The organism is Flavobacterium sp., from assembly GCF_044357305.1.
Taxonomy (GTDB): domain Bacteria; phylum Bacteroidota; class Bacteroidia; order Flavobacteriales; family Flavobacteriaceae; genus Flavobacterium.
In genome coordinates this window covers 115,343-173,013 of the sequence record NZ_JBIKPS010000004.1, presented here as the reverse complement: position 1 = coordinate 173,013, position 57,671 = coordinate 115,343, and the positions used below count along the sequence as shown (strand labels likewise).

General features: G+C 33.8%; 44 protein-coding genes and 1 riboswitch (2 of these 45 running past the window's edge). Of the genes, 20 read left to right on the top strand and 24 right to left on the bottom strand.

Features of this window, described 5'->3' with window-relative positions; genetic code table 11:
* The 3 genes in view from ACIQ2J_RS05100 to ACIQ2J_RS05090 are tightly spaced (at most 19 nt apart) and all read right to left on the bottom strand, a layout consistent with a single transcriptional unit that may run on beyond the window.
* On the bottom strand, positions 1–785 hold the 5' portion of the coding sequence (locus ACIQ2J_RS05100) for a mevalonate kinase (RefSeq protein WP_396167301.1). It extends 154 nt beyond the left edge of the window; 785 of the gene's 939 nt are visible here — the first part of the coding sequence; the start codon lies at positions 783–785; its stop codon lies beyond the left edge, outside the window.
* Positions 786–804: 19 nt separating this feature from the next.
* Positions 805–1,032, bottom strand: coding sequence for a hypothetical protein (locus ACIQ2J_RS05095; protein ID WP_396167300.1), 228 nt, complete (start codon positions 1,030–1,032; stop codon positions 805–807).
* A gap of 5 nt (positions 1,033–1,037) precedes the next feature.
* Positions 1,038–2,123, bottom strand: coding sequence for a diphosphomevalonate/mevalonate 3,5-bisphosphate decarboxylase family protein (locus ACIQ2J_RS05090; protein WP_396167299.1), 1,086 nt, complete (start codon positions 2,121–2,123; stop codon positions 1,038–1,040).
* Between the two features lie 81 nt (positions 2,124–2,204).
* On the opposite strand from ACIQ2J_RS05090, the gene ACIQ2J_RS05085 reads away from it, so the two are divergent.
* Positions 2,205–2,681 (top strand): TspO/MBR family protein, encoded by a 477-nt coding sequence (locus ACIQ2J_RS05085; protein ID WP_396167298.1) that lies wholly within the window; start codon positions 2,205–2,207, stop codon positions 2,679–2,681.
* Positions 2,682–2,795: 114 nt separating this feature from the next.
* Here ACIQ2J_RS05085 and queA read toward each other — a convergent pair whose 3' ends face one another.
* The 8 genes from queA to ACIQ2J_RS05045 all read right to left on the bottom strand — a co-directional run bounded on the left by queA (position 2,796) and on the right by ACIQ2J_RS05045 (position 12,420).
* Complete coding sequence (queA, locus tag ACIQ2J_RS05080) at positions 2,796–3,845, bottom strand: tRNA preQ1(34) S-adenosylmethionine ribosyltransferase-isomerase QueA (protein WP_396167297.1); 1,050 nt, start codon at positions 3,843–3,845, stop codon at positions 2,796–2,798.
* Positions 3,846–4,053: 208 nt separating this feature from the next.
* The gene (gene aroA / locus ACIQ2J_RS05075; protein ID WP_396167296.1) at positions 4,054–5,313 is read right to left on the bottom strand and encodes a 3-phosphoshikimate 1-carboxyvinyltransferase; all 1,260 of its coding nucleotides are present in this window, start codon (positions 5,311–5,313) and stop codon (positions 4,054–4,056) included.
* 32 nt (positions 5,314–5,345) lie between these two features.
* A complete protein-coding gene (locus tag ACIQ2J_RS05070; protein WP_396167295.1) occupies positions 5,346–5,672 on the bottom strand; it encodes a nucleotide pyrophosphohydrolase in 327 nt (108 codons plus the stop codon).
* The gene (locus tag ACIQ2J_RS05065; RefSeq protein ID WP_396167294.1) at positions 5,673–7,691 is read right to left on the bottom strand and encodes a DUF3857 domain-containing protein; all 2,019 of its coding nucleotides are present in this window, start codon (positions 7,689–7,691) and stop codon (positions 5,673–5,675) included.
* A gap of 5 nt (positions 7,692–7,696) precedes the next feature.
* Positions 7,697–9,598: a DUF3857 domain-containing protein gene (locus ACIQ2J_RS05060; RefSeq protein ID WP_396167293.1), complete on the bottom strand. Its 1,902-nt coding sequence runs from the start codon at positions 9,596–9,598 to the stop codon at positions 7,697–7,699.
* A gap of 51 nt (positions 9,599–9,649) precedes the next feature.
* Positions 9,650–10,102, bottom strand: a complete 453-nt coding sequence (gene dtd / locus ACIQ2J_RS05055; protein WP_396167292.1) for a D-aminoacyl-tRNA deacylase — start codon at positions 10,100–10,102, stop codon at positions 9,650–9,652.
* A gap of 114 nt (positions 10,103–10,216) precedes the next feature.
* Positions 10,217–11,197 carry a ribosome small subunit-dependent GTPase A gene (rsgA, locus tag ACIQ2J_RS05050; RefSeq protein WP_396167291.1) on the bottom strand — a complete coding sequence of 327 codons (981 nt, stop codon included), beginning with the start codon at positions 11,195–11,197 and terminating at the stop codon, positions 10,217–10,219.
* A gap of 140 nt (positions 11,198–11,337) precedes the next feature.
* Positions 11,338–12,420: a chorismate mutase gene (locus tag ACIQ2J_RS05045; protein ID WP_396167288.1), complete on the bottom strand. Its 1,083-nt coding sequence runs from the start codon at positions 12,418–12,420 to the stop codon at positions 11,338–11,340.
* Between the two features lie 285 nt (positions 12,421–12,705).
* Here ACIQ2J_RS05045 and gldA point away from each other — a divergent pair, with 285 nt between their 5' ends.
* From gldA to ACIQ2J_RS05030, 3 genes are all read left to right on the top strand, one after another.
* Positions 12,706–13,617, top strand: a complete 912-nt coding sequence (gene gldA, locus ACIQ2J_RS05040; RefSeq protein ID WP_396167287.1) for a gliding motility-associated ABC transporter ATP-binding subunit GldA — start codon at positions 12,706–12,708, stop codon at positions 13,615–13,617.
* Between the two features lie 352 nt (positions 13,618–13,969).
* Positions 13,970–15,058 (top strand): acyloxyacyl hydrolase, encoded by a 1,089-nt coding sequence (locus ACIQ2J_RS05035; RefSeq protein WP_396167286.1) that lies wholly within the window; start codon positions 13,970–13,972, stop codon positions 15,056–15,058.
* 4 nt (positions 15,059–15,062) lie between these two features.
* Positions 15,063–15,812: a head GIN domain-containing protein gene (locus ACIQ2J_RS05030; RefSeq protein WP_396167285.1), complete on the top strand. Its 750-nt coding sequence runs from the start codon at positions 15,063–15,065 to the stop codon at positions 15,810–15,812.
* 2 nt (positions 15,813–15,814) lie between these two features.
* Here ACIQ2J_RS05030 and metF read toward each other — a convergent pair whose 3' ends face one another.
* The 3 genes from metF to ACIQ2J_RS05015 form a co-directional block, all read right to left on the bottom strand.
* Positions 15,815–16,771, bottom strand: a complete 957-nt coding sequence (gene metF / locus ACIQ2J_RS05025; protein WP_396167284.1) for a methylenetetrahydrofolate reductase [NAD(P)H] — start codon at positions 16,769–16,771, stop codon at positions 15,815–15,817.
* Between the two features lie 71 nt (positions 16,772–16,842).
* Positions 16,843–19,518: a methionine synthase gene (gene metH / locus ACIQ2J_RS05020; protein ID WP_396167283.1), complete on the bottom strand. Its 2,676-nt coding sequence runs from the start codon at positions 19,516–19,518 to the stop codon at positions 16,843–16,845.
* Between the two features lie 31 nt (positions 19,519–19,549).
* Positions 19,550–20,548: a homocysteine S-methyltransferase family protein gene (locus tag ACIQ2J_RS05015; RefSeq protein WP_396167281.1), complete on the bottom strand. Its 999-nt coding sequence runs from the start codon at positions 20,546–20,548 to the stop codon at positions 19,550–19,552.
* A 403-nt stretch (positions 20,549–20,951) separates the two neighbouring features.
* Positions 20,952–21,054, bottom strand: a riboswitch (SAM riboswitch).
* A gap of 300 nt (positions 21,055–21,354) precedes the next feature.
* Here ACIQ2J_RS05015 and metK point away from each other — a divergent pair.
* On the top strand, positions 21,355–22,605 hold the full coding sequence (metK, locus tag ACIQ2J_RS05010; RefSeq protein WP_396167280.1) for a methionine adenosyltransferase: 1,251 nt from the start codon (positions 21,355–21,357) through the stop codon (positions 22,603–22,605).
* Positions 22,606–22,852: 247 nt separating this feature from the next.
* On the opposite strand, the gene ACIQ2J_RS05005 is transcribed toward metK, so the two are convergent.
* Positions 22,853–23,494: a flavin reductase family protein gene (locus ACIQ2J_RS05005; RefSeq protein ID WP_396167279.1), complete on the bottom strand. Its 642-nt coding sequence runs from the start codon at positions 23,492–23,494 to the stop codon at positions 22,853–22,855.
* A gap of 146 nt (positions 23,495–23,640) precedes the next feature.
* Here ACIQ2J_RS05005 and ACIQ2J_RS05000 point away from each other — a divergent pair, with 146 nt between their 5' ends.
* A complete protein-coding gene (locus ACIQ2J_RS05000; protein WP_396167278.1) occupies positions 23,641–24,987 on the top strand; it encodes an FAD-dependent oxidoreductase in 1,347 nt (448 codons plus the stop codon).
* A 58-nt stretch (positions 24,988–25,045) separates the two neighbouring features.
* Here ACIQ2J_RS05000 and ACIQ2J_RS04995 read toward each other — a convergent pair whose 3' ends face one another.
* Positions 25,046–25,405 (bottom strand): cupin domain-containing protein, encoded by a 360-nt coding sequence (locus ACIQ2J_RS04995; RefSeq protein ID WP_396167277.1) that lies wholly within the window; start codon positions 25,403–25,405, stop codon positions 25,046–25,048.
* Positions 25,406–25,933: 528 nt separating this feature from the next.
* Between ACIQ2J_RS04995 and ACIQ2J_RS04990 the strand changes: the two genes are divergently transcribed.
* The 6 genes from ACIQ2J_RS04990 (at position 25,934) to ACIQ2J_RS04965 (ending at position 31,702) form a co-directional block, all read left to right on the top strand.
* Positions 25,934–26,773, top strand: coding sequence for a MotA/TolQ/ExbB proton channel family protein (locus ACIQ2J_RS04990; protein WP_396167276.1), 840 nt, complete (start codon positions 25,934–25,936; stop codon positions 26,771–26,773).
* Positions 26,774–26,825: 52 nt separating this feature from the next.
* The gene (locus ACIQ2J_RS04985; RefSeq protein WP_396167274.1) at positions 26,826–27,464 is read left to right on the top strand and encodes an ExbD/TolR family protein; all 639 of its coding nucleotides are present in this window, start codon (positions 26,826–26,828) and stop codon (positions 27,462–27,464) included.
* 27 nt (positions 27,465–27,491) lie between these two features.
* The gene (locus tag ACIQ2J_RS04980) at positions 27,492–28,052 is read left to right on the top strand and encodes an ExbD/TolR family protein (RefSeq protein WP_396167273.1); all 561 of its coding nucleotides are present in this window, start codon (positions 27,492–27,494) and stop codon (positions 28,050–28,052) included.
* A 31-nt stretch (positions 28,053–28,083) separates the two neighbouring features.
* Positions 28,084–28,878: an energy transducer TonB gene (locus tag ACIQ2J_RS04975; RefSeq protein ID WP_396167272.1), complete on the top strand. Its 795-nt coding sequence runs from the start codon at positions 28,084–28,086 to the stop codon at positions 28,876–28,878.
* 227 nt (positions 28,879–29,105) lie between these two features.
* Positions 29,106–30,023: a PstS family phosphate ABC transporter substrate-binding protein gene (locus ACIQ2J_RS04970; RefSeq protein WP_396167271.1), complete on the top strand. Its 918-nt coding sequence runs from the start codon at positions 29,106–29,108 to the stop codon at positions 30,021–30,023.
* Between the two features lie 14 nt (positions 30,024–30,037).
* Complete coding sequence (locus ACIQ2J_RS04965) at positions 30,038–31,702, top strand: tetratricopeptide repeat protein (protein ID WP_396167269.1); 1,665 nt, start codon at positions 30,038–30,040, stop codon at positions 31,700–31,702.
* Positions 31,703–31,775: 73 nt separating this feature from the next.
* Here ACIQ2J_RS04965 and ACIQ2J_RS04960 read toward each other — a convergent pair whose 3' ends face one another.
* On the bottom strand, positions 31,776–33,365 hold the full coding sequence (locus ACIQ2J_RS04960; RefSeq protein WP_396167268.1) for a peptide chain release factor 3: 1,590 nt from the start codon (positions 33,363–33,365) through the stop codon (positions 31,776–31,778).
* Positions 33,366–33,590: 225 nt separating this feature from the next.
* On the opposite strand from ACIQ2J_RS04960, the gene ACIQ2J_RS04955 reads away from it, so the two are divergent.
* The 5 genes from ACIQ2J_RS04955 to ACIQ2J_RS04935 all read left to right on the top strand — a co-directional run bounded on the left by ACIQ2J_RS04955 (position 33,591) and on the right by ACIQ2J_RS04935 (position 47,912).
* Positions 33,591–35,555, top strand: a complete 1,965-nt coding sequence (locus ACIQ2J_RS04955; protein WP_396167267.1) for a peptidylprolyl isomerase — start codon at positions 33,591–33,593, stop codon at positions 35,553–35,555.
* Between the two features lie 12 nt (positions 35,556–35,567).
* A complete protein-coding gene (locus tag ACIQ2J_RS04950; RefSeq protein WP_396167307.1) occupies positions 35,568–36,971 on the top strand; it encodes a peptidylprolyl isomerase in 1,404 nt (467 codons plus the stop codon).
* A 76-nt stretch (positions 36,972–37,047) separates the two neighbouring features.
* Positions 37,048–38,001: an AAA family ATPase gene (locus ACIQ2J_RS04945; RefSeq protein WP_396167266.1), complete on the top strand. Its 954-nt coding sequence runs from the start codon at positions 37,048–37,050 to the stop codon at positions 37,999–38,001.
* 301 nt (positions 38,002–38,302) lie between these two features.
* Positions 38,303–44,971 (top strand): GEVED domain-containing protein, encoded by a 6,669-nt coding sequence (locus tag ACIQ2J_RS04940; RefSeq protein ID WP_396167265.1) that lies wholly within the window; start codon positions 38,303–38,305, stop codon positions 44,969–44,971.
* Between the two features lie 160 nt (positions 44,972–45,131).
* Positions 45,132–47,912: an outer membrane beta-barrel protein gene (locus ACIQ2J_RS04935; protein WP_396167264.1), complete on the top strand. Its 2,781-nt coding sequence runs from the start codon at positions 45,132–45,134 to the stop codon at positions 47,910–47,912.
* A gap of 67 nt (positions 47,913–47,979) precedes the next feature.
* On the opposite strand, the gene ACIQ2J_RS04930 is transcribed toward ACIQ2J_RS04935, so the two are convergent.
* The 5 genes from ACIQ2J_RS04930 to ACIQ2J_RS04910 all read right to left on the bottom strand — a co-directional run bounded on the left by ACIQ2J_RS04930 (position 47,980) and on the right by ACIQ2J_RS04910 (position 51,285).
* A complete protein-coding gene (locus tag ACIQ2J_RS04930) occupies positions 47,980–48,783 on the bottom strand; it encodes a TPM domain-containing protein (RefSeq protein ID WP_396167263.1) in 804 nt (267 codons plus the stop codon).
* Complete coding sequence (locus tag ACIQ2J_RS04925) at positions 48,780–49,223, bottom strand: TPM domain-containing protein (RefSeq protein WP_396167262.1); 444 nt, start codon at positions 49,221–49,223, stop codon at positions 48,780–48,782. The genes ACIQ2J_RS04930 and ACIQ2J_RS04925 overlap by 4 nt, the downstream gene beginning before the upstream one ends.
* 1 nt (position 49,224) lies before the next feature.
* Positions 49,225–49,812: a LemA family protein gene (locus ACIQ2J_RS04920; RefSeq protein ID WP_396167260.1), complete on the bottom strand. Its 588-nt coding sequence runs from the start codon at positions 49,810–49,812 to the stop codon at positions 49,225–49,227.
* A 56-nt stretch (positions 49,813–49,868) separates the two neighbouring features.
* The gene (locus tag ACIQ2J_RS04915) at positions 49,869–50,201 is read right to left on the bottom strand and encodes a MerR family transcriptional regulator (protein WP_396167259.1); all 333 of its coding nucleotides are present in this window, start codon (positions 50,199–50,201) and stop codon (positions 49,869–49,871) included.
* Between the two features lie 106 nt (positions 50,202–50,307).
* Positions 50,308–51,285 (bottom strand): M23 family metallopeptidase, encoded by a 978-nt coding sequence (locus ACIQ2J_RS04910; RefSeq protein ID WP_396167258.1) that lies wholly within the window; start codon positions 51,283–51,285, stop codon positions 50,308–50,310.
* A 297-nt stretch (positions 51,286–51,582) separates the two neighbouring features.
* Between ACIQ2J_RS04910 and alaS the strand changes: the two genes are divergently transcribed.
* The 3 genes from alaS to ACIQ2J_RS04895 all read left to right on the top strand — a co-directional run bounded on the left by alaS (position 51,583) and on the right by ACIQ2J_RS04895 (position 55,210).
* Entirely contained in the window at positions 51,583–54,264 is a 2,682-nt protein-coding gene (gene alaS / locus ACIQ2J_RS04905; protein ID WP_396167257.1) for an alanine--tRNA ligase, read from the top strand.
* A 69-nt stretch (positions 54,265–54,333) separates the two neighbouring features.
* Positions 54,334–54,597: a hypothetical protein gene (locus ACIQ2J_RS04900; protein ID WP_396167256.1), complete on the top strand. Its 264-nt coding sequence runs from the start codon at positions 54,334–54,336 to the stop codon at positions 54,595–54,597.
* Positions 54,587–55,210, top strand: coding sequence for a nucleotidyl transferase AbiEii/AbiGii toxin family protein (locus ACIQ2J_RS04895; protein WP_396167255.1), 624 nt, complete (start codon positions 54,587–54,589; stop codon positions 55,208–55,210). Before ACIQ2J_RS04900 ends, ACIQ2J_RS04895 begins: the two co-directional genes overlap by 11 nt.
* Positions 55,211–55,217: 7 nt before the next feature.
* Here ACIQ2J_RS04895 and ACIQ2J_RS04890 read toward each other — a convergent pair whose 3' ends face one another.
* Positions 55,218–56,963 (bottom strand): ABC transporter ATP-binding protein, encoded by a 1,746-nt coding sequence (locus ACIQ2J_RS04890; protein WP_396167254.1) that lies wholly within the window; start codon positions 56,961–56,963, stop codon positions 55,218–55,220.
* Positions 56,964–57,235: 272 nt separating this feature from the next.
* Positions 57,236–57,671 carry the 3' portion of an ATP-dependent Clp protease proteolytic subunit gene (locus ACIQ2J_RS04885; protein ID WP_396167253.1) on the bottom strand. The gene runs 125 nt beyond the window's last position, so only the last 436 of its 561 coding nucleotides appear in the window; the start codon falls outside the window, past its right edge; its stop codon occupies positions 57,236–57,238.

Genomic DNA, 57,671 nt, shown 5'->3' with positions numbered 1-57,671 from the left:
TGAAACTGTTCTGGAATCATGGGTTTGAAGTTGTTTAAGACTATTGCAGAAAGTTTTTTGGTATTGGAAAACAAGGATTTTTTATCGCCTCCAAGGAAGTTTTCTACACACAAATCGGTGTATTTAACGAATTGGTTTTTAAGCATGGTACGGAAACCTTGGTCTTTTAGGTTTTCCATAAAAATGTTTACCATGGGAGCTGTTTCGCCAACAATTCCAGAGTCTAACAAGAATACAGCACCTTTGCCTTCTGCACTTTGAGAAGGGATTCCGGTTGCTTCGATATTGTCTTTGGAATTTATAAGAATTGGAATGCTTAAATAACTATTTAAAGGATCTAGACCAGAACTTTTTCCGTGGAAAAAGGATTCCATTTGAGCGAAAATATTCTTCAATTGAAGTAGTTTTTCGCGTGTAAGATTTTCTAGAACTGTGATTTTATCGTTGGCATATTTATCGTAAATAGCAGCAACTAATGCACCACTACTTCCAACACCATACCCTTGTGGGATGCTAGAATCAAAGTACATGCCTCTTGTTACATCGGCATTTAAAAGGGATAAATTAAAAGTTATTAGTTCCGGTTGTTCATTTTGAAGATTTTCTAAATAAACAACAAAACGTTTTAAACTTTCGTTTGATTTTATGGCTTCTGCCGAAGGGTTTTCGGTTACTTTTAAAGCGCCATTATAGAAATTATAAGGAATAGATAAGCCTTTAGAATCTTTGATGATTCCATATTCTCCGAAGAGTAATATTTTAGAGTAAAATAAGGGTCCTTTCATATCTTTTTAATTAATTCTTTCACAATATTCCTAACTGTTTTTTTACCTCTTCATAAAGGAAAAATTCTCCTCTATCTATTTCTCTTTCTGACTCTTCTATTGCTACTTTTTGAGCAATGCTCAATTCATCCCACCAATCTTCTTTTTTAGAATTAAAAATTGCTTTCACCTTTTTAATTATGGTAACGTCTTCTGTTTGAAGCAACAATTGGGCTAACGATATTTTTTCGGCTTGAATATCCATCATTAAAATTAGTTTAAAATTTCACTTCCATTTCCAATTTCATCACAAATATACTGCCCATTTTGACAATAGCCAACTAATTCGTCTTTAATAAATTGCAAAGTTTCTACTCTAACGTTTTCGGGATACAAAACATGTACGTTTGCGCCAGCATCTAGGGTAAAACAAACGGGAATTTTAGTTTCGTTACGGAACTTCCATATTTTGTTTAATATTTCTAGCGTGTTGGGTTTCATTAAGATAAAATAGGGCATAGAAGTCATCATCATGGCATGCAATGTCAATGCTTCGCTTTCTACAATTTTAATGAATTCTTCTATATTTCCAGCTTCTAGTATGTTTTTTATACTCGAAAGATTTTGTGGCGCTTGTAAAAAGCGTTGTTCTGCATAAGGATGTTTGTGCATTAAATCGTGACCAACAGAGCTAGAAACTAGTTTTTCGCCTTTGTCAACCAATAAAATAGTGTCTTGGTAATTGTTGAAATTAGGATGAATTTGGGTTGGAAATTCAACTCCAAATAAATCGGAACTTCCTGTTATTTCTTCGTGTTTTCCCCAGACAACTACGCTTCCTTTTATGCTTCGGCAAGCGCTTCCGGAGCCTAAACGAGCAAGGAAAGATGCTTTTTGGTAAAAGAATTCTTCTGTTATTGTTGGGTTCAATTCTTTTTCCAAACTCATGATGTTCATAGCAAGAGCTGCCATTCCGGATGCGGAAGAGGCAATTCCCGAACTGTGCGGAAAGGTATTTTGGGTATCAATGGTAAAATGATAGTTTTTCAAATAAGGGCAATAGGTTTCAATACGTTCCAAAAACTTTTGGATTTTTGGTTTGAAATCTTCTTTGGGTTTTCCTTCAAAAAGCAAATCGAAGGAGAAATTAGTGGTTTCTTCTTTTTTGTTAAATGCTAATTTGGTTATTGTTTTACAGTTTTTTAAAGTAAAACTTATGGAAGGGTTGGCAGGAATTTGATCTTGTTTTTTACCCCAATATTTCACTAATGCAATGTTACTTGGCGCACTCCAAGCGTAGTTTCCCTGATTCACGGATGTAGAATACTGGGTGGTAATAAAATCCTTTTCGGAATTCATATTTAATAATTTTGACAAATATACTTATTTTAGAAAAACGAAATACTTTTGTTCACTATATTTGTATAAAATATAAACAAAATGCAAAAGATTCTAAGAATAGCAGTAGTTTTAATGACTTGTTTGGTGGTTGGTTATTTGTCGGGGATGGTTACTCGAGATAGTATTACTACTTGGTATCCTACACTTGTAAAACCTTCTTTTAATCCACCGAATTGGATTTTTGCTCCCGTGTGGACTATTCTTTATATAATGATGGGTGTTGCTGGTGGTATGGTTTGGAACAGAATAGAACAAGATGCCGAAAATGTAAAGAAAGCTTTTATGTTTTTTATTATTCAATTGGCTTTAAATGCAATTTGGACGTTGTTATTTTTTTATTTTCACAATCCTTTTTTATCTTTAATTGAGATTGTGCTTTTATGGTTAATGATTTTTGAAACCTATACCCAATTTAAGAAGATAGATAAAGTTGCCGGGATGTTGCTAGTTCCTTATTTGGTGTGGGTGAGTTTTGCTATGGTTTTGAATGGTAGTATTTGGTGGTTGAACAGATAATCAAGCTTTGGATTCTTAAAATTGCTTTTTAATTTGTTTTTTGACCATTAAACCATAAAAAAAATCCCATCATTGCTGATGGGATTTCATTCTTGATTGTATTTCTTTAAAAAATTATATGATTAACATTGCATCACCATAAGAATAGAATTTGTATTCTTCTTTGATGGCTTCTTCGTAGGCTTTTTTCATTAAATCGTGACCACAAAATGCCGAAATCATCATTAATAAGGTTGATTTTGGGGTGTGGAAATTGGTAATCATAGCATCGGCTAGACTGAAATCGTAGGGAGGAAAGATGAATTTATTGGTCCATCCTTCAAACGGATTTAGGGTGCGTTGGGAAGAAACCGAACTTTCTATGGCGCGCATTGAGGTAGTTCCTACCACACAGATTTTCTTTTTGTTTGCTTTGGCACTATTAACAATGTCACATGCTTTTTGGTTGATTTTCAACTCTTCCGAATCCATTTTATGTTTGGATAAATCTTCTACTTCAACTGGATTGAAAGTCCCTAAACCTACGTGAAGGGTTACTTCGGCAAATTCAACTCCTTTAATTTCTAAACGTTTTAAAAGGTGTTTAGAGAAGTGTAAACCTGCAGTTGGTGCAGCTACAGCTCCTTCTTCTTTAGCGTAAATTGTTTGGTAACGCTCTGCGTCTTCGGGAGTTACCTCACGATTGATGTATTTTGGGATTGGTGTTTCACCAAGTTCGGTTAATTTATTACGAAATTCTTCGTAAGAACCATCGTAAAGAAAACGTAGGGTTCTTCCGCGAGAAGTTGTATTGTCAATTACCTCTGCAACTAAAGAATCGTCATCACCAAAATATAATTTATTTCCGATTCTGATTTTCCGAGCTGGATCAACCAATACATCCCAAAGGCGTTGTTCTGCATTTAATTCTCTTAATAAGAAAACTTCAATACGAGCACCAGTTTTTTCTTTGTTTCCAAACATACGTGCTGGGAAAACTTTGGTATTATTTAAAACCATTACATCGCCATCTCCAAAATAATCGATAACGTCTTTGAACATTTTGTGTTCTATAGTTCCTTTTTTTCTATCGATTACCATTAAACGAGATTCGTCACGGTTTTCTGCTGGAAATTCAGCTAATAATTCTGTTGGAAGATTGAATTGAAAATGAGATAATTTCATTTAAGAGTGTTTAAAAGTTTAAAGTTTATGGTTTATGGTTTATGGTTTAAAGTTTATGGTTTATGGTTTATGGTTTATGGTTGTTTACCATAGACGTTTAAAATTCAGGTTGCAAATATACGATTGTGAGATAGGCGTTGTCAAGTGTTTTGCAGTTTTTTTTTATTTAAGTTGCTTAGGCACTGAGTTACTTAGGATTTAAGTTTTTTTATAATTCTGAAATTTGGAAGCCAATGGATTTTAAATCGTTCCAAAAAGTTGGATAGGATTTAGAAACTACTTCTGCATCTTGAATAATTATATCTGTTTTTAATGCCAATGGTGCAAATGCCAAGGCCATGCGGTGGTCTTGGTAGGTAGCGATTGCTTTGCTCTTGACTATAACAAAATTAGAATCAGACATTAGTAACGTAAGGCTATCATTGGTGACAGAAATTGAGGCTCCAAGTTTAGTGAGTTCGGTTTTTAAAGCTTCTAGACGGTCGGTTTCTTTAATTTTTAAGGTGTGCAATCCAGTTAAATAGCAGCCTATTCCTAATCCGAAACAAGTAACAGCAATGGTTTGAGCGATGTCGGGGGAGTTGTTTAGGTTGTAGGTTGTGGGTTGTAGGTTGTAGGTTGCTAGTTTTGTTATTGTAATAGAATTATTGCTATTGAAAACTGTTTCTACTCCGAAGTCTTTATAGATTTTTACCAAAGCAGCATCACCTTGCAAACTGTTTTGTTTGTAACTGGATAGGGTTATTTGGGTGCCAATTTCAGACAGTGCTATAATTGAATAATAATAGGATGCCGAAGACCAATCGGATTCGATGGTTATAGGTGTTGGGTGTTGGGTGTTGGGTGTTGGGTTGACTGTGATTGTATTATTTTCAAAAGATGTTGTTACTCCAATTTCGTTTAGCAATGCTAATGTCATTTGAATATAAGGCATAGATGTTATTGCACCTTCAAGAGTTAATTCTAATCCGTTTTCGAGTTTTGGAGCTATTAAAAGTAGTGCCGAAATGTATTGGCTGCTCACATTTGCCGCAAGTGAAACTTTGTTTTGGGTGAGTTTCTTTCCTGTAATTTTAATAGGAGGGAAGCCTTCGTTTTCGGTAAAGATTATTTCCGCACCAAGTTGTTTTAAGGCATCTACTAAAATTTTAATAGGACGTTCTTTCATTCGGGAGGAACCTGTTAATAGTACTTCGCTTCCTTCTTGAATAGCAAAATAGGCGGTTAGAAAACGCATGGCGGTGCCGGCGTGGTGGATGTTTATAGGTTGTAGGTTATGGGTTGTAGGTTTTAGGTTTAGTGCCTCCATCATTACTTCGGAGTCGTCTGAATTGGAGACGTTTTCTAAAGTGAGGTTTGGATATAAGGCTTGTAACAACAACAATCTATTGGTTTCCGATTTGGATCCAGTGATTGAGATTGTTGATAGTTGCTTGTTAATTTTTGCTTGTTGAAGTCTTAAATCCAATTTTCTAAAGTCTTAATACTCTTATCTTAATACTACTTTAATTTTTCATTGTTTTGATGCCGATCATGGTCGCGATTGGTTTTCAAATCTAGTTTTTTATCGAAGGCGGATTGAAGGTCTATTCCGGTTTGGTTTGCTAGACATAATACTACAAAAACCACATCGGCAAGTTCTTCACCAAGGTCTTTATTTTTATCGGATTCTTTCTCGGATTGTTCGCCATAACGACGGGCAATGATTCGGGCTACTTCACCTACCTCTTCAGTAAGTTGCGCCATATTGGTAAGTTCGTTAAAATAACGAACGCCATGGTTTTTTATCCAGTTGTCTACTTCTAGTTGGGAGTTTTTTAGGTTCATTTATTTCTTTATTAATACAATTTTTTCATTTTCTTTATCTACTATAATTTTAAAAAATTCTTTTAAGGTGCTGTAATCATCTGGAGGTATAATGGACGCATTAATACTTAATACAACAATTATTTGCACCTGATTATCTGAATTGGATGTTGTAAAACTGAAATTTCCATATTCTTTATCCATAGAAATAGAAATAGGTTTTGGTATACTTTCAAGTTGATAACCATCCGGTATAGTAATGCTTATCATGTATTTATCTTTAAATGGAAATGAGAAATCAATTGGATATTCTCTTGTTTCTTGTTTGAATGGATTTTCTGTTGATACTAAATGTAACAATGGAGAAATATATATTTTATTGCCAATAATCTCAGAGGAATTGGAGTTTTTAAAAGTATATTTTTCAATTACAGATTCGTTTAAGTTAGGGTCGGTAGTTAATTCATAATCTTCAACCTCAAGACCACTATGAGATTTTTCTATTTTTTCAACAATACTTTCCTTTGCTAATCCAGTATAACTTTCTCTAAATCGTAATGCGTAGTAATCTAAATATTGTTCCCTAAATTTCCCTGTTATCTGCCCATTCGTATCTATAGTGGCAATTACATTTACAACATCTTGAGAAATACTTTCGGGCATTAAATCAATCATATCCGAAGTGCCGTCTTTTCGAATTATTCTACCAAACCAATTTAAATCTCGTAAAGGTAAAATGTTTGGTTGTGAATATTTACTAGTGGCATCCAATAAAACTATTTTATTATTTAATACAACTGAAGCAATAACCATATTAAATGCTGTTCTACTTGGATAAAGTGCAATACCATTATTTCGAGTACTTAATAATACTGGATTGGCATCTAAATTTGCATATCGCAACATTGATACTAACATTAAGTTTATATCTGCAGTATTACCAGTTTTTTCTTGATAAGCTTTTTTTACCCCAGAATCACAAATATAACTGAAGGATTTATTCCAAACCATTCGCGATTGCACAAAATTAAATATAGCAGCTGACTTTTCTTCGAAGGTTGTTAATCCTTGTAATAAAGTTTTCAGATCGTCTTCGAAATAATTATTCTTGTTGAGTTGAGGGCCAAAATCATCATTTTCGTAGATGTTTTTAGACACATCTTCCCAATTTGTTGCGAAATTGGTATATGTTTGATTGGGCATTTGTTTCGAAATTAATTCATTACTTACAGTAGAAAGATAATTGTCTAAATTATTTACAAATCCTTCATTCTTTATTGCAGCTATATTTTCAAGCACATATAAAGTATGATTTTCAATATAATTAATAGTCTCCGTACTAAACTGAGTACTTGTAACATACCCATCACTTCTTTCTTTATTATTTAACGTTATTGTTTTATTAACTCCATTTTTTTCTATCTTTGGTGTTAAACTACCCTTAAAAAATGGATTGTAAATAAAATATTCTGGTATTTCAGTTTTAAATTCAGAATAATTTACAGGAATTGTTTTCTGAAAGCCCCAATCTGGTAAATTTGATATAAACGGAGATTTTATAGTGTATGAATATTCAATTATTGAGCCTTCTTTAACATCGGGCAGCGTTATTTTTTTTACATTCCAAAATTTATTAATGCTTTCTGAAAATTCTCCTTCACTTTTTAATTTTGTTTTTTCAATTTTACCATTAATTAAATTATAAGTTGCTGCCTTATTAATAACTACTGTTTCTTTGGAACTATTGTTATTATTACCAACATAATAATTTACAGATTTATTTGCCCAATCATAACCTTCTTTTTTATAAATCTTAATTTTAACCTCTACATCTGTGACTAAAGAAAAACCTGTGTTTTCAGAAAATTGAAAATAGGTTTTCCCTTTATTAAAAATATAGGCTGCTGCAGCTGAAGAATCTTTAGGATGTATTTTTTCTTTAAGTTCCTCTATGGTTACATTGCCGAGTTCCCGTTTTTGAGCTTGAACGGTGGTAAGAAATGTAATAAATACAGCTAATAATGTGGTAAATTTTTTCATAAGTATTATATTTTAGTCAGTACAATTTTTGAGTTATCTGCTTTTGCTATTTGTTCTCTAAATTTTCGATAATTTTCGTATTCTTCTTTTTCATAATATCCTTTATTGGCTAGAAAAGAACGTTTGTATAAAAGCTTGTTCGGACTTAGCACTGCCAATTCCATTTTATAAGTTCCAAATTTATCTTTAAGTTCCAAATTTTCTGGTTTAACCTCTAATTTAAATCCTTCGGGAATGGTTACTTCTATTTCATCTTCATCATAATAGCCTCTTGAAATTTCAAATGGATTTTTTCTATTGCGATACCTTTGCGGAATTGACGCATTTTGATTAAAAACATTAATTGGCACCATCATCATACCTGCATTGCTTTTTCCATAAGCTAGTGCAGAAATTTGTAAATCTTCTATAAATTCAACATTTTCATTATTGTTGTTGAATTTTATTTTATTCATTTTTAAATTATTAATCCAATAGAAATGATTTTTATAATATTCATCAATGCCTTCTTTGGATTTTTTTTCTAGCATGTAAATATTGTCGTATTGAATCCCATCCGATTTAATAATTACTTTACCAGAAATATTCCCATCTAAATCAATAGAGTAATTGCCTTTAGAGATTTGGGAACTTTTTTTTTCGTTAAATTCATCTGTTTTAATTATTTCACCTCCATCAGGTGTAACCTTTAAAGCATAACGATCGTCGGTAAAATCTCCTTGAAAACCAAAAGGCAAAGTTTGATTAGTGCATTCCAAAAAGAGATTTTTATCTTTGTATGGAAGTGTTAATATCGCATGGTTTCCTTGCATCGCAACAAAATCTTGTTTGAAATCTCTTTTAGTTTTATCTCCAAAAATCACGGTATAAAAAGCTTCTACTCCTACGGTTTTAAGCAAAACCCGCATATAATTAGAGAGAGCTTTACAATCACCATAACCCAATCTATCTATATCTTTGGCTAGCATGGGCTTCCAGCCTCCAATTCCTAATTGAATACTAACATACCGGGTTTTATCCTGCATATATTGGTAAACAATTTTTGCTTTTTTTATTGGATCGGTCTCAGCACCTACTAATGCTTTTATTTTAATTTTGGTTTCATCGGATAATTCTTCGGTTCCTGTTAATAAAGCGTTATAAACCCATGCCCCATATTCTTTCCAAGTTTTAGCAGTACCTTCAACTCCTTCCAAATAAAATTTTTCCAGTCCAAATTTAACTTCGGGCCAAAATTTACTAGGAGACGGAGAGTACTCCTCTTGTTTTTCGGCTTCTAAATTTTCTGCAGAAAAAGTAATAATTCCTTCTTTTTCAGATTTATTTATGGTGCGACCTGTAAAATTATATTCTTTGTATTTAAACCCTAAATCGGGAGTATAATGTATAGTAAATTCTGATTTTTGAACGCTTTCCAAATAGTCGTCAATTGGACTCCAACCTGGAATAAAAGCGGTATTGCTGTTCTTAGTTTCGCTAGTGAAAACTACAGTAAAAGGATAATCGGTTGGGGTATAATCTAAGTAAAGGACACGTTCATTGGAAATAGTAAACCCATCGGAAACGCTTTGATCTTTAAAGTCTTTTCGTTTGATTTTTTTCACTTCCATTCCAAAAGCATTATAAATAGTAGCTTCAATAAAATTTACTTTTTCGGAATCACCATAATATTCTTTCGCGTCAATATTGTTAATCCCTTTAGGATTTAGAACCGTAATTGCTTTGCTAGTAGTTTTTACATATGATTTTTGAGAAGTGATACTAATATCAATAGATTGGTAACGAATAACACTATTTGCATTTTCTTTTAAATTTTCAGGAATAGTTACTACTGAATAATTAGTGTTTTGTGCAACAATTAAATTACAAAAAAGAAAAAATAACGGAACGGAAAATTTACAATGCATCTTAGAAGTATTTATCCAAAAATAACATTTTTATTTAAAATTTATTGTGTTTTATTCTTTATTTTTAGTGTCCATTACTATAGTTACAGGGCCATCGTTTAATAACAGTACTTTCATGTCGGCACCGAATTTTCCTGTTTGTAGTTTTTTTCCTATTTCTTGTTCGAGTTGGGCGATAAATTTCTCATAAAGTGGGATTGCAATTTCTGGTTTTGCGGCTTTAATATAGGAAGGACGGTTGCCCTTTTTAGTGGAAGCATGAAGCGTAAATTGACTTACCACAATAATATCGCCATTGCAATCTTTTACCGAAAGATTCATTACTTCCTTTTCATCTTCAAAGATGCGGAGGTTTGCAATTTTAGATGTCAGCCAAAGGATGTCTTCTTGCGTGTCGGCATCTTCAACTCCAACCAGAACCAGCAACCCTTTTTGGATTTCGGCTACTATTTTAGAATCTATAGTTACAGATGCTTGAGAAACTCTTTGGATTACGGCTTTCATGAAAATTAATCTTTTTAAAGTCGATAAATTAATATAATATTCAGACGCGATAAATCAATATAATATTTAGATGCGATAAATCAATATAATATTCAGACGCGATAAATCGCGTCTCTACTTATTTCTGGTTTCGTCGCTTGCAATTCTATCGTCATTATAAATATCGGTGCGGTAATTTTCATCATCACCTTCAAGGATTTTTATATAACTATTGTAACGAGTCCAAGAAATTTTATCTTCTTCTAATGCTTTTTTGATGGCGCAATGGGGCTCTTCTTTGTGCAGACAATTATTGAATTTACATTGGTCTTTTAATTTGAAAAACTCCGGAAAATAGCCACTTATTTCTTCTTTTTCCATGTCCACAATTCCGAAACCTTTGATTCCTGGGGTATCGATGATTTTGGCGTCAAACGACAAATCGTACATTTCAGCAAAAGTGGTGGTATGTTGTCCTTGTTTACTTTGTTCGGATATGGTTTTGGTTTTTAGATGCAAACTAGGTTCTAAAGCATTTACTAAAGTAGATTTTCCTACTCCCGAATGACCAGAAAACATCGTGATTTTATCTTTCATTATTCCTTTTAATTCATCTACACCTTTATTTTCGGTAGAAGAAACTCTAAGGCATTGGTAACCAATTTCCTGATAAACATGCTGCATGTACAACTGTTCGTCTAAGGTTGCTCCTTCAAGAGTGTCTATTTTATTGAAAACCAAAATCGTAGTAATACCATAAGCCTCTGCCGTAACCAAAAATCGATCTATAAAATTGAAGGTTGTTGGTGGATTGTCTATCGTAATTAATAGAAAAACGTAATCTAAATTGGATGCAATAATGTGCATTTGATGCGACAAATTAACCGATTTCCGTACAATATAATTTTTCCTGTCGTGAATATGGTGGATGGTTCCTGTGGTAACATCGGAAGTTTCGTCTAATTCATAATCTACCAAATCGCCAACCGCAATTGGGTTAGTGCTTTTGATGCCTTTAATTCGGAATTTCCCTTTGATACGACATTCCATAAAAACGCCTTCCTCCGATTTCACGGTGTACCAACTTCCAGTAGATTTATAAACAAGTCCGGTCATATTTTGGTTGTGGGTTGTAAGTTCTAGGTTCTAGGTTTTATGCTCTAGATCTTGAGTTCTAGGTCTTGCAAATATAGATAAAACTAATTTTAGTTTATTATACTTAGACCTAAAACCCAGAACCTAAAACCTAGAACTCTTTATGAATTAAATATTTTCTCTTGATGGGTAATACTTTCTTGATGAATTGCTTTAAAAAATTGCACAATAAATTCTTCGCTCAATCCTTTTTGGCTTCCATCGGCAATCATTTTATCTAAAACTTCGTTCCAACGTTTGTTTTGTAATACAGCAACATTTTTTTCTTTTTTCAAGGCACCAATACTAGCGGCAACTTTCATTCTTTTACCAATTACCTCTAATAATTTAGCATCAAATTCATCGATTTTTCCTCTAAGTTGGTTCAATCGTTGTTGGTAATCGTCAGCATCATCCGTTTCTTTTCGGATGGTTAAATCGGAAATAATTTTCTTTAATTGAGTTGGTGTTACTTGTTGGGCTTTGTCACTCCAAGCATTGTCTGGATCGATGTGGGTTTCGATAATCATTCCATCGTAATTCAAATCGAGTGCCTCTTGCGCCACTTGAAAAATCATATCGCGATTTCCGGTTATATGCGAAGGATCGATAATTAAAGGTATATCGGGGAATTTATGTTGGAAATCAATCGCAATTTGCCATTCGGGATTGTTTCGGTATTTTGTTTTTTCATAAGTAGAAAACCCCCTGTGGATGACTCCTAATTTTTTGATTCCGGCATTATACAAACGTTCTACACCACCAATCCACAAAGCCAAATCGGGGTTTACAGGGTTTTTTACCAAAACAATTTTATCGGTATTTTGCAATGCATCGGCAATTTCTTGCACGGCAAATGGATTCACCGTGGTTCTTGCACCAATCCAAAGCACATCGATATCGTGTTCTAACGCCAATTTTACGTGAGCCGCATTGGCAACTTCCACCGCCATAAGCAAGCCAGTTTCGGCTTTGGCTTTTTGCAACCACTTCAATCCGATTTCACCAACACCTTCAAATCCACCTGGGCGTGTTCTTGGTTTCCAAATCCCAGCACGAAAAATCGATACTTTAGAATCTTTCAATTCGTGGGCAATTTTCAATACTTGTTCTTCCGTCTCAGCACTACAAGGCCCAGCAATTACTATTGGATGTGGTAAATGGAAATCATTTAACCAAGTTCGCATTTCTTTATTGTTTTCCATGGTATTTTAGTTGGAAGAAGGGAGTTGGAAGTTGGAAGAAATCTTCTGGCTTACTCTCAAATTTTAAATTTTAGACAAAATTAGTAAACCTATAGGAACTAACGTAAAAACATTTACCAAATGTGCGTTAAATAATTAATATACGAGTGATTTTGGACAGTTCAGTACAACGATTTCTTAGAAATTCCTTTTTTTAAATCATAAAATCATTTATTATCCGTTATAAGTTTTAATCGTTTTTAGATTTCCTTTATTAATTATTACATTTGCTTCAAATATCAAGTTATGTCTATAGAAGTTCAAAATATTTCCAAAAGTTATGGCGCTCAAAAAGCGCTAGACAACGTTTCGTTTTCGGTAAAAAAAGGAGAAATTGTTGGTTTTCTGGGTCCGAATGGTGCCGGAAAATCTACTTTGATGAAAATTTTGACTACTTATATTAATGCCGATGAAGGTACTGCCTTGGTAAATGGCAATGATGTAAACGAAAATCAAAAAGCAGTACAACTTTCGGTTGGATATTTGGCAGAGCACAATCCGTTGTATTTGGATTTGTATGTTCGGGAATATTTGGCTTTTAATGCCGATGTGTATAAAGTGGCCAAATCTCGAATTGAAGAAGTGATTCAATTGACTGGATTAACTTCAGAAAGTCATAAAAAAATAGGCGAATTGTCTAAAGGATACCGCCAAAGAGTGGGATTGGCAACGGCATTGTTACACAATCCCGATGTTTTGATTTTGGACGAACCTACCACAGGATTGGATCCGAATCAATTGGTGGAGATTAGAAATGTGATTAAAAATGTAGGCAAAAACAAAACTGTTTTTCTTTCTACGCACATCATGCAGGAAGTAGAAGCCATTTGCGATAGAGTAATTATCATCAACAACGGGAAAATAGTTACCGACAAAAAACTAGACAAATTGGTTTCTGAAATTAAGGAACAAGTGATTGAAGTGGAATTTGACAAAGTGGTTGACGAAGCTTTATTTTCTAAATTATCGGAATTAAAATCCTATAAAAATACCCACGATAAAGTTTGGGAATTGACTTTTGAAACCGAAAACGACTGCCGTTCCTCGGTATTTGACTTTGCTCAAGAAAATGGATTGAAGACCTTACAACTAAACTTGAAAAGCAAAAACTTGGAGGAGATTTTTAGAGAAAAAACGTCTGAAAAAGGTACGAGGTAAAAGGTACGAGGTACGAAGTTTAGCGTATTGCGTCAGTTTTTCTTTAATTACTGTTGAAGTATTACGATTAGTGATTCATAAACGGAGATTTCACAAAACAATGTTTCTTTTTTAGCCCGGATAGAAGTGGAAAGCTTTTTGAAATGGAAAGCTAATTTTTTGTTGCTAGAAAATAGCGACCATAGGAAGCTATTTTTATAGCTTACAAAAATAGCTTGACATGAAAAAACTTGCAACGGATAGCCGGAAAATGGCTTACTAAAATGCCTAAAGTTTCGCTACTAATTTCTTGACAACTTAAATGGCAATAGATAAACTTATTCTATTATATTTGTGCCACTAAAATTTTAGGATGGGAAGGTTTTCTTTTATACTTTTTTTATTTTCATTGACTGTTTTTGGGCAGAAAAATAACGATACCAATGCGCTAGAAGTTTCGTTTTTGCAGGGAAATGTTATTCCGCACACCAAAGATTTATACCATTTACAGGGACATGCCGACGGGTTGATGCTTAGTTTCATTAAGCAAACGCACGGTAAAGACGAATGGCATTCGGCCTATAATTTCCCGGATTATGGGGTGTATTTGGAATATCAAAATTACAATAATGATTTTCTTGGAAAGGTTTATGCGGCTGGAGTTTTATATAATTTTTATTTCTTTAATAGAAGTTTGGAACTAAAAGTTGCGCAGGGGGTTGGTTATGCCACGAATCCGTATAACAAGGTTGAAAACAGTAAAAACAAAGCATTTGGATCGACTTTGATGGGTAACACTATTTTTGGATTGTTTTATAAAAAGGAGCGACTTATAGATAAATTAGGCCTTCAGGCTGGTTTGCTTTTTACGCATTTTTCTAACGGTAGAACTAAATCACCCAACAGTGGCATCAATACTTTTTTTCTGAATGTTGGCGTGAATTATGATTTTTCAAAGAACACAACTAGAAACATTGACACTGTTGCGGTTAAAAAAGACTATAGCGAACCGCTAAAATATAATTTCGTTTTGCGCAGTGGTTCTAATGAAAGTCAGGTTATTGGAAGTGGGCAACATCCGTTTTACCATGCTTCTTTTTTTGTTGACAAACGGTTTAATAGAAAAAGTGCTTTGCAATTGGGTACCGAACTTTTCTTGACCAATTCGTTTAAGGATTATATAAAATACAAAGCCAATGCCTATACGGAATTGAATATTGACCCGAATACCGATTTCAAAAGAATTGGTTTATTTGTGGGATATGAGTTGTTTGTGAATAAAATTTCCTTGGAAGCACAGGTGGGCTATTATGTTTATCGCCCGTTTGTAAATGACATCGCTCTTTATGACCGAGTTGGATTCAAATACCATTTCACTCCGAAAATATATACTAGTTTTTCTGTAAAAACACATATGTTTTTGGCAGAGGCTTTGGAATTTGGAGTTGGTGTAAGATTATAGAATTATGAGAAAAATAATTATTTTATTGAGTTTTTTATTGGTTTTTATTTCCTGTGAAAAGCCAAGCGAATGCTACGAAAGCACTGGAGATATGGTGACTAGAACAATTCCTGTAAATCCGTTTACACGGATAAAAGTGTATCGCGGTATTGCTGTTGTGATTACAGAAGGACCAGAATACAAAGTGGAGATTAAATCGGGAAGTAACTTAATCGATAATGTTTCGGTTACACAAAACGATAATCAATTGGTGTTTACCGACAATACTACTTGTAATTGGTTGCGCGAATATGGACAAACTACGGTATATGTTACCACGCCAAATTTAGAAGAAATTTATTCTAAAACCGAGCGGAATATTAGTTCTAATGGGACATTAACCTATCCAACCTTGCGGATTTTTGCCTTAGATAAAGATGCCGATGGTGAGGAAGGTGCTGGTACGGGAGATTTTTATTTAACCCTTAACAATTCGCAATTGGTGGTAGAAAATAATAATGTGTCTCGGTATTTTATTTCGGGCACTACCAATGAAGCAAACTTGAATTTATATGCAGGCGATGGACGAATTGATGCTTCCAATTTAACGTCACAAACTATAAAAGTGTACCATCGAGGATCTAACGATATGATAGTACGACCTATGCAAAGCATCACCGGAAAAATGGTGAGCACTGGAGATATTCTTCTGAAGAACAACCCGCCAATTGTTGAGGTGCAGCAATTGTATCAAGGGCATGTAATTTATAATTAGGTTTAAAAAACTTCATTTGCAATAGCCTTAATATTCTCGGCTTTCCCCATAGAATAATAATGCAATACTGGAATTCCAGCAGCAACTAATTCTTTACTTTGTTCGATACACCATTCAATTCCTATTTGTTTAACGTGGTCGTTATCTTTAGCTTTTACTACAGCCATAATTAAATCATCGGGCATTTCTATGCTAAATCGATGCGGAATTAAATTCAGTTGTTTTTTGGTTGCAATTGGTTTTAAACCTGGAATAATTGGAACTGTTATTCCAGCAGCACGGCATTTAGCAACAAAATCAAAGAATTTTTTATTATCGAAAAACATTTGAGTGATGATGTATTGCGCGCCATTTCGGATTTTTTCTTTCAAAAAATGAATGTCACTATCCAAACTTGGAGCTTCCATGTGTTTTTCTGGATAGCCTGCAACGCCAATGCAAAAATTGGTTTTAGCCGAATTTTTTAAATCTTCATCCAGGTAAATTCCGTTATTCAAATTATTGACTTGCAATACCAAATCGGATGCAAATTCATTTCCTTCTTTTTCGGGTTTGAAATAGGTTTCGTTTTTTAAAGCATCGCCACGAAGCGCTACCACATTATCAATTCCTAGAAAATCTAAATCGATTAATAAATTTTCGGTATCTTCTTTAGTAAAGCCACCACATAAAATATGTGGAATAGCATCCACCGAATATTTATTTTGAATTCCAGCACAAATTCCAACCGTTCCCGGACGTTTTTTTACAATTTTCTTTTGCAATAAACCGCTTGGCAATTCTTTAAATTCGTATTCTTCCCGATGATAGGTAACGTCAATAAACGGAGGGTTGAATTCCATTAATGGATCGATACTATCAAAAATAGATTGGATGTTTTGCCCTTTTAAAGGTGGTAAAATTTCAAAAGAAAATAATGGTTTTCCTTGTGCGTTTTCTATGTGTTGTGTTACTTTCATGATTTTTTAGGTTGTGGGTTGTGGGTTGTAGGTTGTAGGTTCTTCCTACTCGCTACTACCTTCAACCTTGGTTAATCTGCTATATTTGGACTTAGCCATTTGTTTGCTTTTTCGGTAGAAATTCCTCTTCGTTTGGCGTAATCTATTACTTGATCTTCTTTTATTTTTCCGAGTCCGAAATACTTGCTTTCTGGATTTGCAAAATAGTAACCCGATACCGAAGATGCTGGCCACATCGCCATGCTTTCGGTTAATCGTACGCCTATTTCTTGTTCGACGTTTAGTAATTTCCAAATGGTTGGTTTTTCCAAATGGTCTGGACATGCCGGATAACCTGGTGCAGGTCGAATTCCTTTGTATTCTTCGGAAATTAAATCTTGATTGGATAAATTTTCATCGGATGCATAACCCCAAATTTCTTTTCGAACTTTTAAATGCAAATATTCGGCAAAGGCTTCCGCCAATCTATCGCCTAATGCTTTTACTAAAATGGAATTATAGTCGTCTAATTGTGTTTCAAATTCGGATGCTTTTTCGTCAACGCCAAAACCTGTTGTTACACAAAAGCATCCTATATAATCTTGTTTTCCAGAATCTTTTGGCGCAACAAAATCGGCCAAAGCAATATTAGGAGCTCCTGCAGTTTTTTGGGATTGTTGTCTTAAAGTTAGAAGATGGAAGATGGAAGATGGAAGTTTAACTTCTATGTCATCATCGTTTATAGTATTTGCAGGAAAAATGCCTAGAATTCCTTTCGCGGTTAGCCATTTTTCGGATACAATTTTCTGCAACATTTCTTGTGCATCAGCAAATAAATTGGTTGCTTGTTCGCCAACTACTTCATCTGTTAAAATAGCAGGATATTTTCCATATAATTCCCACGAACTGAAAAAAGGTGTCCAATCGATAAAATCAACTAATTCGGACAAATCTACTTCCATAGTTTTGGTTCCGAAAAAATTTGGTTTTACTGGATTGAAATTGTCCCAATTTAATTGCAATTTATTTTTTCGTGCGGCTTCTATAGAAAGGTAATTTTTATCGCGACTTCTGTTTAAATATCCTTCTCGAAGTGCATCATATTCTTCTCGGATGGCTTTCACATAGCTGTCTTTGGTTTCGGCTTGCAATAAATTACTTGCTACCGTTACCGCTCTTGAAGCATCGTTTACGTGAACCACCGTTTGTTTGTATTCGGGTGCAATTTTCACAGCCGTATGGGCACGGGAAGTAGTTGCGCCTCCAATCATAATTGGAATTTTGATATTTAATTTGTCTAATTCTTTAGCCAAATAAACCATTTCGTCAAGCGATGGTGTAATCAAACCACTAAGTCCAATAATATCTACATTATGTTCCATTGCTGCTTGGATAATTTTTTCTGGTGGAACCATAACACCTAAATCAATAATTTCAAAATTATTACAACCTAAAACTACTGCAACAATATTTTTTCCAATATCGTGTACATCGCCTTTTACGGTTGCCATTAAAATTTTTCCATTACTTGACGAAGCAGAACTATCTTTTTCAAGTTCAATGAAGGGCAAAAGCTGCGCCACTGCTTTTTTCATCACACGAGCCGATTTTACAACTTGTGGTAAAAACATTTTTCCGCTTCCGAATAAATCTCCCACCACATTCATTCCTGCCATTAGGTTTACTTCGATAACTTCAATGGCTTTGTTGGCTTCTAATCGTGCTTCCTCAACATCCATTTCAATGAATTCATCAATCCCTTTTACTAACGAATGGGTTAGTCGTTCTTGAATAGAACCATTGCGCCATTCCATCCCCCCCTTAATCCCCCCCGAAGGGTGGGAAAGGATACCTTTAAAAGTTTCTGCTAAATCCAATAATCTCTCGGTGGCATCTTCTCTTCTATTTAGTAGTACATCTTCTACATGTTCTAATAGTGTTTTGTCAATTTGATCGTAAATTTCAAGCATTTCTGGGTTTACGATTCCCATGGTCATTCCGTTTTGGATGGCATGGTATAAAAAAGCCGAATGCATGGCCTCACGTACTTTATCGTTACCACGAAACGAAAAGGAAACATTACTCACGCCACCGGAAACTCCTGCATAAGGAAGATTTTCACGAATCCATTTGGTGGCTTTGAAGAAATCTAATGCGTTTAATTTATGTTCGTCCATTCCGGTTGCAACCGGAAAAATATTCGGATCAAAAATGATGTCTTGCGCTGGAAAATGCACTTCATTTACCAGAATATCATAACTTCTTTTGCAAATTTCTATACGTCTTTCGTAAGTATCGGCTTGACCGTTTTCGTCAAATGCCATTATGATTACCGCTGCACCATATCGTTTTATTAATTTGGCATGGTGGATAAATTGCGCTTCTCCTTCTTTTAAAGAAATAGAATTGACAACCCCTTTTCCTTGAATAACTTTCAAACCTGCTTCAATGATTTCCCATTTGGAACTATCAATCATCACAGGAACTCGAGCAATATCGGGTTCGGCAGCAATTAGATTTAGAAATTTAGTCATGGCGTAAACACCATCTAACATTCCTTCATCCATATTAACATCGATGATTTGTGCGCCACCTTCTACTTGTTCTCTTGCTACTGAAAGTGCTTCTTCGTACTTTTCTTCTTTTATTAATCGAAGGAATTTACGAGAACCTGTTACATTAGTTCGTTCACCAACATTTACGAAAATAGAATTTTCATCTACGTAAAGTGGCTCTAAACCGGAAAGTTGTAAATTTATTTTTGACATGTATATTATGTTTTAAGACGCAATGAATTGTTTAAGACGCAATAAATTGCGTCTCTACGCTGCGTGGTTGGAATTCTTTGACAACGTCTGCAATTGCTTTGATGTGCTCTGGTGTTGTGCCACAACAACCACCGATGATGTTTACTAAATTGTCTTTTAGATATTCTCTAATTAAGGCTTGCATTTCTAGCGGTGTTTGATCGTATTGACCAAATGCATTAGGCAAACCGGCATTGGGATGTGCTGATATATTTAATTGGGTATTCATTGCCAAACGTTTTAGGTAAGGCTTTAATTGGTCGGCGCCCAAAGCGCAATTAAACCCTATGCTTAACAACGGAATGTGGGCAATGGAGATTAAAAATGCTTCAACGGTTTGACCTGAAAGGGTTCTTCCAGAAGCATCGGTGATGGTTCCAGAAACCATTACGGGAATATTTATATTGCGTTCTTCTTTTACTTCTTCGATGGCAAAAAGTGCTGCTTTTGCATTTAAAGTATCAAATATTGTTTCGACTAATAAAACGTCGCAACCACCATCCATTAAGGCTTCTACTTGCTGTTTGTAGGCAATGCGCAAACCGTCAAAAGTTACGGCACGATATCCTGGATCGTTTACGTCTGGACTCATGGATGCGGTTCTGTTGGTTGGTCCTATGGAGCCAGCAACAAAACGGGATCTATCGGTGAATTCATCGGCTACTTCTCGGGCAATTTTAGCCGATTGGTAATTTAGTTCGTAGACGATATCTTCTAGGTGGTAATCGGCCATTCCGATGGTGGTTCCTGAGAAGGTATTGGTTTCTACAATATCGGCTCCTGCTTGAAAATACAAACGGTGGACTTGTTTAACAGCTTCGGGTTGGGTGATGGAAAGTAAGTCGTTGTTGCCTTTTAAGGGATGTGGGAAATCTTTAAATCGCTCGCCACGGAAATCTTCTTCCGAGAAGTTGTTTCGTTGCAACATGGTTCCCATAGCGCCGTCGAGCACTAGGATTCTTTCTTTTATTGCTTGTTCTATTTTAGTCATAGTTTCTATTTCACAGAGGTTCACTAAGTTTTCACTAAGTGTCTCAAAGATTATTTTTTTTTCTGCTAAGCTTACGATGGATTATCAAGGCTAACAGGTTTTATTCTCGCTAAGACGCAAAGGCGCAAAATCTTTATTTTTTTAAGCCATTTAGGAAATATGAGTTTTTTAAGAAATGGTTCTTTTGGAAACTTAATATTTACAAAAAAGGTTGGTTCTTTAGCCCCGATTGAAGTGGAAATCCTCGCCATTTTTCTTGGCGAGATTGCAACGAAAAGCGGGAAAATGGTTTACTAAAATGCGCAAGCCATTCGCTCCAAATTATTCCAATAGTCAAATGACTTATGGAAGTTCGGTACTCAATTATGTAGGTTATCGGGGAAAGTGAGAAGGGAATTTCTCGTGGTTATCTTTGTTTGATTTTCAAACTAGAATGTAGCACCTTCTACAGGGTAGGGTTGCTAAGCTTTCATCGGGTCTATTCCCTCGGGCTTTCGTGATAACAAGCAATAAGTTTAAGAACAGTGCAAAGTAAGGTCATAGAATTTAGATTTACAACATTTATTTTAAAAATTAACTATAACGTTTAAGTGAATTTTTAAAAAAACTTTGATAATAATTTGCAATTCAATTTGATTTCATACATTTGCACTCAGAATAAAGAGGAAGAATTTGAACTGATTGCAACCTCGTTAAAAAATGCTAAAGCAGAACCTCTTCTTTAGTATTTTTTTTGCAATTCTCATTTTTCTTCATAAAAATTAAATTAATTAATACTGATTTTTCAGTATAAAAACTAAATTATTATGGCATATTTATTTACGTCAGAGTCAGTGAGTGAAGGACATCCAGACAAAGTTGCGGATCAAATTTCGGACGCATTAATTGATAACTTTTTAGCATTTGATCCAGAATCAAAAGTAGCTTGCGAAACCTTAGTTACTACAGGTCAAGTTATTCTTGCAGGAGAAGTTAAGTCGAACACTTATCTTGATGTGCAAACGATAGCTAGAGATGTAATCAAGAAAATTGGTTATACCAAAAGCGAATACATGTTTGAAGCTAATTCTTGTGGCGTGCTTTCTGCAATACACGAACAATCTGCCGATATCAACCAAGGAGTGGATAGAGCTAATAAAGAAGAACAAGGCGCTGGTGACCAAGGGATGATGTTTGGTTATGCTACTAACGAAACCGAAAACTACATGCCTTTGGCTTTAGATTTATCGCATGCTTTATTGATTGAATTGGCTAATTTAAGAAGAGAAAATTCTGAAATTACCTATCTACGCCCTGATGCTAAATCACAAGTAACCTTAGAATATTCGGACGATAATAAACCACAACGAATTGATGCCATTGTAATTTCTACCCAACACGATGATTTTGATGAAGAAGCAATCATGTTGGCGAAAATTAAAAGCGATTTAATCTCTATTTTAATTCCTAGAATTAAAGCTAAATATCCGCAATATGCTCATTTTTTTAACGACAATATCACTTACCATATAAACCCAACGGGTAAATTTGTAATTGGTGGACCTCACGGCGATACCGGTTTAACAGGTAGAAAAATTATTGTAGATACTTATGGCGGAAAAGGTGCTCACGGTGGTGGTGCTTTCTCAGGAAAAGATCCAAGTAAAGTAGATAGAAGTGCTGCTTATGCAACACGTCATATTGCTAAAAACTTAGTTGCTGCTGGATTATGTGACCAAGTTTTGGTTCAAGTTTCGTATGCAATTGGGGTTGCAAAACCAACCTCTATTTATGTAGATACCTACGGAACTGCTAAAGTTGGCTTAACTGATGGAGCAATTAGCACTATTGTAGAAGGAATCTTTGATATGCGTCCGTACTTTATTGAGCAACGTTTAAAACTAAGAAATCCAATATATAGTGAAACTGCAGCATACGGACACATGGGAAGAACTCCAGAAACCGTAACTAAAACTTTTTCTGCACCAGGAGGAAACGAAAAAACAATAACCGTAGAATTGTTTACTTGGGAAAAATTAGATTTCGTAGACCAAGTTAAAGCAGCTTTTAACTTATAAGAATTTATTTAATTATACTTAAAAACAGCAGTTTCCAATTGGTAACTGCTGTTTTTTTATGTTTAATTGTTGAATTATAATTTTCATGGCGTGCCCCTTCGGGTCGGGCTGTCCGCTGTATCTTTGCTTTTTTGCTCGTGACCTCGCAGTAAAAAGCAAAGGATGCCGCTACCATCCCTCACGCAACACGTTTAGAATTCTTTAGAACTTTCAGTTTTTCAAATTCTATATGAAATATACTAGTACACTATTTCTCTAAAATTGATTTCGCTTCTACATCCGGTCTAGCGTAATCTAATCGGTCAATTAGTTTGGGTAAAGCATATCCATCCAAACCATTTATTGCAATAACATTTGCCTTATCTAGTTGTAGCCAATAATCTTTATGGAGTAAATTGTCTTCAAAAAACAAACTCTCAATAGAGGCTATAACATGGACTGTATCATTTTCTTTAATATAATACTCGTTGAGGTATTTGCAATGTAATTGAATAGGACTTCCCTTTACAAAAGGAATGGCAATTCCTTCTTTATACTCTTCAGTCAAGTTAGTTTTATCAAATTCTGAAATGTTTTCGTCATAATTGGCAGAAGTATGGTGCGCTGCTACAATCATGCTTTCGGTTATATGATTTACTGTAAAAAAACCAACTTCTTTAATGTTAGTATAGGTATCCCTTTTTACAGAAAGTGGGCGAGTGATAAAGCTTATCATCGGCGGATTGCTTCCAATGTGAGTAACGCTGCTGAAAACGGCTACGTTAGAAATTCCAGAAGCCGATTTGGTTACAATTAAATTTGCCGATTTATATCCGGTACAAGAATTGACCAAATTCAACCTTCTAATTTTATCCATCTCGTTAATGTCTTCTTTTGTGAAATTTCTCATCCTGTAATTTTTGTCAAAGATACATTTTGTTTATTTAAAATATAAAAAGACTAAACAAAATAAATTCTTAACACAAGAATTTAATTAGTTTCCTGTAAATTGATGCATTTATTCTGTAATTTTGCTCAACTTTTTTATTCGATTCAATGCAAACTCCTCAAAAAATTGCTGTCGTAGGTTCCGGATTAGTTGGAACCTTATTAGCAATATATCTTAAAAAATTAGGACATACTGTTCATGTTTATGACAGAAGTCCGGATATAAGAACCGTAGAATTTTCAGGACGTTCTATCAACCTTGTGATGTCCAATCGAGGTTGGAAAGCAATGCAAGACGTAGGCTTGGAAAATGAAATCCGAAAAATTGGGATTCCAGTAGATAAACGTGCTATCCATACCCAAGACGACACCTTGCAATACCAATATTATGGAAAAGAAGGAGAGGCTATTTTTTCCTTATCCCGTGGGGTATTGAATCGTAGAATGATTGATCTGGCAGAAGATGCTGGAGTAGAATTCTTTTTTGATCATAAAATATGGGATGTCACTCTAGCCGATGCTACTTTGCATATTGGCGAATCCGAAAGAGGGGAGTGGGAAGATATAAAATACGATAAGGTTTTTGGTGCTGATGGGGCTTTTTCTAGGATTAGACATAGAATGCAAAGGCAATCGATGTTTGATTATTCACAAGAATTCATGAAGATTGGCTATAAGGAATTACACATTCCAGCCAATGCAGATGGTACTCATAAAATTGACAAAAACTCGCTACACATCTGGCCTCGAGGCAACTTTATGTTGATGGCTTTGTCTAATCTAGACGGAACGTTTACCTGTACTTTGTTCATGCCGTTTGAAGGAGAAAATTCTTTTGAACAATTGAAAGATGAAGCAAGTTTGGTCGCTTTCTTTGCAAAATATTTTCCAGACACTAAAGAAGTAATTCCCGATTTAGTGCAGGATTTCTTTAAAAATCCTACTAGTTATTTGGCAATAATGAAATGTTATCCTTGGACCTATGAAGATAAAGTTGCTTTAATTGGCGATTCAGCGCATGCCATTGTACCTTTTTATGGTCACGGAATGAATGCTGGCTTTGAAGATATTACTGTATTAAGTGAATTGATTACTAAGTATGGCGATGATTGGAAGATGATTTTTTCAGAATATCAAAAATCACGTAAGCCAAATGCCGATGCTATTACCGAACTTTCCAGAAGAAATTTTGTAGAAATGAGTTCTAAAACAGCCGACGAAAAATTCCTTTTACAAAAGAAAATTGAAAAATGGTTCTCCGATAAACATCCTAATAAATGGATGCCACTATACAGCCGAGTAACATTTAGTTTGCAACCCTATTCGGAAGCACTTGCCATTGGCGATTTCCAAAATAAAATTATGGACGAAGTGATGCAAATTTCAAACATCGAAGAAAAATGGGATTCAGTAGAAGTAGAAAACTTGATTATAAAATTATTAAATTCCAATTAAGAAATTCCAAATTCCAAATTTCACTATCGCTGGAATTTGGAATTTAAAAACTGGAATTTCACTCCCGATGTACTTTGTTAAAATCAAATGCCGGAGTACAAATGGCGATATACTCGCAAGGTTCGTCAAACGGATTTGAATATTGCACTCGTGTATTTTTATCTATTTTAATAGATTGACCTGCTTCTAATATTATAGTTTCCCCTTCAATAATAAATTGCTTTTTACCAGAAATGATATAGGTGTATTCTTCAAACTCTGGCGTTTGAAAAGGCTCACTCCATTTGGGTGGCGCTATCATGTGTGCAATAGAAATTTCTTGATTTCCAGTAGTTGGTATTCCGTGGTGTTCTTCAATTAGTTTGCCGTCGGTTGTAGGAACTACAAAAGGTGCTTTTTGAATTAAGTATTTTTTCATTTTACCGCAAAGGCGCTAATTTGCCAATTATATTACAAAGTTAATTTTATTTTGGCTTTCGAAGTGAATTTACCACAAATTTTCTATATTCTACCAAAACTAAAAAGCACATTTCTATAAAATTAGGATTCTATTTTAAGTTTCATTTGCAAAAACAATGATATTAAGCGAATATTATTTTTTTTTGGATAAAAACAAATAATAAATTTGGTTTTTAGCTTTTTAAATGACTAATTACTATTTCAATAATTTGAAATAGTAATCCATAAAAATAAGATTAATAATATTTTAACCTTTTTTTATCATTTTTCTAAACAATATTAATAAGTATTTAGAGTTATTAATAATTGTTAGTTTAGGGACTGCTAATGTTAAGTTTATGTTACCGAAAACGTTTTCGTAAATAGACCAATAATTAAAAGTAAAAAAAAGTTTTTTTATTACAACTAAAAAATTAAATTTGCTCCTATTCAAGTTTATTACAACTAAAACTTATAAATTATTAAAAACTATTAAATTTAAAAAAAAATGGCAAACGCAAAAAAAGAAAATGGGGCTAATGGTGGCGGAATGATGACAGGGATTATCATCGCATCTTGTATCTTTGTAGGATTTTTAGTATGGAAATTTATCATGGGATCTGCAAGTAATTTCGAAAACGAAAAAGCAATGTTAGATGCAGGAGCTGAAGCAGGTCATCCAAAAGCAGGAAATTATCTAGCAATGGTTTATAAAGGAGGGGCAATAGTTCCAGTATTGTTAGGTTGTTTATTAATGGTTATCGTATTTTCTTTTGAAAGATTTTTTGTAATTTCTAAAGCTTCTGGAACAGGAAATTTAGATAAATTTATGTCAAATATTCAAAGTAATATTTCTCAAGGTAATATTGAAGATGCAATAGCTACTTGTGATAAACAAAAAGGATCTGTTGCAAATGCAATAAAATCAGCGTTAATTAAATACCAAGAAGTTAAAAAAGAAGGTTTCAACAGCGAAGAAGCATCAGAAATGATTCACAAAGAAATCGAAGAAGCTACTTCTCTTGAAATGCCAATGTTAGAAAAACACATGACTATTCTTTCTACTTTAGTATCTTTAGGTACTCTTGCTGGATTATTAGGAACAGTTACAGGTATGATTAAAGCGTTTGGTGCATTAGCATCTTCAGGAACTCCTGATCAATCCATGCTTGCAAACGGTATCTCTGAAGCACTTATTAATACTGCAACAGGAATTTCTACTTCTGCTTTAGCAATTGTAATGTACAATCTTTTTACATCTAAAATTGATACTTTAACGTATTCTATTGATGAAGCAGGTACTGCAATTGTGAATTCTTACAGAAGAATGAGAGGAAGTATTAAATAATAATTAATTTTTTTGAAATTAATTTTTTCAAAGAAATAATAAAAAGATAAAAATGGCTAAAATAAAAATGTCCAAAAAGGCAGCGTCTATTGATATGACCGCTATGTGTGATGTAGCCTTTCTTCTGCTTACGTTCTTCATTTTGACTGCAACAGCAAAACAACCAGAACCATTGCCAGTGCAAACACCAGCCTCTACGGTTTTAACTAAGCTTCCTGAAACAGGATTAGTTACTTTAACGGTTGGTCAAACTAAGGACGGGCAAAGTGTGTTCTTCGGTATGAAAGATAGAGACGTTCGTGCTAAAACCCTTGAATTAATGGGGGAGAAGTATGGTGTGAAATTTACTCCTGCCGAAATAGCTCAGTTTTCTTTGATCGAAGATTTTGGCGTTCCAGTTTCTGGGTTGAAGCAATTAATTGCAATGCCAGGAGCAAAAAGAAATACAGCTGGTGTTCAGCCAGGTATTCCTATGGATTCATTAAATAATGAATTAAAGGATTGGGTTATGTATGTCAGAAAAGCTAATAACGTAGATCTAGCTAAAGATAAAGAATTGGACTTCGCGATAAAAGGCGATGCTAAACAACAATATCCTCAAATTAGAAAAATTATGGATTTGTTACAAGATCAAAAAATAAATAATTTTGCTTTAGTTACTGGTTTAAGAGCCAAACCTAAAACAGAATAATTTTAATAATAATTTAAAAGATATACAATGGCTGAATTAAATACTGGCGATGATGGCGGTGGAAAAGGTGGCAAAGTAAGAAGTAAAAAACAAAATTCTAAAGTAGATCTTACCGCAATGGTAGATTTGGCTTTCTTGTTGATTACCTTTTTCATGCTGACAACCTCGTTGTCAAAACCACAATCGATGCCTCTAGGTTTACCTGCTAAAGATGATACTTTAACAAAAATCAAACCTCTAAAAACAGATCAAAGAAGAACGGTAACCATTATTCTAGGCGCTAAAGACCAAGTTAAATGGTATCACGGACTTTTAGATGCTCCAGAAGTTGGAGGTGCTCCAACTACTACAGATTATACTAAAGATGGAATCCGTAAAGAATTGTTGAAAAGAGTACAATCTATTCCAGAGGTTATGGGGGATAAAGACAAAGGAATGATTGTTATCATTAAACCTACTAAAAAGTCAACCTATAAAAATTTGGTAGATATTTTAGATGAAATGGCAATTTGTAAAGTGCCTACTTATGCTATAGTTAATGAATTTTCTCCTGAAGAAAATAAATTAGCAGAAGAAATTAATAAATAATGCTTCCGGGTATTTTATAAATAACAAAAAGATGAAAATAGACCTATTAGGAAAAAAATGGTTGGACATCGTTTTTGAAGGACGAAACAAGAGTTATGGAGCTTATGACTTGCGTAAAAATAATGACAATACTAATTTAAAAGCATTAGCTATTGGAGCTGTTGTTTTTGCGTTAGCTGTCGCTACTCCAAAAATTGCCGAGTTTATTAGTAGTGTTACTGCTACAACTGATGAAGGCTTGCATGATAGAATAACTGCTGTGAAATTACCTCCAAAAGAAGAAAAACCAAAAGAGGATTTAAAACCACCACCACCTCCTAAACCAAAAGAGGATGTGGTAAAGTTTGTAAAGCCTGTTGTTGCTAGAAAAGAAGATGTAACAGAAGAACCGCCAAAGGTGGAAGATCTTAAAGATAAAAATCTTGGAAAAGAAGATATTAAAGGGGATAAAGATGCTCCTTTATCTGTTGATCCTCCAGGTAATGGACCACCTCAAGATGTGGTAGATGATAATACTATTTATAACTCAGCAGGTATTGAGGTGCAACCTTCATTTCCAGGTGGAAAATGGGCTAGTTTCCTTAAAAATAATTTCTCTCCTCCAGATGAGCCAGGTCTTAAAGGTAAAGTAACGGTTTCATTTGTTGTGGAAAAAGATGGTTCCTTAACCGATATTAAAGTATTAAAAGATATTGGATATGGTTCTGGAAAAGAAGCAGAAAGAGTTTTGCGTAAAAGTCCTAAATGGACTCCAGCAGAACAAAACGGTAGAAAAGTGCGTTGTGCTTTTATACAAACTTTCTCTATTGAAAATCCTGAAGAATAATATGTTTAAGCAAATAGTTATAAACTACAAGAAGAAATCGCTTAAAGAGCGATTTCTTCTATTTATAGGTATTTTGTTTCTTATGATATATTTAACACTAGGAGTAATTCTTATATTTTGGACCAAATTTCCTATTCGGATGGAAACCAAATACCGAATTGCTTTAGGAACCTTGTTAATAGTTTATGGCTTTTTTAGATTTTGGCGATTATTAAAAACGGATTCGGATGATTAAATTCAAAAGTAAAATAGTGTCCTTTTTATTGGGCTTTGGAGTAGTACTTATTGTGTTATATTCCTGTAAAGGAGATGAAGAAAATAAAGAAACTATATTAACTGGAAGTACTTCTATTTTGGTTGATGAATCAATATTACCAATAATTGAAGATCAAGTTGCGGTATTTGAAAGTCAATACAATGCTACTATTAAATTACTTCCACAATCGGAAAAAGAAAGCGTACAATCGTTTGTAAATAATACAGCACGTACAATAATTTTATCACGAAAATTAAATATAGTTGAAAAAGCAATTTTCAAAAACAAAAAAATAACTCCTTTAGAAACTCCTTTTGCTATTGACGCAATAGCATTAATAAAGAATAAAATATCAAAGGATTCCATTCAAGATATTTCTGAAATTGTAGCGTTTTTAAAAGGAAATCCAACAAAAATTAAAGGTTTGGTATTTGACAATGCTAACTCTAGCACAACTCGTTATTTTTTAGAATTGGCAGGATTAAAAAGCATGCCAGATACGGGGGTTTTTTCATTTAAAACCAATGAAGAAGTTATTCAATATGTATCACAAAATGAAGGAATGATTGGGGTGGTAGGTATTAATTGGATTTTTCAACCTAGACTCTCTAGAAAAAAAATTCTTGAAAAAATTACAGTTTTAAGTATAAAAGATAAGAATACAAATGGATATGTTTATCCCAGTCAAGAGAATATAGCTTCTAGAAAATACCCTTTGGCACGTGTTTTGTATATTGTCAATTGTCAAGGATTTGAAGGTTTAGGCATTGGCTTTGCTTCTTTTATATCTGGAGAAATTGGTCAAAGAATAATATTAAAATCCGGTCTTGCACCCTTGCGAGAACCAAGTCGAAATATAAGTATTAGAAATAAAATTGAAAGTAATTAGAAATACGCAATAAGATGAAAAATTATAAGATATTAAGCCTAGTTTTTTTAACAGCTGCTGTAACTGGGAATGCCCAAGACATAGATCAAGCAAAAAAAGCAATCGATGCAGAACAATATGAAAAAGCTAAAACTATGCTTAAAAATAGTATTCAAGCTAAAGCAGATAACGGAAAAGCAGACTTTTTACTCGGATCTATTTATCTTAAACAAAGCCTTGAAGACTCCGCTAAAATTTATTTTCAGAAAGGATTGACCGCTACCGATGGAGCTAGATTCAATACTATTGGTTTAGGTCAAATGGATTTGGAAAACGGAAATGCTGTTGCAGCTCAATCTAAGTTTGATCAAGTTATTAAACAATTAAAAAAGAGAGATGTCGAAGAATACTTATATATAGCGCAAGCTTATATGAATAATTCTAAACCAGATTATAAAGCTGCTATTAATTTATTAACTAAAGCACAGCTTGCAAATCCTAATGATGCAAATGTAAAATTAATTTTAGGGGATGCTTATTATGGAGATAAAAGCCAAAATGATGCTTATGTTTCCTATAGAGATGCTTATGCAATTGATAATACTTTAATAAGAGCCAAAATGCAATTAGGGGTTTTGTTAAAAGGTGCTAAAGCTTATGTAGAAGCAATAAAAGCTTATGATGAAGTATTGGCTTTGAATCCAAATTACGGACCTTTATATCGTGAATATGCTGAAACCTATTATTTATGGGCTAATAACAAACCATCAACTTACACCGAAAATATTGCTAAGGCATTAAGCAATTATGAAAAGTACATGAGTTTAACGGATTATTCTTTGCCTTCCCGTATGCGCCATGCTGATTTTTTAATCTTAGCAAAAGATTACAAAGCTTTGGAATTGGAAGCAAATGCAATGCAGAAATTAGATAAAGTCAATCCTCGTATTTTGAGATACCTAGGGTATTCTGCTTATCAAAACGGAAATTTTGATGCTGCTATTAAAGCATTAACTGACTTTACCTCTTCAAGTACTAATAAAATTATTGCGGCAGATTATTATAATTTAGGATTGGCAAAAGTTACTAAATCAGTTTCTTTAGATGGTAAAACAGTTGATCCTGCAATGTTAACATTAGGAATAACCGATTTGAAAAAAGCATTAGAAATGGATATCGTAATGACTAATGGGTTAAATGAAGTTGGGAAAAAATATTTCGCTCTAAAGTTATATGATATTTCAAGTTCTTTGTTTGAATTGGCAATCACCAATCCTAATTCTAGAAACAATTTAGAGGATAATGTGTATTATGGTCTTTCTGTTTTAACTGAAAATAGAGGTAAAGAACTAAAAGATGTAAATGTTATTGCGCTTCAAAATGCGGATAGAGCTATGGATACAGTAATCACTGCAACACCCAACTATCAAGAGGCATATTTATATAAGGCTAGAATTAATAGTACTTTAGAAAAGGATGATGTAATGGCAGACACTTATCAAAAATATTTGGATATAGTAATTGCCAAAGGAGAGGAAGAAATCAATAAAAACAAAACCAAAGTAACAGAAGCATATAATAGTATTGCTGCTTTTTATGCTAATACCGACAAAGCAAAAGCTAAAGATTATTTTGGTAAAACATTAGCTATAGATCCAACAAATGTTTACGCAACGGAATCATTAAAAAAATTAAAATAAAAAATAAAATAGTCCCATAAAAAACTCGTTTAGATTTCTAAACGAGTTTTTTTATGTTCTTTTTTTAAGGATATTATTCAAATTCTGAGGTGAAAAATAATTTCACACTTGGATATTTGCTTTGTGTCATTTGAATAGTAAAATCCGAATCGGCTAAAAATACCAATTGGTTGTATTTATCATGAGCTAAGAATTTTTGTTTTACTCGTTTAAATTCTCTAAACTCTTCATTTTTTGCATCATCAGGCTTCACCCAACACGCTTTATGAACTGGGAAATTTTCGTAGGTGCATTTCGCTCCGTATTCGTGTTCTAAACGGTATTGAATAACTTCATATTGCAGCGCACCAACGGTTCCAATTACTTTTCGGTTGTTCATTTCCAAAGTAAATAACTGTGCCACTCCTTCATCCATTAATTGATCCACCCCTTTTTCCAATTGTTTGGCTTTCATTGGGTCGGCATTATTAATGTATCTAAAATGCTCTGGAGAGAAACTAGGAATTCCTCTAAAATTCATTATTTCTCCTTCCGTTAAAGTATCCCCAATTTTAAAATTACCCGTATCGTGCAATCCAACAATATCTCCAGGGTAGGAAATATCTACAATTTCTTTCTTTTCTGCAAAAAAAGCATTCGGACTAGAAAATTTCAAACTCTTATTCAATCGAACGTGCATATACGGTTTGTTACGTTCAAAAGTTCCCGATACAATTTTGATAAAAGCAAGACGGTCCCGGTGCTTTGGGTCCATATTAGCATGGATTTTAAATACAAATCCGGATAGTTTTTCTTCTTCTGGCATTACTAGTCGGGTGTCCGATTCTTTTGGTCTTGGCGTCGGAGCGATTTCTACAAAACAGTCTAAAAGTTCGCGAACTCCAAAATTATTTAAAGCTGAACCAAAAAATACAGGTTGTAAATTTCCTTCTAAATATTCTTCTTTATTAAATGGAGGATACACTTCCTCAATTAATTCTAATTCTTCTCGAAGTTTAGTAGCTGGTTTTTCTCCTATAAGTTTACCTAATTCAGGACTCAATAAATCGGAAATAGCAATAGTGTCTTCAATGTTTTTTCGGCTATCCCCACTAAAAAGATTGATATTTTTCTCCCAAATATTATAAATTCCTTGAAAATCATATCCCATTCCGATAGGAAAACTTAACGGAGTTACATGAAGACCGAGTTTTTTTTCTACTTCATCCATTAAATCAAAGGCATCCTTTCCTTCTCTATCTAATTTATTGATAAAAACAATAATCGGAATTTTACGCATTCTACAAACGGAAACTAATTTTTCAGTTTGTTCCTCAACACCTTTAGCAACGTCAATAACAACAATTACGCTATCAACAGCCGTTAAGGTTCTAAAAGTATCTTCGGCAAAATCCTTGTGACCTGGTGTATCTAGGATGTTTATCTTTTTATTTTTATAATTGAAAGCCAAAACCGAAGTAGCCACAGAGATTCCTCTTTGGCGTTCAATTTCCATAAAGTCACTGGTTGCGCCTTTCTTTATTTTATTGTTCTTAACGGCGCCAGCCTCTTGAATGGCTCCTCCAAAAAGCAATAATTTCTCGGTTAATGTTGTTTTTCCAGCATCGGGATGCGATATGATTCCGAAAGTTCTGCGTCGTAATATTTCTTTTAAAAAACTCATAATTCTTGTAATGGTCTGCAAAAATACTATTTATTAAATAAATAACTAATGCAACTTTGCTTTTCAAAGGCATAACCTAAATTTCTGTTAATAAATTTTTGTTAATAGTAGTAGCTATACTTGTTTAATACAGTCGATTTGTTACTTTTGTTGATTGTAATTTTGGTTTTGCCAAGTAGGCAAATACTTGTAATATTTAAATAACTTAATTTAATAGATTAGATAATGAAGTTAAAGCATATTTTTTTAGGGTTGTTATTAGGTTTTGTTTTGGTAACAAAAGCACAAACTAGCTCCAAAGAGGTTTTATTTACTATTAACGATAAGCCTTTTTATACGGATGAGTTTATTAGAGTTTATAATAAAAATTTAGATTTAGTTAAAGATGAGTCTCAAAAAGATTTAAATCAATACCTAGAATTATTTGTAGGATACAAACTTAAAGTATCTAAAGCAAATATATTGGGTTTGCAAAATAACACGCAATACCAAACCGAACTTAAAAGTTATAGAACTCAGTTGTCTAAAAACTACACGACTGATTCTAAAGTTACTAAAGAACTTGTAGACGAAGGGTATAAAAGACTTTTGAAAGAAGTTAATGCTTCTCATATATTAATTTTAGTAGATGAAAATGCTGCTCCTGCAGACACTTTAATAGCCTATAATAAAGCTCTTGGAATTAGAGATAGAGTGATTAAAGGAGAAGATTTTGGAGCCTTGGCACAAGAGTTATCTCAAGATCCATCGGCTAAAGAAAATAAAGGAAATTTAGGCTATTTCACTAGTTTTAAAATGGTATATGCTTTTGAAAATGGTGCTTACAATACTTCAATAGGTTCTGTTTCTAAGCCAATAAGAACACGATTTGGATATCATTTAATAAAAGTGAACGACATTAGAGATAATAGAGGAGAAGTTGCAGTGGCGCATATCATGATATTAAAGCCAAAAGAAGGTGAAGATATTGCTAAAGCCAAAACAACAATTGACGACATTTATCAAAAATTACAACAAGGAGAAAAATTTGAAGAATTAGCTAAACAGTTTTCAGAAGATAAATCTTCTGCTTCTAAAGGTGGTGTTTTAAACCGTTTTGCTTCAGGTCAATTGAGTTCGGAAGAATTTGAAACTCAAGCATTTTCTTTGAGTAAAGAAAATCTAATTTCTAAACCATTTGAAACTCAATTTGGTTGGCATATTGTGAAATTCATAGATAGATTTCCTGTGAAATCGTATGACGATTCCAAAGTGGAATTAGAAAATAAAATTAGTAAAGACGATCGTTCTAGATTAATTACCAATTCGTTAACTGAAAAACTTGCAGCAAAGTATCCGATAAAAAAAGATGTTAAACTATACAACTCTTTAGTTAAATTAGTGACCAACGATTTTTATGACAATAAATGGACACTTCCTACGGATTCTAAAAAATATTCTAAAGCTTTGTTTGCAATTGCAGCCAAAAACTATACTGGATCTGATTTTCTAGATTATGTTTATTCTAAACAAAAGAGCGGATCAACTTTAAAACCAATTGAGAAATTAACAGATAATTTATTTGAAACTTTTGTCGATGAACAACGTAATCAATATTACAATGATAATTTAGAGAATGAATTTCCTGAATTTTCAGCTGTAATGGATGAATATCGTGACGGATTATTATTATTTGATTTAATGGATAAAGAAATTTGGCAACGTTCTAAAACGGATACTTTAGGATTAAAAGATTTTTATGAAACCCAAAAAGACAAACACCTTTGGAAAACAAGAGTAGATGCTGAAATATATTCTTCTACCGATTTAGAGAAAATGAAGAAAGCTTTGAGTATGTTGAAAAAAAATCAAACATCTAAAGAAATAAAAGAAAAATTCAATACGAAAGAAAATGTAAGCATTATGTACTTTCAAGGAGTATATGAAGAAGGTGCAGATGCTTTGCCGAAAGAAACTAAAATGGAATTAGGCCTTTCTGAAATTACTAAAAAGGGCGATTATTATTATGTCATAAATGTTATAAAAGTTCTTCCTGCAGCTCCTAAAACACTTGACGAGTGCAGAGGAAAGTTAGTTAACGATTACCAACAGTATTTAGAGCAAAATTGGGTTAATGAACTCAATAAAGAATTTACTGTAAAAGTAAATCAAGATACATTTGAAAAAGTAAAAAATCAAATTAAAAAATAAAACATAGTAATGATGAATGTATTGAATTGTAAACGAGTACTAGGTATTTTCCTTTTTTTAATTGGTTTTTATGCAAACGCGCAAGAGATTATTAAAGATAAAGAACCAGAGAAAAAGCCCGTAAGCCAACAAAAAAGACAAAAAGTAGATGGTATCGTTGCCACTGTTGGAGACTATATTGTATTGGATTCTGATATTGATAAAGCATTTTTAGAAATTGAAAGTTCTGGAAATTCCATTAAAGATATTACCCGTTGTCAAATGTTGGGAAAATTACTTGAAGACAAACTGTATGCGCACCAAGCTATTCAGGATTCTATTGTAGTTAAAGACGAGGAGGTAAAAGAAAAAATGAACCAACAACTAGACTATATGGTAGAACAACTTAAGTCTATGGAGAATGTGGTGAAATATTTCAAAAAGAATACTGAAGACGAATTTAAAACGGAACTTTTTGAACTTCTAAAGCAACAAAAATTGGCTGCAGAAATGCAAAAAAAGATTATTGATCCAATTCAAATTACACCCGAAGAGACTAGAAATTTCTTTAAGAAAATTCCAGAATCGGAAAGACCTTTATTAGGTGCTGAATTAGAAATGGCGCAAATTGTTATTACTCCAAAAGTTTCTGCTACAGAAAAGCAAGCAGTTATAGATAGATTAATAGAGATTAAAAAAGAAGTTATGGCAGGATCAAGTTTCACAACTAAGGCGGTATTATATACGGAAGATCCAGGTTCAAGATCCAGCGGTGGATTCTATAAAATAAACAAAAAAACTCCTTTTGTAAAAGAATTTAAAGATGTTGCCTATTCGTTACAAGAAGGCGAGATTTCTGAACCTTTCGAAACTGAATTTGGTTTTCATATAATCTATTTAGAAAAAATTAAAGGACAAGATTTAGAGTTGCGTCATATTTTAATGGCTGCCAAAATTTCATCGGATGCTTTAAAAGAAGCAAAAGATAAAATTGAATTGATTAAAAAACGTATTCAAGATAAAGAAATTACGTTTGCAGATGCTGCTAGAACTTTGTCTGATGAAAAAGAAACTCGTGCTAATGGAGGGACATTAATAAATCCAAAAACACAAGACACCCATTTTGAATTAACTAAAATGGATCCTGAATTTTACAGTCAAGTTTCTAACATGAGTAATGGTCAAGTTTCTTCAGTAATTTTAGAAGAAGACCCTAAGGCTGGAAAACGGTATAAAATCATTATGGTTACCAATAAAATTGAGCAACACGTAGCCGATTTTAGTAAAGATTATACTAAAATTAAAGATTTAGCACTAAAAGAAAAGCAAATTAATGCTATCGCAAAATGGTCTGAAAATAAAATTAAAGAAACCTATATCAAGATTAACGGAGAATATAAAGATTGTAAATTCACTAATAATTGGCTTAAAAAATAGTCAGCAGTAAGCAGATGTTAGTAAGCATATTTTGCTAACCCCCATCTTCCAACTTCCAACTTCAAACTCAAATAGTATGTCCGACGTAGCAGCAATACAAAATCTAGTTCAAAAAAGATTAGAACTTAAAAAAGAAATATCTAAAATAATCATTGGTCAAGACGCTGTTGTTGACCAAGTCTTGTTAAGCATCTTTTCTGGAGGTCATGCACTTTTAGTTGGTGTTCCTGGTTTAGCTAAAACCTTAATGGTAAATACAATTTCACAAGCATTAGGTTTGGGTTTTAAACGAATTCAGTTTACTCCCGATTTAATGCCTTCTGATATTTTAGGAAGTGAGATTTTAGATGAGAATCGTCAGTTTAAATTTATTAAAGGTCCAATTTTTTCTAATATTATCCTAGCCGATGAGATTAACAGAACACCGCCAAAAACGCAAGCAGCGTTATTAGAAGCGATGCAGGAACGTTCAGTAACTATTGCAGGACAAAACTATAAATTAGATTTACCTTATTTTGTATTAGCAACCCAAAACCCTATTGAGCAAGAAGGAACTTATCCTTTGCCAGAAGCCCAGTTAGACCGTTTTATGTTTGCTATTAAATTAGATTATCCTTCTTTTTCAGAAGAGGTAGAAGTGGTTAAAAGTACTACTTCCGATGCGAAACAAACTATAAATCCATTATTTACTGCGGAAGAAATTATCGATTTCCAACATTTAATTCGCCGTATTCCAGTTGCCGATAATGTAATTGAATATGCGGTAACTTTAGTTAGTAAAACACGACCAGACAATGCACTTTCAAATGAGTTTGTAAAAAATTATTTAGACTGGGGAGCAGGACCAAGAGCTTCCCAAAATTTAATTTTGGCTGCTAAAGCTAATGCTGCTTTCAGCGGAAAATTCTCTCCAGATATTGAAGATGTAAAAGCAGTTGCGGTTGGAATACTTCGCCACAGAATCATTAAGAACTACAAGGCCGATGCCGAAGGAATCACCGAAGAAATGATTATTGATAAGTTACTTTAAGTAATAATTATCTATCTTAATTCCTAAAAGATTTTAAATAATCTTTTAGGAATTTTTATTTCTATTATATTTATATACTTACTGAAGTTAAACTTTATTTCTAATACTACTAATGTTCGAAGTATTTGGGATACAATATGTTTATGTTGTCAACAATATCAAAAATAAATATTTAATGCAAATGTTATTTGGTTTTTTTATCGAGAATTTATGTTTTTTATCGAATGTATAAGGATAAATCATTTTTTTTTAAAAAAACAAAAAAAAAATTGTATTTTTAACCGCCTCAAATTATATCATTATGACACAATTAATACCTACTAGATTTAAGAATACAATTAATATAACTTCTAAAGCAAGTTTTCTACTTGTATTTCTTTTTGCATTATTTAGTAAAACCAATTTAAACGCACAGTGTATTGGGCCGTATGCTCGGTTTGAGAGTTTTGCTGCTCCTGGGACAAATGTTCTCACTGCAACAGCTTCTCCTAATTTCACAACCTTATCAACTACATCAGTTGCATTTGGATCGAGTGTAATTAATGCAAGATCTGGGACTGTTTTCTGTCAGACATTGACAAATGGAGGTTGGTTAATGACTCCTACAATTACAAATCCTAAAACATTTTCATTTTATATTAAAACTTCTACTGTAAATGCATACAGTCCTAATTCTTTTATTGTAGAATATGCTACATCTTTAGATAGTTATGCCACTTTTACTAATATAAATACCGTATCAGGTGTAGTTTTGCCTACAAGTGCAACTTCTACTTATAATCTAGTTTCGGTTACTTTGCCAAATTTGGGTGCAGATGTGAAATTTAGAATTAAAGATGTGAATACTAGAGCAGCTAATGCAGCAGCAGCAGCTCCTCCAACTACCTTTTTCGGACAATTACATATAGATGATATCTTTTGGGATACTTATAATTCTACCGTTAATAATGTTATAGTTCCAGTAAGAAATGGGAACGGAACACTGATTCAAAATTGTGCAGGTGGACAAGTTACAGTTGGAACTTCAGATACGTATAATTTTTATGATAATGGAGGCGCTTCGGATAAATGTAGCATAAATCAACTAAATACAGTTACCTTTACACCAACAATTGTTGGTTATACTGCTGGAGATAGAATTAGAATTCAGTTTATTAGTTACGCTGGTGCTATCACAGATAAGATTGAAGTTTGGGATGATAATGGCACTGCTTTAAATGCAACTACTAATCTTTTAACGCATACCGCTACAACTATTCCAGTTGTTTCAACTTATATCTCTACAATTTCTACAGATGGTTCTATTACAATAAAATTTACTTCCGATGCTACAACTAATGTTGCAGGTTTTAATATAAAGGTAGATTGTGTTCGATGTCCTACCCCAACAGGTTTGGCAACTACGGTTGTTGGCGCATCTAATGCTTCTTTAACATGGAATACTACAAGTGCAGCTAATTATGATGTTTATTATAGTACAAGTAATACTCCTCCAACAGGAGCAGTAACTCCTCAAGGGTTAAATTTAACAACAAATTCCTATAGTATTACAGGTTTAACTACAGGAACATATTATGCTTGGGTTCGATCTAAGTGTGGTACTGCACCTGACAGTTATAGCCCATGGTCGCCATCCATAAATTTTATTATAGCTAGTTGTTCTTTTGCTTTAGATACATCACCATCTACTACAATCCAGAATTTATGTAAAAATGCAACAAATGCAACTGCTTTAACTGCTTCTGCATCGGGTGGAATAGTTAATGTATACCAATGGTATAGCAATACAATAGCTTCTACAATTGGGGGGACAGCAATAGGTACAAACAATGCGAGTTATACTCCACTTACAACAACTGTAGGTACATTATATTATTTTTGTGTACTTACAAGTACATTAGGTTGTACGGTTACCACAGCTATTTCTGGAGCTGTAAACATTACTGCACCAACAGCCGTTCCTTCTGCAACGATAGCAACACTAGTAACTACTTCCTCTTTTTCTGCAAACTGGAATTTAATTGCTGGGGTCACCGCATATAATCTTGATGTTTCCACAAGCAGTACGTTCACGTCTTTTGTAACGGGTTATAATAACTTACTTGTACTTAGTAGCAATATTAATGTGGGAAACTATCCAATTAGTGGATTAAGCGCAGGAACTACCTATTATTATAGAGTTAGTACCAACAACAATTCTTGTGGGACATCCTATTCTAGTACAATCTCTTTAACTACTATAGGTGTTACTTATTGCATACCAACCGCGCCATCAAGTGTAACTTCTTTTGTAAATAGTTTTTCAACTAATGGAGGTATTACCAATATTACTAACAATATTACTGGATTTTCAACGGGTGGTTATGCAAATTATACTACTCAATCGTGTTCGCAATTTCCTTCTTCTTTAGTTAATTATTCTATAACTAGTGTTAGAACAGATTCAACAGATCAAACTTTTTTCTATTATATATGGATTGACTGGAATCAAGATGGCGATTTTACAGATGTTGGTGAAACAATTTTAGCTACAACTACTTATCTATTAGGACCGTTTACAGGAGCGTTTGCAATTCCAAATGGGCAAACACCAGGTAATTACCGTATGCGTGTTTCCACCAGTTGGGTAGGGGCTAACACTTCTTGTTCTATAAATGGTTCAGGAAGAGGCGAGATGGAGGATTACACTCTTATCGTAGTGCCTGTTCCACCATGTGCTCCAAGTACACCTGCGGCTTTAACTACAGCAAGTATTACAGGTACTTCTGCAATAATTACATGGACTGATGCTGGTTTGACTCCAAATAGTGTATATAATTATTATTTCAGTACATCACCAATTCCTCCAACAATTGGCGCTTCTCCTTCAGGAACGGTAACGGGTGTTAATTCAGTTGCATTAACAGGTTTAACTTTAGGTGGCACCTATTATTTTTGGGTTCGTTCCAATTGTGGGACACCAAATCCTTGGGTAGGTCCTGGAACTTTCATTACAGTTAATCAAGATATTGTCAATATGGGTAATGGAAGTTTTACTTCATGTAATGTTGTATTTTATGATAGTGCAGGACCAGTAAATATTTATAGTAATAATGAAACGTATACTTATACTTTTTACCCTTCATCTACTACCTCTAAGTTGAAAGTTGTATTTAATTCCTTTGTAACAGAAAATAATTATGATGGATTGTCAATTTATAATGGAAATAGTACAGCCGCACCACTTATTTCTTCTGGTTTCCCAGCAGGATTTAATCCTACAACTTGTCCTGCAGGATCCTTTTATGGAACTCACTCACCAGGAACAATAATTTCTTCAGCTACCGATGGATCTTTAACCTTTAAATTCACTTCAGATTTCATAATTACTTATTCAGGATGGGATGCCACAATTAGCTGTGTAACAGTTCCTAAAATTACAAGCTTTACACCTACAAGTACGTGTCTAGGGACAACCCCAATAGTAACCTTAACAGGAAGTAATTTTACAAATGCTACCTCAGTTAAGTTTAACGGAGTGAGTGCATTGACTTATACGGTAAATTCAGACACTTCTATAACGGTTACTTTACCTGCTTCAGCAACAACTGGTTTTATTACGGTTTCAAATGCGCAAGCGACTGGAACAAGTTCTACCATATTTACTGTTAACCCAATTCCAAGTACTCCTATTGCATATCCTCCTGGGCCTTCTCCTAGTATTTGTTCTGGAAGTTCAATTACTTTAGGCGCATCAGCATTAGGATTCCCTACTACAGTTTTAGATCAAAATTTTAATGCTGGACCTTGGCCAGCAGGTTGGACTAGAACTATTAACGGTGGGCGTAGTCCTGGAGATTTCCGTACAACTTTTGAGGCAACTTCAAGTGGAAATACATGGACTGGCGCAGGCCATACAGGTTTCTGCAGTTATTTTTACTCTACCTTAGTTGGCAGTGCTGTGAGTGGTGATATGATATCCCCATCTATGAATATGACAACCTATTCTGCTTCTACTTTAACTTTTTGGATTTATAACTCAACGGGTTCCGATTATCTGAAAGTTTATGCTAATAATAATGGAGGAGCCTATTCTCAAATTGGGTCTGCTTCTTACAATAGCTTTGGTTCATGGACTCAATTAACGATTAGTTTAAATAATTTTGTTGGGGTTGGATTTAGTGCAGTAAGAATCAAAATCACGGGAACCAATGACGTAGTAGGTGGTTCTTCTGATATTGGAGTTGATGACATAATTGTTACAGGATTTACTAATCCGATACTTAGTTGGTCTCCAGCAACAGGATTAAGCGCAACAAATATTCTAAATCCAGATGCTAGTCCAATAACAGATACAAGTTATACATTAACATCAACTTATGGTAATGGCTGTTCTTCTTCAAGTGCACCTGTAACAATTACTGTAAAACCAAGACCAACAATTGCATTTTCTTCTGCTTCTGCTTCTACAACGCTATGTTTTAGTCCAAATAGTCAAACGGTGCAATTATCCTACAGTGCAGTAACAGGAGATCCTGTAGCTTATTCTACAACCTCTAATGATTCATCTCTAGGATTTGATCCAGTTGATGGAGAGCAATTGTTACCATCAACCATTTCAATTAATGTTCCTGCAAATACAGTGGGAGGTACTTATACAGGTAATTTAATTGTAACTAACGCGGATGGTTGTGAAAGTTTACCATTTACATATTTAATAATTATAAAGCCAAAATTATCAATAACTACAGCTCCTTCAGTACAATCGTTATGTGGTAGCGTAGTCCAAACTACAAGACCATTAGTATATACCGCAACTACAGGGTCTCCAACTACCTATAGTATTAATTGGAATGCATTGCCGGCAAATAGTTTTGCACCTGTAATAAATTCAATTTTGGTATCAAGTCCAATTATTATTACTGTTCCTGGAGGTACATTAGGAGGTACTTATACAGGAACTATTACAGTTCAAAATAATGGATGCGAAAGTTCAGGAAGTCCATTTACGGTTACAATAAATCAACAGCCAACTATAATTTTAGACGCAGCTGCAGCTACTTTATGTCTCAATGCTAGTGCTCAAACAACCACTATTAGTTACAATAATCCTTATGGAACACCAGATAAATATAAAATAGTCTGGGGTGCAGCAGCATTGAGTTCAGGCTTTACTAATGTGGCATTTACAAGTCCGTTAACTACCCCGTTTACAAATCCATTAGTAATTTCGGTTCCTGCAGGTGTTCCAGGTGGAACTTATACTGGCGAATTAACTGTTGCTAATACGGGATGTCAAAGTCCTCCAATGACTTTTACAGTTAGTATTGGTAAAGCATGGAATGGAAGTATCTCCACTGATTGGTCAAACGCCTCCAACTGGAATCCTATTGGCGTGCCAGCAGACACAGATTGTGTCTCTATTTCTTCAGGAACAACCTTTAGTCCAATTATTAGCGCAAATGCTTTTTCACGTAATTTAATAATTAATACAGCTGCAACTTTAACTGTAAACTCCGGATTCACACTTAAGGTTTTGGATGTTGTGAAGACTTATGGAACATTAACTTTCCAGGATGGTTCAAGTTTATATCAACCAACGGATGTGTCTAACGGACCAGGTACTTATAATGGGGGTAATATAGGTAATATCAATTATAGTAGAATTACACAACCAATAAATAGATACGATTTCAATTATTGGTCAACTCCTGTTAGTCCTCAAACATTATTTGATTTGTCTCCACTAACATTGTCCGATAAATACTTCTATTATAATACTAGTATAGATAACTGGTCTACAATATCTGGCAGTGCAAACATGACGCCAGGACTAGGATACATTATAAGAGGGCCACAAACCTATGACTTAACATTAAGACAAACATTTACTGGCTTATTTACTGGAGTACCTAATAATGGTACCATAGCGACTCCAATTGCTTCAAATATTTATAATCTTATAGGAAATCCATATCCTAGTGCAATAAGTGCTGATTTATTTTTGTCTAATGCATTAAATACTTCTACAGTTGAAGGAACAATTTATTTATGGACTCATAATACTGCGGTTACTAATCTCCAATACACTTCTGATGATTATGCAGTTTATAATTATTTAGGAGGTACAGGAACTGCTGCACCATCCAATGGCTTTAATATGTCTATTCCAAATGGCAAAATAGCATCGGGAGAGTCCTTTTTTATTAAAGGAATAAATACTGGTGGATCAGCAACTTTTTTAAACTCTATGCGTTTGTCTGGAAATAACAATCAGTTTTTTAAAAATAATTCATCAGCAACTGCTACAAGTCCAGAAGAAAAACATAGAATTTGGATTGGAGTAAATGATGCGAATGGAGCTTACAAGCAAACTCTTGTTGGTTATGCTTCGGGAGCTACTTCTGGATTAGATAGAGGATATGATGGTGAGCTTTTAAGCAAAACACCAGCTTGTATTTATACATTGTCTGCAACTACTGCATTATCTATTCAAGGGAGAGCATTGCCGTTTGAGATTTCGGATAGAGTTCCTGTAGGTTTTCATGCCGATACTAATGGAATTTTTACAATCAGTTTAGTTGATTTTGATGGTTTATTTGCAGGTCAAGATATCTTTTTGGAAGATAAATTATTGAACGTTATCCAAGATCTAAAAGCAAGTAATTATACCTTTGTTTCTAATGCAGGAACTTTTGAAGATCGTTTTGTGTTGCGATACACTAACTCTGCCTTAAATACAAATGCATCTATATTTTCAGAGCAATCGGTAATTGTTTATAAAAACAATCAAAACATAAAGATCAATGCCAACAATACAATTCTAGAATCCGTGGAAATTTTCGATAGTAGAGGCAGAGAATTATTCAAACAAAAAGATATTCATTCTGCACAATTTGAGGTTACTAATTTCAATTCTTCGCAACAAGTATTACTTGTAAAAGTTACGTCAGAAGATGGAAGAGTAGTTACTAAGAAAATCATTTATTAATCCTAATAATCATTTAGGTTTTAATGCCACAAAAAAAAACTCGTTTAGAAATTTCTAAACGAGTTTTTTTGTGGTGTAAATGTTAAAGTTCTTTGGAAAAGCCTATCAACAAACAATAATCATAGAACTGCAGCGTTTTATAGAATCAAAAAAAATATTTATGTTAAAAGTTTACGCCTGTTTTTTAGTCCTATTTATTAGCTCTTTATCTTATTCTCAAAATGTAGTTTCCTTAAAAGGGAAAGTAGTAGAAGAAACCACCAAATCTGCAATTCAATCGGCTACCGTGTATCTTTCTAAAGCCAAAGACTCTTCCGTGGTAGATTATACGATTACCGATAAAAACGGAAAATTTGAATTCAAAATAAAAAAAATAAACCAACCAGTATTTCTTAAAGTTTCCTTTATATCTTATCAAGATTTTAAATTGCCTTTGATAAGCATTGAAACCGATAAAGATTTTGAAACCATAGAATTAAAAAATGCTATAAAATCACTTAACGAGGTGGTTTTTAAAGGTCAGGCACCTCCAATACGAATTAAAAAAGACACTTTGGAATTCAATGTTTCCTCTTTCAAAGTGCGTCCCGATGCCAATGTAGAAACCTTATTAAAACAATTACCCGGTGTAGAAATTGATACCGATGGGAAAATTACCGTAAACGGAAAAGAAGTCAACCAAATATTAGTAAATGGCAAACCATTTTTTGATAAAGATGGTAAAGTAGCCCTACAAAACCTTCCTTCGGATATTGTAAATAAAGTACAAATAACCGATACCAAAACCAAAAAAGAAGAAAAAACAGGTGCGGCCGCAAGTTCCAATTCGGCTAGTATAAACCTAACTATTGATGAAGAAAAGAACAAAGGTTTTTTCGGAAAAGTAATGGGTGGAAAAGGCTCCGATGGGCGTTATGAAAGCAGTGCTCTCATAAACTATTTTAAAAATAAAAGAAAAATTAGTGTTCTTGCTTCTTCCAATAACATCAATTCTATTGGATTTTCAATGGATGAAGTTTTTGATAATATGGGTGGTGGTCGAAACAGTAGCGTTTGGATGAACGATAACGGTTCTTTTGGTATTAACGGACGACGTTATGGTGGAGGAAGCGGTATTACACAATCTAACTTAGTAGGTATTAATTATTCGGATGAATGGACTAAAGACAGCGAATCGTCTTTAAGTTATTTCTATTCGGGAGCCAATACCAAGAACGATAATAAGACCAACCAAACTAATTTTTTGCCTTCTGGCAATTTCACTACCAATTCCAATTCTAGTTCCAATGAAGACCGATATACGCACAATGTCAGTTCGGTATTTGAATATAAATTAGATTCCTTAACTTCTATAGTAATCGAACCTAATTTTACTAAATCGAATACTAAAAACAGAAATCTAGCATCCCAGTCGTCTTTTGATGCTACTAATGCTATACTAAATTCCAGTACTTCAAGTACCAATGATGAGAACGATACCAATACGTTTAACAACACCTTTTCGTTTACAAAATCTTTTCAAAAGAAAGATAAATATTTGAGTTTAGTTTTTGAAAATGAAAACGGAACTACTAATGAAAATGATTATCTTCAATCCAATACAATTTTCTATCAAGGTACAATAACGGAAGACAACAGAAACCAGTTTAATAAATCGAAAACTATAAATGCTAATTACCGAACGGAGTTCGAGTTTACACAGCCCATTACCGATTCCCTTCAAATTAAAGTTGGGTTGGAATATAAAATAGACAAAAATAAGGATAATAGAGATTCCTTTGATTACGATCCTGCCAACCTATCGTATTCTGTTGCAAATGATTTGTTAACTAATGCTTTTAATTCTACCGAAAAAACATTTACACCCAATACGGGGTTAATTATTAATAGAAAAAAAATAAATTTTACTGTAAATCTTGGAACCAATGTTATAAATTTCAATAACGATGCCAACTACTTAAATGTAAATTCTACCCTTAATAAAGAATTTATTTTACCCTATGTAAATGCTTATGGGAGCTATCGATTCTCCAAAACTAAAAATTTATGGGTAAATTACAACTATAATTATAGTCTTCCTTCCGCTAGGCAAATACTGCCAATTGAGGATTTGGCAAATCCGTTGAATACTTACATTGGAAACCCCAATTTGGATTTGAATAAAAACCATAATGTTTATCTGTCCTATAGAGATTATGATTATGCAACCAAATCAGGATATGGAACGTATTTGGGAGGAAATTTATATGATAATCAAATAGTTTCTTCGGTTACCTATGACGAGAATAGAAAAAGAACCACTACTTATGCCAATGTTTCTGGAACTTACAACTCTTGGTTTACAGTATATTGGAATAAAACCATTAAAAAAGATGCCAACAAATACCGTTTTGAATTGCGAATGAATAATAATTTTGGACTTTCTAAAGGATATACCGATGGCGAAATGTACCAAGCAAAAACCTATAGTTTTTCTCCAAGAGTAAACTTAACGTATGATTATGGCGAATTAGTAACAATTAACCCTTCGTATAATTATTCGTATAACGCTACTAATTTTACCAATTACGTAATTGGTTCAGCCTCTAATTATTCCCATAAATTCAACTTACAAGTAACCAATTACTATCCTAAAAATTGGACTTTCGGAAACGATTTTGGCTATACTTATAATTCTAATATTGCCGATGGATTCAAAAAAGACTTCTTCTTATGGAATACCAGTTTGTCTTATGGCTTTTTTGAAAAGAAATTAATGGCTAAGATAAAAGTGTATGATTTATTAAATCAAAATCAAAGTGCCATAAGAACCATAACTCCAACCACCATTAGAGATGAAGAAAACACGGTGTTAAAACGATATGTAATGTTTTCTTTAACCTATAAATTAGAAAAATTTGCAGGAAAAGAGAAAAAATCAAGTGGCAGATTTAATTGGTAAAACTAAAAAACTCGTTTAGAAATTCTAAACGAGTTTTTTTATATTTTGGTTTCAAATAAATAGTAAATTACCAGCCACCGCTTGCACCTCCGCCAGAAAATCCTCCTCCGCCAAAGCCGCCGCCGAAACCGCCACCTCCACCAGAAGAACCTCCGCCAAAGCCACCACCACCTCCAAAGCCACTTCCACCGCTTCTTCCCAAACTACTGAGAATGATGATGTCTAATAAACTAGGACTACTGCCGAGTCCTGAGCCAGTGCCTGTTCCTTTATTTTTAGAAATGATAATCAATACAATTACAAAAAGCACCAGGAATATCACTAATGGCAAACTACCATTTTTACTTTCGTGTTTTCGAGTGCCTTTATATTTTCCTTTTACAACATCAATTATAGTGTCAGCACCTTTATCAAGACCATTGTAGTAACTGCCGGCTTTAAATTCGGGAACAATTACATTGCGAATTATTTCACCGCAAATTCCTGCTACCAAACGATCTTCCAATCCATATCCGGGACGAATACTTACTTTTCGTTCATTTTTAGCAACAAAAATCATTACGCCATTGTCTTCTTTGGCCTGACCAATTCCCCATTTTTGTGCCCAATTGGTAGAAAGCACATCAATATCTTCATTCTTCAAACTTTCAATAGTTACTATCACTATTTGAGTACTAGTAGAGTCAGAATAGCGAACAAGTTTTTCTTCTAATTGCTGTTTTTCTGAATCGCTAAGTAGTTTAGCATAATCGTAAACCGAAGTTTGAAAATCTGGTTTTTCAGGAATGGTAAACTGTGAAAATCCTACTTGAGAAATGAAACAAACTGCAAGTATCCAAAGGCTTTTCGGAAATTTAATTAAAATCTTCATAATTCTCCTTTAGATATTTCGTTTGAAAGTTCGTTTACATCATCCTCTTGATAAGGAAAATGTGTTTTTAGTTGTTCTCCAGCATCATGAATTCCATCTACCAAAGCTTGTTTGTTATTGCCATTTTTAAAATGCTGCAACATTATATCTTTAGTGCTATCCCAAAAAGTATCAGTTACTTTGTTATTAATGCCTTGGTCACCATAAATAGCAAACTGTTTGCTTTTCACAGCTACATAAATAATAACGCCATTTCGGTCTTGGGTATTTCCCATTTTTAGTAAATCAAAAACCTCCACTGCTCGCTCTATTGGAGCAATGGAAGTTTCTTTTTCTATATGTACTCGAATCTCACCAGAAGTATTTTGTTCGGCCAAACGAATGGCTTCTACAACTTCTAGCTCTTCCTCTTTCGATAAAAATGCTTCTACTTTTGACATGTTAAAATTTAACTTCTACTGGTTTATCTGCTCCAGCAACCGATTGGAAGTAAGCTTTTTCTTTGTAACTTCCTAAAAACCAACTTTGCGGCATTGCCAATACATATCCGTTATATTGTTGAACACTTTCATTAAAACGAGTTCTGGCAGTTAGAATTTGATTCTCTGTACTTGCCAATTCGTCTTGTAATTTCAAGAAATTTTGATTTGCTTTAAGTTCTGGATATCTTTCTACAGAAACTAATAATCTAGATAACGAACTGCTTACACCACTTTGTGCTTGATTGAATTGTGCTAATTGTTCTGCAGAAATATTCGTAGGGTCAACAGTAATTGCAGTTGCTTTTGCTCTAGCTTCAATAACCGCAGTTAATGTACTTTTTTCAAAATCGGCTGCACCTTTAACCGTGTTTACTAAATTTCCAATAAGATCATTTCTTCTTTGGTAAGAAGTTTGAACATTTCCCCATTCTTTTTCTGTTGCTTGGCTGTATCTCAAGCCGCTATTTTTAACACCCATAACCCAAAAAGCAATTACTAAAATTGCTCCTATTCCAATAATCCAAGGTAAAAATTTTTTAAAATCCATTTTCTAATTTATTTAAAGTTTATTTAATGTTTCTATTCCATATACAAAAATCATTCCTAAAGTTGATTTTTAATATTTGTCAGTTCAGCTTTGATGCCCTCCAACTTCGAAACGATGTCAAATTTATCCAAAGTTTTCTTTTTTCCTTCTTTCAAATGGGTTTTAGCTCCTTCCAAAGTAAAGCCGCGTTCTTTCACTAAATGATAAATCAACTGTAAATTTTTCACATCTTCTTGTGTGAACATTCGATTCCCTTTGGCATTTTTCTTTGGTTTCAGAATATCAAATTCCTTATCCCAAAATCGAATAAGGGATGCATTCACTCCAAAAGCCTCGGCAACTTCACCAATGCTAAAATATAATTTGTCTTTAGATAAGTCTATCTGCATTTTTTTATTTTTTTAATTTGTAGAGACGCGATTTATCGCGTCTTTATTTATCGCGTCTCTATTTATCCTCTCTATAAATCAAGACGCGATAAATCGCGTCTCTACATTAATCCAACGATTGGTTCTCCTGATTCGCAATTTTAGAAATAGCCACATATTCTGCCGCCGAAATATTTCCGTAATAAAAATTTATTGGGTTCACAACTTTTCCATCTTTATGCACCTCATAATGACAATGTGGCGCTTGACTTCTTCCAGTACTGCCCACATAACCAATAATATCGCCACGTTTTACACGCTGTCCTGGACGCGCTTTGTATTTGCTTAAATGCGCATACAAAGTCAAGTATCCAAAACCATGATTAATTTCAACATGATTGCCATATCCCGATAACGAATTATCTGCTTTTTTTATTACGCCATCCCCAGTTGCAAAAATAGGCGTTCCCGTTCTTGCGGTAAAATCCATCCCTTCGTGCATTTTCCGTGCTTTTGTAAAGGGGTCACTTCGGTATCCAAAACCCGAAGCCATGTGTTTTAAATCTTCATTTTTAACAGGCTGAATTGCTGGAATCGCACTCAATAATTTATCTTTTGCTTTAGCTAATTTCAAAATTTCATCCAACGATTTCGATTGTACCGCCAAGGCTTTCGAAATGCCATCCACTTTTTCAGACGTATTAATCACCAACTCCGAATTATTGAAACCTTCCAATTCTTGGTATCTTTTTTTATCAATAATACCTCTCCTTTTTTCATTTGAAATCGGAGAAGAATTAAAATATACTCGGTATAAATTATTGTCCCTATCCTCTAAATCCGATGCTACTTGATCAATCGCTTCTATTTTTTTATTCAAAATAGCATAGCTAAGTTTCAAATTTTCAATTTCTCGTGCCTGAATCTTGTCTTTTGGCGTCTCAAAATACGAGGTATTCATCAAAACCACAAAGCATAAAAAACCAAATAATGCCGACGCCAACAAGAAAAGCGCAGGATAGCCAAACTTTTTTCGCTTCTGAGGGCCAATTATTCGATAAGCTAAACTTTCTGGGTCGTAATAATACTTAACTTTCTTCGACATTTCTTAAATTATACTATTTTTGTACTCGTTTTAAGAATAACAATGGTTCTTTCAACAAATTTATGAAATGTTTTCTTCTAAATCTATTTTTTGTTTTTTTAGGAGCGAAACATTGGGCATTTTAGTTAATGCAATTCCCGCTTTCACCTTTAGTCTCGTTCCGTTCCTCCACGAGAGCTATCGGTTCAATCGGGGCTAAAAAGCAATCCATTGGTATGAAATTAAAATTTTTAAACAACTATTCGTAAAATAAAAATAATAACTTTGTGACTTAGCGCCTTCAAGGCAAAATAACATATGAAATCAAAAGACATCCGCAAGCAATTTCTTCAATTCTTTGAATCCAAAGGACATTTAATCGTTCCATCTGCACCAATCGTATTAAAAGACGATCCAACCCTAATGTTCAACAACTCAGGAATGGCGCAATTCAAAGAATACTTTTTAGGAAACGGAACCCCTAAAAGCAAGCGAATAGCCGATACCCAAAAATGCCTTCGCGTTTCCGGTAAACACAACGATTTAGAAGATGTGGGATTCGATACCTATCACCACACTATGTTCGAAATGCTAGGAAACTGGTCTTTTGGCGATTATTTCAAAAAAGAAGCCATCAACTGGGCTTGGGAATTATTGACCGAAGTCTATAAAATTCCTAAAGAAAATCTATACGTTTCTGTTTTTGAAGGAAACCCAGAAGAAAACGTCCCTTTCGATCAAGAAGCTTGGGATATTTGGAAAGAACTTATTGACGAAGACCGAATCATCTTAGGAAATAAAAAAGACAATTTCTGGGAAATGGGCGATCAAGGTCCGTGTGGGCCATGTTCTGAAATTCATGTTGATATTCGTTCTGCCGAAGAAAAAGCCTTAGTTTCGGGAAAAAGTCTAGTAAATAATGACCATCCACAAGTAGTTGAAATCTGGAACAATGTGTTCATGGAATTCAACCGAAAAGCGGATGGATCACTTGAAAAACTTCCTGCCCAACACGTAGATACCGGAATGGGATTTGAGCGTTTGTGTATGGCATTACAAAATAAAACATCCAATTACGATACCGATGTTTTCACGCCGCTTATTGAAAAAGTAGAACAAATTACAGAATTAAAATATACTACCAATGATGTCATTCTGAACGATAGTGAAGAATCTCAAGAACAAAATAAAACCAACATCGCCATTCGTGTCGTTGTAGATCACGTTCGTGCTGTAGCATTTGCTATTGCCGATGGTCAATTGCCATCCAATACGGGTGCAGGTTATGTAATTCGTAGAATTTTACGTCGTGCTATTCGTTACGGATTTACCTTTTTGGATACCAAAGAACCATTCATTAATAAATTAGTGGAAGTTTTGGCGAATCAAATGGGAGAATTCTTCCCAGAAATTAAAGCACAACAACAATTGGTTACCAATGTAATTCGGGAAGAAGAAGCATCCTTCTTGCGAACTTTAGACCAAGGATTGCAATTGCTAGACAAAGTTATTGAAGAAACTTCAACACAAAGCGAGTCAGTTCCCCCTTCGGGGGTTAGGGGGCTTGTTTCTGGAGTTAAAGCATTCGAATTATACGATACTTTCGGTTTCCCGATTGATTTAACCGCTTTAATCTTAAGAGAAAAAGGATTCGAACTAGACGAAGCCGGATTTACTGCTGCTATGCAAGAACAAAAGAATCGTTCTCGCGCAGCATCCGAAGTGTCTACCGAAGATTGGTCGGTTTTAATTCCTGGAAATGTAGAAACTTTTGTAGGTTACGACCAAACGGAAGGTGAGGTAAAAATTACCCGCATCCGAAAAGTAGATTCTAAAAAAGACGGAGTTTTATACCAAATAGTTTTAGATAATACACCATTTTATCCAGAAGGTGGTGGGCAAGTTGGCGATAAAGGAACCTTAGTTTCCGCTAACGAAACCATTGAAATTATCGATACCAAAAAAGAAAATAACTTAATTCTGCATTTTGCAAAACAACTTCCAGAGAATGTTGCTGCTAGTTTTGTAGCCAAAGTAAACGCCAATTTAAGAACAGCAACTTCTAAAAATCACTCAGCTACGCATTTGATGCATTTGGCTTTAAGAACTATTTTAGGAACTCATGTAGAACAAAAAGGCTCGTTGGTAAATCCAAATTATTTGCGTTTTGACTTTTCTCATTTTTCTAAAGTTTCGGAGGAAGAATTACGCCAAGTAGAAGCAAGTGTAAATCAGCAAATTGAAGCTCAATTACAATTAGTTGAACACAGAAATATTCCTATTCAACAAGCCTTGGAACAAGGTGCTATGGCATTGTTTGGTGAAAAATATGGGGACAATGTTCGAATGATTGAATTTGGAAGCAGTAAAGAATTATGCGGTGGAATTCATGTGAAAAACACTGCAGAAATTTGGCATTTCAAAATCATTTCTGAAGGCGCCGTTGCTGCAGGAATTCGTCGTATTGAAGCAATAACTGGCGATGCTGTGAAGGATTTTTATACAAATCAAGAACTTACGTTGTCGGAAATAAAAGAGACTTTGAAAAACCCACAAGATATTTTAAAGTCTGTTACTTCTTTACAAGACGATAATTCAAAATTGAAAAAACAAATTGAGCAATTGCTTAAAGAAAAAGTAGAAGGATTAAAAAATACTTTAATTTCTGAATTTCAAGAAATTAACGGGATCAACTTTTTATCAAAACAAGTTGATTTAAGTATGAGTGCTACCAAAGATTTAGCGCAAGCTTTAGGAAATTCAAAACCAAATACATTTGTTGTTTTAGCATCCATTGAAGAAGCTATGCCAAATATCCATTGTTATATTGCTAAAGAATTGGTTGCTGCCAAAAGTTTAAATGCAAATGCAGTCATTAAAGAATTAGGAAAATACATTGAAGGTAACGGTGGTGGACAACCATTTTTCGCCTCTGGAAAAGGGAAAAATGTTGCTGGAATTGCAGAAGCATTGACTAAAGCAATTGATTTTGTGAAGTAAATTCCGTATATTTATACTCGTTAAACTGTTCCATTTGTTTAGTTTGCGAAGTTTTTCAAAACCAATAAAATGACAAGAGACGAATTCATAACTAAAAATTCCCATCTTTTTTGGTACATCAAGAAAGAAGCAATTCCTAATATCAGTAATGAGGTATTAGTGGAGTTTATTTTTAATTATGGGACTTGGCAAGATGTAAAAGACCTAATTAAAATCATTGGTTTTCAAGAGTTAAAACGAGTTTATGAAGATGTAACGGATAGAAAAGTTGGGAACTACCATCCAGAAATTCTTAATTATATGGGTTTAATAGTTGGTAAATATGCATCTTAATATTTTAAATAAAAATCAAGTTGAACTGCTAAACTTTATTTCACTTTTTAAAAGAGAATATTATTTAGTTGGTGGAACTGCTATTGCCTTACATATTGGACATAGAGAATCTATCGATTTTGATTTATTTAAACTTTCAGTTTTAAGGAAAAATGACATTTACAAAAAAATATTTGCAGCCAAGCTAAATTTTAAATTTGGTTATGAAAATTACGAACAATTGAATTTGAATATTAAAGATGTAAAATTTACCTTTTTTTCGTTTCCACATAAAGTGCCTACAAATTCCGAAATAAAAGGAATTATAAAAATGCCCGATTTGCTAACGCTTGCAGCGATGAAAGCCTTTGCTTTGGGTAGAAGAGCTAAATGGAAAGATTATGTAGATTTGTATTTTATTTTAAAAGATTTTCATTCACTTAATGAAATTTCTCAAAAAGCGAAAGAATTATTTGGCGAAATGTTTTCCGATAAATTATTCAAGATGCAACTCAGTTATTTTAATGGAATTTCCTATGAGGAGGCTGTGACCTATGTAATTCCAAATCCACCAACGGAAGAGGAAATCAAATTATTTCTTACTGACATTAGTATTTCGGGATTATCCGAATAACTAAAAATTATTTTCGTTCCCCAATTTGCTGTCTCCACATGGCATAATACAAGCCTTTTTCTACTAATAAATCCTCGTGTTTTCCTTGTTCGATGATTTTTCCCTGTTCCAATACAAATATTTTGTCGGCATGCATGATGGTGGATAATCGGTGGGCAATTAAAACAGTAATTCGATTACTATCGGAAATATTTCGGATGGTAGTATTGATTTCTTCTTCGGTTATTGAGTCTAGTGCAGAAGTCGCTTCGTCAAAAATCAACAAATTTGGATTTCTCAAAATGGCACGTGCAATAGACAAACGTTGTTTTTCTCCTCCCGAAATTTTCATTCCGCCTTCACCAATAGTGGAGTTCAATCCGTCTTCGGCTCGGTTTAGTAATTTTTCACAACTGGCTTTTTTTAATACTTCATTAAGTTCCTCGTCGGTTGCGGTGGATTTAACAAACAATAAATTTTCTCTAATCGTTCCTGAAAAAAGTTGTGCATCTTGTGTTACAAATCCCAATTGTTTTCTCAAATCCAATAAATCAATTTTTGTAGATTCGATACCATTATAAAGAACTTTTCCTTGTTCTGGCGGATACAATCCAACAAGTAATTTTACTAAAGTTGTTTTTCCAGCACCTGATGGCCCAACAAAAGCTACAGTTTCTCCTTGTTTGATTTCAAAATTAATTCCGTCAACCGCTTTATAATTGGCAGTTTTATGTTGAAAACTCACATTAGAAAAAAGTAAGGAATGAATAGCACCAACATGTTCTGGATTTTTTGGACGGAATTCTTTAGGAGCACTCAATAGAGTTTTAAAATTTTCCATTGAAACTTTAGTCTCATTAAGAGCGATAATAAAATTGCCTAATTCTTGCAAAGGACCAAATATATAAAAGGTAAAAAACACCATTGTTAGTAAATCACCAACAATAATTTTGCCTCCAAATAAGAAGTAATACAAAGTAAAAACTACCGAAGTTCTTAAAAAATGAACCGTTGTTCCTTGGATAAAACTCAAACTTCTAATAAATCGAATCTTTTCTAATTCTAGTTGTAGAATTTTAAAGGTATTCAAATTCAAACGTTTTTCTTCTTGATACGTTAAACCTAAACTTTTAACTAGTTCAATGTTTCTCAAACTTTCCGTTGTTGAACCTGCCAAAGCATTGGTTTGATTGACAATTTTTCGAGAAACTACTTTTATTTTTTTACCCAAATAAGAACTCACCAAGGCTATAATTGGTGCGGTAATTAGAAAAATTAAGGAAATTCTATAATCAATTCGGGATACATAAATGATTACAAAAATGAATCCTATTACGGTTTGAAAAATCAATGAAATTGAAAATGTAATCAACTTTTCAGAATCCGAACGTACTTTGGTTAATTTGCTTAAAGTTTCCCCACTGCGTTGGTCTTCAAAATCTTCAAATGGTAAGTCTAATGATTTTTTGATTCCGTCAGTATACATTTGAGCGCCAGTTCGTTGAATAACGATATTGGTAAAATAATCCTGAAAGTTTTTAGTAATTCTCGAAATCATTGCTGCGCCAAGAGAAAGTCCGAGCCAAAAACTTAAGACTTTGATAAATGCTATTTTATCTCCATTAAATTTTCCAATTTCAACACCACAATGCTGCATTAATTTACCTGTTATAATAGAATCAGATAAACTGAAACAAATATTGATTGCCGCCATAAGTAATGCGAAAAACAGCAAAACTTTGTGTTTAACTATATAGGAATAGAGAAGTTTCATAGGAACCTTTGTTTTTAAAGAAGTGCAAAAGTAGTGAATTGATTTGCATTTGTAACCCCACAGGGAAATGGTTAAGATAACCTATTGATTTTTTTTACACGAATTACACAAATTTGCACGAAAACCAAAAAAAATATTTATTTCACGAATCTGCCTTAGGTAGATTAAATTCGTGTAATTTCTTTTGAATTATAAAAATTTGTGCAAATTCGTGCAATTCGTGTTTAACTTTTGTTGCTTTTAAGAAACCCTAGAGATTTATTTTTATTCTTTTATCCTATCGGAATTGCGATATGTATTGCACCTTGTGGTACTGAAGGGACTCTAATTTCTTGAATAATTTCTTTGGTCAAGGCAAAATTCACGTCTTTTCCTTCTCCTTGCTGAAATAAAGCGGTTAATTCTTTTTCGGTTAGTTTAGAGTTTGCACTCACGGTTTGTGCAATGCGGTTTTCCATCCCTTCTATTCGGCTAAGGGCTTCTTTTATTGCAGTTCTAGTTTGTGGTCCGCCAAAATTCATAGAAACACCGTGGAATAAAAAAGCGGCATTTGGCGCAGCATATCGGTTTTGACCACTAGCAAAAATTACATTTGCAATAGAATCAATAGTGCCTGTATTGTGCATGGTGATGGTCATTTTACCTTGAAGCGAAACCAAAAAATTGTATAAAACAAATCCCGAATCAACATCGCCACCATTGGAAGAA

Excerpts from the sequence above, each read along its gene's own strand:
- ACIQ2J_RS05095 (WP_396167300.1), bottom strand. The coding sequence starts at position 1,032 with ATGATGGATATTCAAGCCGAAAAAATATCGTTAGCCCAATTGTTGCTT.
- ACIQ2J_RS05090 (WP_396167299.1), bottom strand. The coding sequence starts at position 2,123 with ATGAATTCCGAAAAGGATTTTATTACCACCCAGTATTCTACATCCGTG.
- ACIQ2J_RS05085 (WP_396167298.1), top strand. The coding sequence starts at position 2,205 with ATGCAAAAGATTCTAAGAATAGCAGTAGTTTTAATGACTTGTTTGGTG.
- queA (WP_396167297.1), bottom strand. The coding sequence starts at position 3,845 with ATGAAATTATCTCATTTTCAATTCAATCTTCCAACAGAATTATTAGCT.
- ACIQ2J_RS05070 (WP_396167295.1), bottom strand. The coding sequence starts at position 5,672 with ATGAACCTAAAAAACTCCCAACTAGAAGTAGACAACTGGATAAAAAAC.
- ACIQ2J_RS05065 (WP_396167294.1), bottom strand. The coding sequence starts at position 7,691 with ATGAAAAAATTTACCACATTATTAGCTGTATTTATTACATTTCTTACC.
- ACIQ2J_RS05060 (WP_396167293.1), bottom strand. The coding sequence starts at position 9,598 with ATGCATTGTAAATTTTCCGTTCCGTTATTTTTTCTTTTTTGTAATTTA.
- dtd (WP_396167292.1), bottom strand. The coding sequence starts at position 10,102 with ATGAAAGCCGTAATCCAAAGAGTTTCTCAAGCATCTGTAACTATAGAT.
- rsgA (WP_396167291.1), bottom strand. The coding sequence starts at position 11,197 with ATGACCGGACTTGTTTATAAATCTACTGGAAGTTGGTACACCGTGAAA.
- ACIQ2J_RS05045 (WP_396167288.1), bottom strand. The coding sequence starts at position 12,420 with ATGGAAAACAATAAAGAAATGCGAACTTGGTTAAATGATTTCCATTTA.
- gldA (WP_396167287.1), top strand. The coding sequence starts at position 12,706 with ATGTCTATAGAAGTTCAAAATATTTCCAAAAGTTATGGCGCTCAAAAA.
- ACIQ2J_RS05035 (WP_396167286.1), top strand. The coding sequence starts at position 13,970 with ATGGGAAGGTTTTCTTTTATACTTTTTTTATTTTCATTGACTGTTTTT.
- ACIQ2J_RS05030 (WP_396167285.1), top strand. The coding sequence starts at position 15,063 with ATGAGAAAAATAATTATTTTATTGAGTTTTTTATTGGTTTTTATTTCC.
- metF (WP_396167284.1), bottom strand. The coding sequence starts at position 16,771 with ATGAAAGTAACACAACACATAGAAAACGCACAAGGAAAACCATTATTT.
- metH (WP_396167283.1), bottom strand. The coding sequence starts at position 19,518 with ATGTCAAAAATAAATTTACAACTTTCCGGTTTAGAGCCACTTTACGTA.
- ACIQ2J_RS05015 (WP_396167281.1), bottom strand. The coding sequence starts at position 20,548 with ATGACTAAAATAGAACAAGCAATAAAAGAAAGAATCCTAGTGCTCGAC.
- metK (WP_396167280.1), top strand. The coding sequence starts at position 21,355 with ATGGCATATTTATTTACGTCAGAGTCAGTGAGTGAAGGACATCCAGAC.
- ACIQ2J_RS05005 (WP_396167279.1), bottom strand. The coding sequence starts at position 23,494 with ATGAGAAATTTCACAAAAGAAGACATTAACGAGATGGATAAAATTAGA.
- ACIQ2J_RS05000 (WP_396167278.1), top strand. The coding sequence starts at position 23,641 with ATGCAAACTCCTCAAAAAATTGCTGTCGTAGGTTCCGGATTAGTTGGA.
- ACIQ2J_RS04995 (WP_396167277.1), bottom strand. The coding sequence starts at position 25,405 with ATGAAAAAATACTTAATTCAAAAAGCACCTTTTGTAGTTCCTACAACC.
- ACIQ2J_RS04990 (WP_396167276.1), top strand. The coding sequence starts at position 25,934 with ATGGCAAACGCAAAAAAAGAAAATGGGGCTAATGGTGGCGGAATGATG.
- ACIQ2J_RS04985 (WP_396167274.1), top strand. The coding sequence starts at position 26,826 with ATGGCTAAAATAAAAATGTCCAAAAAGGCAGCGTCTATTGATATGACC.
- ACIQ2J_RS04980 (WP_396167273.1), top strand. The coding sequence starts at position 27,492 with ATGGCTGAATTAAATACTGGCGATGATGGCGGTGGAAAAGGTGGCAAA.
- ACIQ2J_RS04975 (WP_396167272.1), top strand. The coding sequence starts at position 28,084 with ATGAAAATAGACCTATTAGGAAAAAAATGGTTGGACATCGTTTTTGAA.
- ACIQ2J_RS04970 (WP_396167271.1), top strand. The coding sequence starts at position 29,106 with ATGATTAAATTCAAAAGTAAAATAGTGTCCTTTTTATTGGGCTTTGGA.
- ACIQ2J_RS04965 (WP_396167269.1), top strand. The coding sequence starts at position 30,038 with ATGAAAAATTATAAGATATTAAGCCTAGTTTTTTTAACAGCTGCTGTA.
- ACIQ2J_RS04960 (WP_396167268.1), bottom strand. The coding sequence starts at position 33,365 with ATGAGTTTTTTAAAAGAAATATTACGACGCAGAACTTTCGGAATCATA.
- ACIQ2J_RS04955 (WP_396167267.1), top strand. The coding sequence starts at position 33,591 with ATGAAGTTAAAGCATATTTTTTTAGGGTTGTTATTAGGTTTTGTTTTG.
- ACIQ2J_RS04950 (WP_396167307.1), top strand. The coding sequence starts at position 35,568 with ATGAATGTATTGAATTGTAAACGAGTACTAGGTATTTTCCTTTTTTTA.
- ACIQ2J_RS04945 (WP_396167266.1), top strand. The coding sequence starts at position 37,048 with ATGTCCGACGTAGCAGCAATACAAAATCTAGTTCAAAAAAGATTAGAA.
- ACIQ2J_RS04940 (WP_396167265.1), top strand. The coding sequence starts at position 38,303 with ATGACACAATTAATACCTACTAGATTTAAGAATACAATTAATATAACT.
- ACIQ2J_RS04935 (WP_396167264.1), top strand. The coding sequence starts at position 45,132 with ATGTTAAAAGTTTACGCCTGTTTTTTAGTCCTATTTATTAGCTCTTTA.
- ACIQ2J_RS04930 (WP_396167263.1), bottom strand. The coding sequence starts at position 48,783 with ATGAAGATTTTAATTAAATTTCCGAAAAGCCTTTGGATACTTGCAGTT.
- ACIQ2J_RS04925 (WP_396167262.1), bottom strand. The coding sequence starts at position 49,223 with ATGTCAAAAGTAGAAGCATTTTTATCGAAAGAGGAAGAGCTAGAAGTT.
- ACIQ2J_RS04920 (WP_396167260.1), bottom strand. The coding sequence starts at position 49,812 with ATGGATTTTAAAAAATTTTTACCTTGGATTATTGGAATAGGAGCAATT.
- ACIQ2J_RS04915 (WP_396167259.1), bottom strand. The coding sequence starts at position 50,201 with ATGCAGATAGACTTATCTAAAGACAAATTATATTTTAGCATTGGTGAA.
- ACIQ2J_RS04910 (WP_396167258.1), bottom strand. The coding sequence starts at position 51,285 with ATGTCGAAGAAAGTTAAGTATTATTACGACCCAGAAAGTTTAGCTTAT.
- alaS (WP_396167257.1), top strand. The coding sequence starts at position 51,583 with ATGAAATCAAAAGACATCCGCAAGCAATTTCTTCAATTCTTTGAATCC.
- ACIQ2J_RS04900 (WP_396167256.1), top strand. The coding sequence starts at position 54,334 with ATGACAAGAGACGAATTCATAACTAAAAATTCCCATCTTTTTTGGTAC.
- ACIQ2J_RS04895 (WP_396167255.1), top strand. The coding sequence starts at position 54,587 with ATGCATCTTAATATTTTAAATAAAAATCAAGTTGAACTGCTAAACTTT.
- ACIQ2J_RS04890 (WP_396167254.1), bottom strand. The coding sequence starts at position 56,963 with ATGAAACTTCTCTATTCCTATATAGTTAAACACAAAGTTTTGCTGTTT.